Source organism: Pseudactinotalea sp. HY158 (assembly GCF_009660225.1).
Classification (GTDB): Bacteria; Actinomycetota; Actinomycetes; order Actinomycetales; family Beutenbergiaceae; genus HY158.
In genome coordinates this window covers 1,316,942-1,373,602 of sequence record NZ_CP045920.1, presented here as the reverse complement: position 1 = coordinate 1,373,602, position 56,661 = coordinate 1,316,942, and the positions used below count along the sequence as shown (strand labels likewise).

55 protein-coding genes, 3 rRNA genes and 1 pseudogene (2 of these 59 only partly in view) are annotated in these 56,661 nt (G+C 70.5%); 16 read left to right on the top strand and 43 right to left on the bottom strand.

What is annotated here, in order from left to right:
* The 4 genes from GCE65_RS06095 to GCE65_RS06080 form a co-directional block, all read right to left on the bottom strand.
* Positions 1-107: the beginning of a DUF4234 domain-containing protein gene (locus GCE65_RS06095; protein ID WP_152818759.1), read on the bottom strand. 325 nt of this gene lie to the left of the window's left edge; the window shows 107 of its 432 coding nt (coding positions 1-107); it begins with the start codon at positions 105-107; the stop codon falls past the left edge of the window.
* 306 nt (positions 108-413) lie between these two features.
* A complete protein-coding gene (locus tag GCE65_RS06090; protein ID WP_152818757.1) occupies positions 414-1,568 on the bottom strand; it encodes an SPFH domain-containing protein in 1,155 nt (384 codons plus the stop codon).
* A gap of 54 nt (positions 1,569-1,622) precedes the next feature.
* Complete coding sequence (locus GCE65_RS06085) at positions 1,623-2,090, bottom strand: NfeD family protein (protein ID WP_152818755.1); 468 nt, start codon at positions 2,088-2,090, stop codon at positions 1,623-1,625.
* Positions 2,091-2,210: 120 nt separating this feature from the next.
* On the bottom strand, positions 2,211-2,999 hold the full coding sequence (locus tag GCE65_RS06080; protein WP_152818753.1) for an ABC transporter ATP-binding protein: 789 nt from the start codon (positions 2,997-2,999) through the stop codon (positions 2,211-2,213).
* Positions 3,000-3,062: 63 nt separating this feature from the next.
* Here GCE65_RS06080 and GCE65_RS06075 point away from each other — a divergent pair, with 63 nt between their 5' ends.
* Entirely contained in the window at positions 3,063-3,812 is a 750-nt protein-coding gene (locus tag GCE65_RS06075) for a hypothetical protein (RefSeq protein WP_152818751.1), read from the top strand.
* A gap of 202 nt (positions 3,813-4,014) precedes the next feature.
* Positions 4,015-5,268 (top strand): IS110 family transposase, encoded by a 1,254-nt coding sequence (locus tag GCE65_RS06070; protein ID WP_194928845.1) that lies wholly within the window; start codon positions 4,015-4,017, stop codon positions 5,266-5,268.
* A 289-nt stretch (positions 5,269-5,557) separates the two neighbouring features.
* On the opposite strand, the gene glgA is transcribed toward GCE65_RS06070, so the two are convergent.
* A complete protein-coding gene (gene glgA / locus GCE65_RS06065; protein WP_153877754.1) occupies positions 5,558-6,778 on the bottom strand; it encodes a glycogen synthase in 1,221 nt (406 codons plus the stop codon).
* A 151-nt stretch (positions 6,779-6,929) separates the two neighbouring features.
* On the opposite strand from glgA, the gene glgC reads away from it, so the two are divergent.
* The 7 genes from glgC to GCE65_RS06035 all read left to right on the top strand — a co-directional run bounded on the left by glgC (position 6,930) and on the right by GCE65_RS06035 (position 11,513).
* On the top strand, positions 6,930-8,174 hold the full coding sequence (gene glgC / locus GCE65_RS06060; RefSeq protein ID WP_152818747.1) for a glucose-1-phosphate adenylyltransferase: 1,245 nt from the start codon (positions 6,930-6,932) through the stop codon (positions 8,172-8,174).
* Between the two features lie 36 nt (positions 8,175-8,210).
* Positions 8,211-8,873 (top strand): phosphoserine phosphatase SerB, encoded by a 663-nt coding sequence (gene serB / locus GCE65_RS06055; RefSeq protein WP_153877753.1) that lies wholly within the window; start codon positions 8,211-8,213, stop codon positions 8,871-8,873.
* Between the two features lie 109 nt (positions 8,874-8,982).
* Entirely contained in the window at positions 8,983-9,279 is a 297-nt protein-coding gene (locus GCE65_RS06050) for a YbaB/EbfC family nucleoid-associated protein (RefSeq protein WP_194928844.1), read from the top strand.
* Positions 9,276-9,629: a hypothetical protein gene (locus tag GCE65_RS06045; RefSeq protein ID WP_153877751.1), complete on the top strand. Its 354-nt coding sequence runs from the start codon at positions 9,276-9,278 to the stop codon at positions 9,627-9,629. The genes GCE65_RS06050 and GCE65_RS06045 overlap by 4 nt, the downstream gene beginning before the upstream one ends.
* Entirely contained in the window at positions 9,626-10,444 is an 819-nt protein-coding gene (locus tag GCE65_RS16240; RefSeq protein WP_194928843.1) for a WXG100 family type VII secretion target, read from the top strand. The genes GCE65_RS06045 and GCE65_RS16240 overlap by 4 nt, the downstream gene beginning before the upstream one ends.
* The gene (locus GCE65_RS16235; protein ID WP_194928842.1) at positions 10,444-10,839 is read left to right on the top strand and encodes a YbaB/EbfC family nucleoid-associated protein; all 396 of its coding nucleotides are present in this window, start codon (positions 10,444-10,446) and stop codon (positions 10,837-10,839) included. Before GCE65_RS16240 ends, GCE65_RS16235 begins: the two co-directional genes overlap by 1 nt.
* A complete protein-coding gene (locus tag GCE65_RS06035; protein WP_153877750.1) occupies positions 10,836-11,513 on the top strand; it encodes a hypothetical protein in 678 nt (225 codons plus the stop codon). Before GCE65_RS16235 ends, GCE65_RS06035 begins: the two co-directional genes overlap by 4 nt.
* Before the next feature lie 24 nt (positions 11,514-11,537).
* Here the strand turns inward: GCE65_RS06035 and GCE65_RS06030 are convergent, their stop codons facing one another.
* Genes GCE65_RS06030 through fabG form a run of 3 tightly spaced genes read right to left on the bottom strand, consistent with a single transcriptional unit; the run spans position 11,538 to position 13,592 of the window.
* Positions 11,538-12,053 (bottom strand): histidine phosphatase family protein, encoded by a 516-nt coding sequence (locus GCE65_RS06030; RefSeq protein ID WP_153877749.1) that lies wholly within the window; start codon positions 12,051-12,053, stop codon positions 11,538-11,540.
* A gap of 10 nt (positions 12,054-12,063) precedes the next feature.
* Positions 12,064-12,831 carry an enoyl-ACP reductase FabI gene (fabI, locus tag GCE65_RS06025; RefSeq protein ID WP_152818736.1) on the bottom strand — a complete coding sequence of 256 codons (768 nt, stop codon included), beginning with the start codon at positions 12,829-12,831 and terminating at the stop codon, positions 12,064-12,066.
* Positions 12,832-12,881: 50 nt separating this feature from the next.
* Positions 12,882-13,592 carry a 3-oxoacyl-ACP reductase FabG gene (gene fabG / locus GCE65_RS06020; protein WP_153877748.1) on the bottom strand — a complete coding sequence of 237 codons (711 nt, stop codon included), beginning with the start codon at positions 13,590-13,592 and terminating at the stop codon, positions 12,882-12,884.
* A 72-nt stretch (positions 13,593-13,664) separates the two neighbouring features.
* Between fabG and GCE65_RS06015 the strand changes: the two genes are divergently transcribed.
* Genes GCE65_RS06015 through GCE65_RS06005 form a run of 3 tightly spaced genes read left to right on the top strand, consistent with a single transcriptional unit; the run spans position 13,665 to position 15,056 of the window.
* Positions 13,665-13,991: a DUF3099 domain-containing protein gene (locus tag GCE65_RS06015; protein WP_152818732.1), complete on the top strand. Its 327-nt coding sequence runs from the start codon at positions 13,665-13,667 to the stop codon at positions 13,989-13,991.
* Positions 13,972-14,175 carry a hypothetical protein gene (locus tag GCE65_RS06010; protein WP_152818730.1) on the top strand — a complete coding sequence of 68 codons (204 nt, stop codon included), beginning with the start codon at positions 13,972-13,974 and terminating at the stop codon, positions 14,173-14,175. The genes GCE65_RS06015 and GCE65_RS06010 overlap by 20 nt, the downstream gene beginning before the upstream one ends.
* On the top strand, positions 14,172-15,056 hold the full coding sequence (locus GCE65_RS06005) for an SURF1 family protein (protein ID WP_153877747.1): 885 nt from the start codon (positions 14,172-14,174) through the stop codon (positions 15,054-15,056). The genes GCE65_RS06010 and GCE65_RS06005 overlap by 4 nt, the downstream gene beginning before the upstream one ends.
* 47 nt (positions 15,057-15,103) lie before the next feature.
* On the opposite strand, the gene GCE65_RS06000 is transcribed toward GCE65_RS06005, so the two are convergent.
* From GCE65_RS06000 to GCE65_RS05935, 14 genes are all read right to left on the bottom strand, one after another.
* On the bottom strand, positions 15,104-15,427 hold the full coding sequence (locus GCE65_RS06000) for a hypothetical protein (protein WP_153877746.1): 324 nt from the start codon (positions 15,425-15,427) through the stop codon (positions 15,104-15,106).
* Positions 15,424-16,149: a hypothetical protein gene (locus GCE65_RS05995; protein ID WP_153877745.1), complete on the bottom strand. Its 726-nt coding sequence runs from the start codon at positions 16,147-16,149 to the stop codon at positions 15,424-15,426. Before GCE65_RS05995 ends, GCE65_RS06000 begins: the two co-directional genes overlap by 4 nt.
* Positions 16,146-16,463: a type VII secretion target gene (locus GCE65_RS05990; RefSeq protein WP_153877744.1), complete on the bottom strand. Its 318-nt coding sequence runs from the start codon at positions 16,461-16,463 to the stop codon at positions 16,146-16,148. The genes GCE65_RS05995 and GCE65_RS05990 overlap by 4 nt, the downstream gene beginning before the upstream one ends.
* Positions 16,464-16,577: 114 nt before the next feature.
* Entirely contained in the window at positions 16,578-17,480 is a 903-nt protein-coding gene (locus GCE65_RS05985) for a hypothetical protein (protein WP_153877743.1), read from the bottom strand.
* 24 nt (positions 17,481-17,504) lie between these two features.
* Positions 17,505-19,079 carry an ABC-F family ATP-binding cassette domain-containing protein gene (locus GCE65_RS05980; protein ID WP_370460221.1) on the bottom strand — a complete coding sequence of 525 codons (1,575 nt, stop codon included), beginning with the start codon at positions 19,077-19,079 and terminating at the stop codon, positions 17,505-17,507.
* Positions 19,080-19,146: 67 nt separating this feature from the next.
* Positions 19,147-19,674 carry a gluconokinase gene (locus GCE65_RS05975; RefSeq protein WP_153877741.1) on the bottom strand — a complete coding sequence of 176 codons (528 nt, stop codon included), beginning with the start codon at positions 19,672-19,674 and terminating at the stop codon, positions 19,147-19,149.
* 4 nt (positions 19,675-19,678) lie between these two features.
* Positions 19,679-20,005, bottom strand: coding sequence for a metal-sulfur cluster assembly factor (locus GCE65_RS05970; protein ID WP_194164987.1), 327 nt, complete (start codon positions 20,003-20,005; stop codon positions 19,679-19,681).
* Positions 19,998-20,501 (bottom strand): Fe-S cluster assembly sulfur transfer protein SufU, encoded by a 504-nt coding sequence (gene sufU, locus GCE65_RS05965; protein WP_152818722.1) that lies wholly within the window; start codon positions 20,499-20,501, stop codon positions 19,998-20,000. The genes GCE65_RS05970 and sufU overlap by 8 nt, the downstream gene beginning before the upstream one ends.
* The gene (locus GCE65_RS05960) at positions 20,498-21,826 is read right to left on the bottom strand and encodes a SufS family cysteine desulfurase (RefSeq protein ID WP_228760134.1); all 1,329 of its coding nucleotides are present in this window, start codon (positions 21,824-21,826) and stop codon (positions 20,498-20,500) included. Before GCE65_RS05960 ends, sufU begins: the two co-directional genes overlap by 4 nt.
* A 2-nt stretch (positions 21,827-21,828) precedes the next feature.
* Complete coding sequence (gene sufC / locus GCE65_RS05955) at positions 21,829-22,584, bottom strand: Fe-S cluster assembly ATPase SufC (RefSeq protein WP_153877739.1); 756 nt, start codon at positions 22,582-22,584, stop codon at positions 21,829-21,831.
* Positions 22,585-22,602: 18 nt separating this feature from the next.
* Entirely contained in the window at positions 22,603-22,956 is a 354-nt protein-coding gene (locus tag GCE65_RS05950) for a non-heme iron oxygenase ferredoxin subunit (protein WP_152818718.1), read from the bottom strand.
* The gene (gene sufD / locus GCE65_RS05945) at positions 22,953-24,224 is read right to left on the bottom strand and encodes a Fe-S cluster assembly protein SufD (protein WP_153877738.1); all 1,272 of its coding nucleotides are present in this window, start codon (positions 24,222-24,224) and stop codon (positions 22,953-22,955) included. The genes GCE65_RS05950 and sufD overlap by 4 nt, the downstream gene beginning before the upstream one ends.
* Positions 24,224-25,651 (bottom strand): Fe-S cluster assembly protein SufB, encoded by a 1,428-nt coding sequence (gene sufB / locus GCE65_RS05940; protein ID WP_152818715.1) that lies wholly within the window; start codon positions 25,649-25,651, stop codon positions 24,224-24,226. Before sufB ends, sufD begins: the two co-directional genes overlap by 1 nt.
* Positions 25,648-26,373, bottom strand: coding sequence for a metalloregulator ArsR/SmtB family transcription factor (locus tag GCE65_RS05935; RefSeq protein ID WP_152818713.1), 726 nt, complete (start codon positions 26,371-26,373; stop codon positions 25,648-25,650). Before GCE65_RS05935 ends, sufB begins: the two co-directional genes overlap by 4 nt.
* Positions 26,374-26,541: 168 nt before the next feature.
* Between GCE65_RS05935 and GCE65_RS05930 the strand changes: the two genes are divergently transcribed.
* On the top strand, positions 26,542-27,384 hold the full coding sequence (locus GCE65_RS05930; RefSeq protein WP_153877737.1) for an ABC transporter ATP-binding protein: 843 nt from the start codon (positions 26,542-26,544) through the stop codon (positions 27,382-27,384).
* On the top strand, positions 27,381-28,160 hold the full coding sequence (locus GCE65_RS05925; protein ID WP_152818711.1) for an ABC transporter permease: 780 nt from the start codon (positions 27,381-27,383) through the stop codon (positions 28,158-28,160). Before GCE65_RS05930 ends, GCE65_RS05925 begins: the two co-directional genes overlap by 4 nt.
* Before the next feature lie 36 nt (positions 28,161-28,196).
* Here the strand turns inward: GCE65_RS05925 and GCE65_RS05920 are convergent, their stop codons facing one another.
* Entirely contained in the window at positions 28,197-29,417 is a 1,221-nt protein-coding gene (locus GCE65_RS05920) for a sensor histidine kinase (protein ID WP_228760189.1), read from the bottom strand.
* A gap of 230 nt (positions 29,418-29,647) precedes the next feature.
* Here GCE65_RS05920 and GCE65_RS05915 point away from each other — a divergent pair, with 230 nt between their 5' ends.
* Positions 29,648-30,298 carry a response regulator transcription factor gene (locus GCE65_RS05915; RefSeq protein ID WP_153877735.1) on the top strand — a complete coding sequence of 217 codons (651 nt, stop codon included), beginning with the start codon at positions 29,648-29,650 and terminating at the stop codon, positions 30,296-30,298.
* A gap of 49 nt (positions 30,299-30,347) precedes the next feature.
* Positions 30,348-31,370: a heme A synthase gene (locus GCE65_RS05910; RefSeq protein WP_228760133.1), complete on the top strand. Its 1,023-nt coding sequence runs from the start codon at positions 30,348-30,350 to the stop codon at positions 31,368-31,370.
* 461 nt (positions 31,371-31,831) lie between these two features.
* On the opposite strand, the gene GCE65_RS05905 is transcribed toward GCE65_RS05910, so the two are convergent.
* The 20 genes and pseudogenes from GCE65_RS05905 to argH form a co-directional block, all read right to left on the bottom strand.
* Positions 31,832-32,443 carry an NUDIX hydrolase gene (locus GCE65_RS05905; RefSeq protein WP_153877734.1) on the bottom strand — a complete coding sequence of 204 codons (612 nt, stop codon included), beginning with the start codon at positions 32,441-32,443 and terminating at the stop codon, positions 31,832-31,834.
* Positions 32,444-34,129, bottom strand: coding sequence for a CTP synthase (locus GCE65_RS05900; RefSeq protein ID WP_153877733.1), 1,686 nt, complete (start codon positions 34,127-34,129; stop codon positions 32,444-32,446). It abuts the gene before it with no gap.
* A 6-nt stretch (positions 34,130-34,135) separates the two neighbouring features.
* Positions 34,136-35,032 (bottom strand): annotated as a pseudogene (locus tag GCE65_RS16535) (glycosyltransferase family 4 protein); the annotation flags it as partial.
* 173 nt (positions 35,033-35,205) lie between these two features.
* Positions 35,206-36,912 (bottom strand): murein biosynthesis integral membrane protein MurJ, encoded by a 1,707-nt coding sequence (gene murJ / locus GCE65_RS05890; protein ID WP_153877731.1) that lies wholly within the window; start codon positions 36,910-36,912, stop codon positions 35,206-35,208.
* Complete coding sequence (locus tag GCE65_RS05885) at positions 36,909-37,847, bottom strand: hypothetical protein (RefSeq protein WP_153877730.1); 939 nt, start codon at positions 37,845-37,847, stop codon at positions 36,909-36,911. Before GCE65_RS05885 ends, murJ begins: the two co-directional genes overlap by 4 nt.
* Complete coding sequence (locus tag GCE65_RS05880; RefSeq protein ID WP_153877729.1) at positions 37,847-38,893, bottom strand: copper transporter; 1,047 nt, start codon at positions 38,891-38,893, stop codon at positions 37,847-37,849. The genes GCE65_RS05885 and GCE65_RS05880 overlap by 1 nt, the downstream gene beginning before the upstream one ends.
* 15 nt (positions 38,894-38,908) lie before the next feature.
* Positions 38,909-40,090, bottom strand: coding sequence for a putative cytokinetic ring protein SteA (steA, locus tag GCE65_RS05875; protein WP_152818703.1), 1,182 nt, complete (start codon positions 40,088-40,090; stop codon positions 38,909-38,911).
* A gap of 27 nt (positions 40,091-40,117) precedes the next feature.
* Complete coding sequence (locus tag GCE65_RS05870; protein ID WP_153877728.1) at positions 40,118-41,923, bottom strand: DNA repair protein RecN; 1,806 nt, start codon at positions 41,921-41,923, stop codon at positions 40,118-40,120.
* Positions 41,920-42,771 (bottom strand): NAD kinase, encoded by an 852-nt coding sequence (locus GCE65_RS05865; RefSeq protein WP_153877727.1) that lies wholly within the window; start codon positions 42,769-42,771, stop codon positions 41,920-41,922. Before GCE65_RS05865 ends, GCE65_RS05870 begins: the two co-directional genes overlap by 4 nt.
* Positions 42,768-43,628: a TlyA family RNA methyltransferase gene (locus GCE65_RS05860; RefSeq protein ID WP_152818699.1), complete on the bottom strand. Its 861-nt coding sequence runs from the start codon at positions 43,626-43,628 to the stop codon at positions 42,768-42,770. The genes GCE65_RS05865 and GCE65_RS05860 overlap by 4 nt, the downstream gene beginning before the upstream one ends.
* Positions 43,628-43,825, bottom strand: coding sequence for a hypothetical protein (locus GCE65_RS05855; RefSeq protein WP_153877726.1), 198 nt, complete (start codon positions 43,823-43,825; stop codon positions 43,628-43,630). Before GCE65_RS05855 ends, GCE65_RS05860 begins: the two co-directional genes overlap by 1 nt.
* Positions 43,826-43,937: 112 nt before the next feature.
* Positions 43,938-45,023: an HAD-IIA family hydrolase gene (locus GCE65_RS05850; protein ID WP_153877725.1), complete on the bottom strand. Its 1,086-nt coding sequence runs from the start codon at positions 45,021-45,023 to the stop codon at positions 43,938-43,940.
* On the bottom strand, positions 45,016-47,187 hold the full coding sequence (locus GCE65_RS05845) for a tetratricopeptide repeat protein (protein WP_153877724.1): 2,172 nt from the start codon (positions 47,185-47,187) through the stop codon (positions 45,016-45,018). Before GCE65_RS05845 ends, GCE65_RS05850 begins: the two co-directional genes overlap by 8 nt.
* A 115-nt stretch (positions 47,188-47,302) precedes the next feature.
* Positions 47,303-47,419 (bottom strand): 5S ribosomal RNA (gene rrf / locus GCE65_RS05840).
* Between the two features lie 102 nt (positions 47,420-47,521).
* Positions 47,522-50,637, bottom strand: a 23S ribosomal RNA gene (locus tag GCE65_RS05835).
* A gap of 326 nt (positions 50,638-50,963) precedes the next feature.
* Positions 50,964-52,487: ribosomal RNA gene (locus tag GCE65_RS05830) — 16S ribosomal RNA — on the bottom strand.
* The 16S, 23S and 5S rRNA genes sit together here, the layout of an rRNA operon.
* A 743-nt stretch (positions 52,488-53,230) precedes the next feature.
* Complete coding sequence (gene tyrS / locus GCE65_RS05825) at positions 53,231-54,508, bottom strand: tyrosine--tRNA ligase (protein WP_153877723.1); 1,278 nt, start codon at positions 54,506-54,508, stop codon at positions 53,231-53,233.
* Positions 54,509-54,575: 67 nt separating this feature from the next.
* The gene (locus GCE65_RS05820) at positions 54,576-55,205 is read right to left on the bottom strand and encodes a DNA-3-methyladenine glycosylase (protein WP_228760132.1); all 630 of its coding nucleotides are present in this window, start codon (positions 55,203-55,205) and stop codon (positions 54,576-54,578) included.
* Between the two features lies 1 nt (position 55,206).
* Positions 55,207-55,821 carry a hypothetical protein gene (locus GCE65_RS05815; protein WP_153877721.1) on the bottom strand — a complete coding sequence of 205 codons (615 nt, stop codon included), beginning with the start codon at positions 55,819-55,821 and terminating at the stop codon, positions 55,207-55,209.
* Positions 55,806-56,661, bottom strand: partial view of an argininosuccinate lyase gene (gene argH / locus GCE65_RS05810; protein ID WP_153877720.1) — the 3' portion only. The gene runs 560 nt beyond the window's last position; the window shows 856 of its 1,416 coding nt (coding positions 561-1,416); the start codon falls outside the window, past its right edge; it ends in the stop codon at positions 55,806-55,808. The genes GCE65_RS05815 and argH overlap by 16 nt, the downstream gene beginning before the upstream one ends.

Below are 56,661 nucleotides of genomic sequence, written 5' to 3'. Positions count from 1 at the left end.
GCATAGATTCCCAACGTCAGTAGGCCGAGGAGAATAAATTTCACGAGCGAGCGATTGGTATCGAAGTTGCCACGGGGCGGGGCGACGACAGCAGGATATTGGGACATGGTCGGCTGCTCCTGTGTGGGTAAGAATCTCACAATGAGTGACGTCGACGACGACGTCCGATGATGGATCGGACCATAGCAGGTCGGGTCAGGCGATGTGATCCCTCATCATGGCTTGCGGTTTCAGAAGAGCCCGAATTGTCGTTCTCGAGCACCACCCGCGCGAGCCGGCGACCTGGGTATTCTCAACACGCTCCAGGAGAGTCCCGCATACCCAGCTGCCCCATGGCCCCGACCCGGGTCCTCTCGTCCCTCTCCAGCAGGGTCGAGAGGACCCGGGTGCGCCGGGTTCCCACGTCCTCTCGGCTACTGCGAGGCCGGGGTGGAGGGGAACTGCTGGGTCGAGGACGGCGCCGGCGGCTGGTCCGCGGGCAGCTGGCCCGCCTCGGCCGCCTTCTCGAACCGCCTGCCCGAGGTGATGCCGGCCGAGGTCGCCTCGGCGGAGGCCTCGTTCACCTGGCCGCGGGCCTCGGCGAGCGCCTCGGCCGGATCCTGCAGCGACGGCTCCGGCAGGTCCACCCCGAAGCCCTCCGTCGGCTTCCCGCGCGCCTCGGAGGGCTCGAATCCGGCCGGCGGGGTCTGGCCGCCGAAGGCGCCGGCGATCGAGCCGAGCGCGGCGGTGAACTCCGTGGGAACGACCCACAGCTTCGAGGCGGTGCCGTTCGCGATCTGGGGCAGCATCTGCAGGTACTGGTAGGCGAGCAGCTTCGGATCGGCGTCGCCGGTGTGGATGGCGTCGAACACCTGCAGGATCGCCCGGGACTCACCTTGTGCCCGCAGGATCGCCGACTGCGCCTGCCCCTCGGCCCGCAGGATCGCCGACTGCTTCTCGCCCTCCGCCGTGAGGATCGCGGACTGCTTGACCCCCTCCGCCGTGAGGATCGCGGCGCGCCGGTCCCGCTCGGCGCGCATCTGCTGCTCCATCGAGCCCTGCACGGAGGCGGGCGGGTCGATCGCCTTGAGCTCGACCCGGTTGACGCGGATGCCCCAGCGGCCGGTCGCCTCGTCGAGCACGCCGCGCAGCTGCCCGTTGATCTGATCGCGCGAGGTGAGGGTCTGCTCGAGGTCCATCGAGCCGATGACGTTGCGCAGCGTGGTCACGGTCAGCTGCTCGATGCCCATGATGTAGTTGGCGATCTCGTAGGTCGCGTCCTTCGGGTTCGTCACGGTGAAGTAGATGACCGTGTCGATCGAGACCACGAGGTTGTCCGAGGTGATGACCGGCTGCGGGTCGAACGTGACCACCTGCTCGCGCAGGTCCACGCCCGCGCGCACCTTGTCCACGAACGGCACGAGGAAGTGCAGGCCGGCGTAGTAGGTCGTCTGATAGCGACCGAGCCGCTCGATGATGAGCGCCACGGCCTGCGGCACGATCCGGATCGACTTCTTGAGCGCGACGATGATGAACAGCGCCGCCGCGATGAGCAGGATGAGCAGGAAAACTTTGAACGGATCGTCCATGGGGGTCCCCTCCGGGTTGTTCGCGCGGGTGATGAGCCTGTGGACGGCGCCCGGTCAGGCGCCGTAGGCCCCGTACGGGTTCTGCGGGTCGGCGCTCTGCCGCGCGATCACGACGGCGGTGGCGCCGTCGATGCGCACCACCTCGACGGTCGTGCCGACCGGGAGCACCCCGGGCTGTTCGGTGCGCGCGGTCCACACCTCGCCCTCCAGCTTGACGCGCCCCGAGTGGTCGCTCACGTCGGCCACGACCGTGGCGATCCGTCCCACGTGGGCCATCGTGCCGGTGGCCGAGTCGGGGGTGTGGGAGGCGAGCCTGCGCTGGGCGATGGGACGCACGATGAACAGCAGCAGCCCCGCGACCACGAGCGCGATGATCACCTGGGCGTAGATCGGGGCGCCGAGCGCCCCGGAGAGCGCGCCGGCGAGCGCTCCCCCGGCGAGCATGAGGAACAGCAGGTCCACGGTGAGCATCTCGATGACGCCAAGCACGAGCGCGAGACCCACCCACCAGAGCCAGCCCATCTCAGTGTCCTTCCGACAACATCCGGCGCCCACAGCGGGCACGGCACACACAGCGGGCGCGCCACACATGACGCCCACAGCGCAAGGATCTCACGCAATCCCCGGCCGCGCTCGACCCGCTCACGAGTGCAGGGCCCGCGCGGCGTAGCGGCCCTGCGAGCGGGTGACCATGAGCTCGAGGCCGAAGGTGGTCGAGAGGTTCTGGGGCGTGAGCACCTCGGCGAGTGGCCCGGACGCGACCGCGCCGCCCTCCCGCAGTAGGAGCGCGTGGGTGAATCCCGGCGGGATCTCCTCCACGTGGTGGGTGATGAGCACGAGCACGGGGGAGTTCGGGTCGCCGGCGAGCTCGGTCAGCGCGGCCACGAGGTCCTCCCGGCCACCGAGGTCGAGTCCGGCGCCGGGCTCGTCGAGGATGAGGAGTTCGGGGTCGGTCATGAGGGCGCGGGCGAGCTGGACGCGCTTGCGTTCCCCCTCCGAGAGGGTGCCGTAGTAGCGGTCCGCGAGCGCGCCGACGCCGAAGGCCGCGAGCAGGTCCCGGGCGCGCGCGAGGTCCAGCTCCTCGTAGCTCTCGCGCCACCGGCCGGTCACGCCGTAGGAGGCGGTGAGCACGATGTCGATCACCCGCTCGCCGCCGGGGAAGCGGCCGGCGAGCGCGGCGCTCGCGAGCCCGATCCGGGGCCGCAGCTCGAACACGTCGACCCGGCCGAGCCGTTCCTCGAGGATCTCGACGGCACCGCTCGTGGGGTGCAGGTGCGTGGAGGCCAGCTCCATCAGCGTGGTCTTCCCCGCCCCGTTCGGGCCGAGCACCACCCATCGCTCCCCCGCCGAGACGGACCAGTCCACGTGGTCCAGGATGTTCTTCGCGCCGCGGCGCACGGTCACATCGTCGAACTGCAGTACATCGCCCATGGGCCAAACCCTAATGGACGACCCGGCCGTTCTCGCCGCGCCATGCTCCGGTACCGTTGATCCGTGCATCTGTCCCTGCCCCGCAGTGTCGTGGCCGCCACGTGGATCGCCCACAGCGACCCCCGCGGAGACTGGCTCGCCCCCGCCGTCGAGGCGATCAGCGGCGACGACGAGCCGCACCGCACGACCGGCTCCGAACCGCTCGCGGCCCTGCTCTCCCGGTTCGCGGCCGCGCACGTGCGCTCGCCCGTGCTCGCCCCGCTGCCCGTGCCGCACGACCCGGCGGGGATCGGCGGCCCGGCTGGGATCGCGGCCGTGGACGCCGGGGAGTGCCTCGTGTGCCCGGCCGCGCTCGTGGCCGTGCCCGAGGTGCTCGCGTTCGGGTCGGCGCTCGAGCCCGGGGCGATCGTCACCTGGGAGGTGTTCGAGCAGCCGAGCAATCCCCCGCTCGCCACCCCCGCGGATGGACGACGCATGGTCGCCGAGGCGCTCGTCGTCGCCGTCGACGCGCTCGAGTCGGTCGACGTGGCCCGCTGGCGCCCCGAGGCCGCCGAGGACATCGCGGCGCTCGCCACGAACGAGGTGCCGGCCTCGATCGAGGCGGTCCTGCCCGGGCAGCTGGATCGGCGCCGCCGGGAGCTGCTCGGCCGGGCCGCCCGGCTCGAGGCGATCGCCGACCTGGCCCTGGCCGACGACGGCGCCGCCGTGAACGTGTGGCAGGCCGATCAGCGGGGCGCGGCGCTGCGGCACGTCGTGACCGCCGCCCGCACCGCGATGGTCGCCGCGAGCACGTTCGGCCCGCGCGAGTCCTGAGTCCCGCGCACGCGCCGGCCGGACCTAGTAAGGCCTTGAGTGGTTGACGGGAACATCCCCCTGCTGTGGTCATGGGGGCTTGGTGTCCCAACCACAGACAGGAGGATGTTCGATGTCCAACGGTAGAGGTCTTTCCCGAGGTGACAATCGCAGGAACGCTCGGCTGGGGCGACTGCGGCAGGTTCTTCCTCGTGAGCACGCGGTGCTCGCGCTGGATCTGGCCGATGACAAGCAGGTCTTCGCGCTGACCGATCACGACAGTCAGATCCTGGCCCGCAGGACCGTGAAGTGTCGCCCGTGGCACCTGGCCGAGGCGATCGCGTGGGGCCAGCAGCAGGCGCTGGCGGCGGGGTTCGCCGGAGTGACGTTGGCCTGTGAACCGACCGGGCACCGGTGGAAGGTCGTGGACCGGCTCGCGGCGGCTGCCGGGATCGAATTGGTGTGTGTGCAACCGCTGCTGGTCGCCCGCGCGCGTGAGGCCGAGGACTTCACCCGGGACAAGTCCGATGACAAGGACGCGCAGCTGATTGCGCGGTTGGCGACCCAGCTGCACGTCTACTTCCCCGAGCAGGCCGATGCGACGTGGGCGCGACTGCGGCACCTGGGTGCTCGGCGGGTGGAGAAGGTCACCCGGCTCGGCGCCGCCCGCCAGCAGCTACGTGACTTGCTGGAGTGCGCGTGGCCGGCCGCGTTGGACGCGGCCGGCAAGCCACTGGACTCGATGACCTGGCGTGCCGCGATGAGCGTGGCCCGCTGCGACCCCGACCGCATCCACCGGCTCGGGCGCGCCCGGCTTGCCCGCGCCGTCGCCAAGGAGCTGCCCCGCTGGGGTGGTCAGCGAGTCTGCCACCGGATCCTGGACGCGCTGTACGAGGCCGCCGCCGACCCTCGCGGGGTGCCCGCACAGCGGCTCGGTGGGCTGGAACGGGCCCGCTTCGCCCTGGCCGATCTCCTGCACGCCCAGAACAGTCGCGATCAGGTCGAGACGCTGATGGTGCAGGTCCTCGACGAGCTGGAGCTGACTGACCTGGTCACCACCATCGACGGCCTGTCCGCCGTCGGCGCGGCCGCGATCCTCGCCGAGACCGGTGACCTGACCCGGTTCGACTCCGCCCGCGCGCTGGTCAAGCACGCCGGCCTGTGCCCGCGAGAGAACGCCTCGGGTACCTACGCCGGCAAGACCACGATCAGCGGCCGCGGACGCCCGCTGCTGCGCGTCGCGTCGTGGCGCGCCGTGTGGGGCGCACTGCCCCACAACGAGGTCCTCGCCGCGCGCCACGCCCACCTGACCAGCCGTGAACACAACCGGCTCACCGACGCCCAGGCCCGTGTCGCGGTCGCCGGCAGTCTCCTGCGTCAACTCTTCGTGGTGGTCACCACCCGCACCCCCTGGGACGCCGAGATCGCCTCCGGCCAGCACCGGTCCCGAAGCGAGGTGGACGCCCCTGCCGCATGAGATGACGTCGACGTGGACGGGACGAGCTCGCGTGACCTCGGGTAGAACCCGCAACTGAGCATAAGCAGTCCCGCCCGCCTTTCACCAGCTCGGATGAAGGCTGTTGGGGCAACACCCCGGTTGAATGCTAGGTGGAGCAGAAAGGCGGTCAACGGACCCCGCCGACGTCAACGAATTCACCTGCAACACAAGCAAACCCACGCACGGCAACCCATGACAGGGTCGCCGCGCCAGACCACCACGCCCAACCCCACAAACGGGGCCCTTGACACCAAACCTCATAGGCTGCTCAGGGGCGCCAGGAGCCGAGCACGTCCTCGTAGACGGCCACGGTCTCCCGGGCGATCCGGGTCCAGGTGAAGTGTTCCTCGACCCGGTCGCGGCTCGCGCGCCCCAGGGCCGCCGCCCGGTCGCGGTCGGTGAGCAGCGTCGTCAATTCGCGGGCGAAGTCGGACACGAACGCCTCCGCGTCGAGCGGCGCGCCGGTGACCGGGTCGACGTCGCCGAGGGAGACGAGCGTGCCGGTCTGTCCGTCGGCCACGACCTCGGGGATGCCGCCGGTGGCCGAGGCGACCACCGGCACGCCCACGGCCATCGCCTCGAGGTTGACGATGCCGAGCGGCTCGTAGATCGAGGGGCAGGCGAACACGGTCGAGGCGCCGAGCAGGCCGAGCAGTTCGGCCCGCGGCAGCATCTCGGAGATCCAGACGACCCCGGTGCGCTCGCGCTGCAGCTCCTCCACGGCGGCCCTGATCTCGGCGGCCAGCTCGGGGGTGTCGGGGGCGCCGGCGCACAGGATGACCTGCGCCTCCGCCGGCAGTTGGGCGATCGCCCGCAGCAGGTAGGGCACGCCCTTCTGGTGGGTGATCCGGCCGACGAAGCTGACGGTCGGGCGGGATCGGTCCACGCCGTGCCGGGCCGCGATGGCGTCGATCTCCCCGTCTGTGGGGCGCCGCCACAGGTCGAGGTCGACCCCGTTGTGGATGACGACCACCTTCGCCGGGTCGATCTGGGGGTAGGCGCGCAGGATGTCCTCGCGCATGCCGTCGCTCACGGCGATGACGCGGGCCGCGCCCTCGTAGGCGGTGCGCTCGGCCCACGAGGAGACGGCGTAACCCCCGGCGAGCTGCTCGGCCTTCCACGGCCGCAGCGGTTCGAGGCTGTGGGCGCTGAGCAGGTGCGGGATGTCGTTGATGAGGCCGCCGAGGTGGCCCGCGAGGTTCGCGTACCACGTGTGGGAGTGCACGAGGTCGGCGTCGACGTCGGCGGCCATCTGCACGTCCACGCCGAGGGTCGCCAGCGCCGGATTGGCACCGGTGAGCCCGTCCGGCACGTCGTAGCCGTACACGTCGCGGGCCCCGTCGATGTCGGCGACGTCGCGGGGGCCGTCGAAGCACCGCACCCCCACGTCGATCAGGGCGCGCAACTCCCGCGCCAGTTCGGACACGTGGACGCCGGCGCCGCCATAGATATGGGGCGGATACTCCCGGGTGAGCAGTTCGACGCGCATGCCCCTCATGGTGCCATGACTGCCACGGCGAGGGGCTCGATTCGTCCCGTCCCACCGCCCGCCGCGTCCGAATGCTGGGCACGCGATCGGGAATCGGCCGTCGGCGCGGGAATCGCCCGCATCCGGGCGGGAAAAGCCTTAGGGTCGAGGCATGGTCGCACCCCGAGTTCTCGCAATCGTGCTCGCCGGCGGCGAGGGCAAACGCCTCATGCCCCTCACCACGGAACGAGCCAAGCCCGCCGTACCGTTCGGCGGCATCTACCGCCTCATCGACTTCGCCCTGTCGAATGTCGTCAATTCCGGCTACCTCCGCGTCGTCGTGCTCACGCAGTACAAGTCGCATTCGCTCGACCGGCACATCGCGAAGACCTGGCGGATGTCCTCCCTGCTGGGCAACTACGTCGCCCCCGTGCCGGCCCAGCAGCGGGTGGGCAAGAACTGGTTCCTCGGCAGCGCGGACGCGATCTACCAGTCCCTCAACCTGCTCGACGACGAGCGCCCGGACATCGTGGTGGTCGTCGGCGCCGACCACGTGTACCGCATGGACTTCTCGCAGATGGTCGCCGATCACATCGACTCGGGTGCGGAGCTGACGGTCGCCGGGATCCGCCAGCCGATCGCGCTCGCCGACCAGTTCGGCGTGGTCGACGCCGACGCCGACGATCCCGCCCGGATCGCGGCGTTCCTGGAGAAGCCGACCGAGCCCACGGGCCTGGCCGACTCCCCCGGCGAGGTGCTCGCCTCGATGGGCAACTACGTGTTCAACGCCGACGCCCTCTTCGACTCCGTCACGAAGGACGCCGCGAACCCGGACTCCCGCCACGACATGGGCGGTGACATCGTGCCCTATTTCGTCGAGCGCGGCGAGGCCGGCCTGTACGACTTCATCCGCAACGAGGTGCCCGGGTCCAAGCCCCGCGACCAGGACTACTGGCGCGACGTGGGAACCCTCGACTCGTACTACGAGGCGAACATGGACCTCATCGCGGTCGAGCCCGTGTTCAACCTCTACAACGACGACTGGCCGCTGTACACCGGCTACGTCGGCCTCCCGCCGGCGAAGTTCGTGCACGCGACCGGCGACCGGGTGGGGCGGGCGACCGACTCGATCATCTCCCCCGGGGTCGTCGTCTCCGGCGGGGAGGTCGCCGGGTCGGTCCTGTCCCCCGGCGTGCGCATCAACTCGTGGGCGACCGTGGGGGGCTCCGTGCTCCTCGACGGCGTCAAGGTGGCCCGGCACGCCCAGGTCCAGAACGCGATCCTCGACAAGAACGTCACGGTCGAGGAGGGCGCGAGCGTGGGCATCGACGCGGAACTGGACGCCGAGCGCGGGTTCACCACGACCGCCGAGGGCGTGACCGTCGTGCCGAAGGGTGCCCGGATCGCGAAGCGCTGAGTCGCCGGCGCGCGCCCGCCCTCTACGATCACAGGCATGACTGCTCGCCATCTCCTCGTCATGGACGTGGACTCCACGTTCATCACCTCCGAACAGATCGACCTGCTCGCCCGCCGCGCCGGCCGGGAGGCCGAGGTCGCGGCCGTCACCGAGCGCGCCATGGCCGGCGAACTCGACTTCACGGCCTCGCTCCGCGCCCGCGTGGCGGCGCTGGCGGGCCTGGAGGAGGGCGCGATCGCGGCCGTGCGCTCCGAGCTCGAGTTCACCCCGGGGGCCCTCGAGGTCGTGCGCCGGTGCGCCGGCGCCGGCTGGCCGGTCGCGCTCGTCTCCGGCGGATTCCACAACATCATCGACGAGTTCGTCGCGGACCTGCCGATCGCCTACGTGCGCGCCAACACGCTCGTGGTCTCGGGCGGCGTGCTCACCGGGGAGGTGACCGGCCCGATCGTCGACCAGGCCGCCAAGGAGCGGCATCTGCGCGAGTTCGCCGCGGCCGAGGGCATCGACCTGGCCCACACGATCGCGATCGGGGACGGCGCCAACGACCTCGACATGGTGCGCGCCGCCGGGCTCGGGGTCGCCTTCGCCGCCAAGCCCGTGCTCGTGGCGGCGGCCGACCTCGTGCTCCCCGGCCCGCGTCTGGACGACGTGCTCACCCACCTGGCGGGCACGCTCGCCCCGCTGCCGGGAGACGGGTAGTTCACCCCATTGCACCGGCCGGACCGACCCCGATAGCTTTTCGATCATGCCGTCACCCTCGACTTTCGATGAGATTCGCGCGTTCGTACAAGAGCGCTTCAATGCCGCCGTGGCACTGCAGCAGGAGTCGCTTCCGACGCAGTCGCACGGGGCGAGCCCCGACGAGGAGGTCGAGGTCACGGTCGACGGCCGCGGCTTCGTCACGGACATCCGGTTCGACGACGACCTGACCGAGGTGACGGGGGCCCAATTGCGCGACCTGACGCTCGGGGCGATCCGGTCGGCGCGCGAGGCGCTGCGGCCCACCGGTACGTCCACCACGGCCGGCGGGGACGCGCTCACCGCGCTGCACGACGACACGGTCGCCCGCGCTTACGACGCGCTCCTGTCGGGAGCCGGACGATGATCGGGGTGGAGGTCGACTACGCGGCACTGACCGGGCACTGCGGAACCCTCGACGCGAGAACGTCGTCCTTCGACGAGATCCGCGGTGCCACCCAAACCTGTGTGATCACGTCGAACCTGGCGTTCGGATTGCTCTGCTCGCCGTTCTTCCTCCCGGTCGCGGCCGCCGCCCAGGGCGGGATGCTGGCCGGCGTCACGGCGGTCCGGTACGCGGTCGACGGGCTGAGCACGGACGTGGGCGCCTGCCGGGACGACACTCAGCGAAGCGACAACGACATGACCGCGACGATGCAGAAGCTCCTCATGCAGGTCGATTCCCGCGGTGCGTACTCCGGTGGAGGTGTCGAGTGAACGATCTCGTCGCAATCGAGTCCGATGACTTCACCCACTTCTCGAACTGGACCGACCTGGACCTGGCCCTCGGGAACGTCCCGATGGTGGGCGACGCCTTTTCGGCCGGCCAGGAGTTCGGCGCGGGCGACTGGGCGGAAGGCCTGGCCTACCTGGCCCTCGCCGGTGTCGGCGTGGCGGAGTGGATGGTCGACCCGTTCGGCACGCTGTTGTCCTCGGCGGCGGCGATGCTCATGGACTACATGCCGCCGTTGCCGCAGCTGCTCGATTCGGTCGCGGGCAATCCCGCCCTCGTCGAGGGGATCGCGCAGACATGGTCGAATATCTCCGAGCGGCTGTTCCAGGAGGCGGACGAGCTGCTGACGGCCCTGCAGACCGTGCTCGCCGACTGGAGCGGCGCCGCGGCAGATGCCTACGCGGAGCGAGTGCAGCTGCTCGTCGCCCTCATCCAGGGGTTGGGCGCCGGGGCGTCGGGGCTCGCCGGCGGCTTCGCCGTGGCGAGCGCCATCGTGACGGTCGTGCGCACCATCGTCAAGGAACTCATCGCGGACCTCGTCGGGCGCCTCATCGCCTACATGATCGAGGTCGGCGCCACCCTCGGCGTGGCGCTGCCGGTCGTCATCGGTCAGGCGATCACGGCGATCGGCACCACGACGCTGCAGGTCACCAGAAAGATCGACGACCTGGCGGCGGCCGCGAGAACCGGTCAGACCGTGGCCGAGCGGGTCATCGAGGCGATCTCGCAGATCAAGGCCGCCGTCGAGGCCCTGCGCAGCGGTGTCGAGCAGGGCGCCGGGGCATTGGAGGGCAACTGATGAACGATGCGGAATCGGCGTTCGGCGAGGCCGAAGCCATCGACACCGAGGCGGCTCGGGCGCAGGCCCTCGCCACCCAGCGGGCGGCGCAGCGGGCGACGAGCCGCATGCAGGCACTGCGCGTCGAGGGGCGTTCACCTCGGCAGGAGGTGACGATCGTGCTCGACGCCGGCGGGCTCATCGACGACGTCGAGTTCACCGAGTCGGCGCTCGACCGTCCCGCGGCCCTCGCCCGAGCATTCCTCGCCGCCCAGAACGACGCGCTGCGCAAGTACCGGGAGGCGATCGACGCGATCAGCGACGAGGAGTACGCCGGGCTGCCGCAGCTTCGCGAGATGACGAAGGCGGCGGCGCGCACGCAACTGCCCACGCAGATCGACACCGAGTACGCGTGACCCCCGGCGCCATCGGCTGGGGCGTCGGCGTGCTCATCGTCGTCGTCGCGGTGGCGCTGATCGGACTGCGGCTGCTCCTCGGCCGCAGCCGGAGGCGGGCCGAGGCCGATGCGGAGCAGGAGGTGGCCACCCTCGCGTCCTGGGCCCGTGCGCACGGCTGGCAGCGCGTCCCGGGACCGCCCGCGCCGGCGGTGGCCCAACGCGTGACCGTGCGGCGGCTCGAGCCGCTGCTGACGGTCGGCGGCGAGGTGGAGGGCCGACCGGCGATGATCTCGGTCTGGCGGCGGACGACGTCGAAGCTGGGATCGCCGGTCGAGTTCCAGACCGTCACCTGGGTCGTCTCGAGCCCGACCCGGCCCCGTCTGCCCGGTGCCGGAGTCTTCGCGCTGGGACGCCTGGCCTCCGGTGGGGCGACCGTGGGTCCCCCGCGCATCGTGGCGGCCAGATCGGCGGTGTTCCCCTGGGGCCACGGCCGGGCCGCGCTCTGGCCGGCGGCGGACCTGCCGTCGGACACGGCCCGTCTCGCCGAGCTCGCCGCGGGCCTCGATGCCACCTCCGGGGTCCTGCTCGTGGATCACGCGAGCCTGAGTATCGACCTCCCGCACACGCCGCCGGACGAGATGATTCGGCTCCTGCAACTGGCGCGCGCGACGCTCTCCCCCGACCGAGCCTGACGCGCGCTCCCGGCGCCGGGGCGATCAGGCGGGCGTGTGCAGCACCTCGACCAGGCGGGCGTGACCCGAGTCGACCTCGTGCCAGGGCGAGTCGACCTCGATGACGGCGAGCGACGCCGTCGATAATCCGGCGGCGACCACGTGCGTGCCGGCCTCGCGCGAGCCCGGCCCGGCGAGCGCCGCGGCGGTCATCGACATGATCGGCTCGTGGCCCACGACGAGGACGACGCCGGCGTCACCGCCGTACTCGCTCACCGCCGCGAGCACCGCGCGCGGGCTCGCCCGGTAGAGGGATTCGAGCACCACGACCTCGATGCCGGCCACCTCGATCCCGTGATCGGCGAGCCCGTAGGCGAGGCGCTGCCAGGTCTGCTGGGTGCGCACGGCGGCCGAGCAGAGCACGACGTCGGGCCGGCGATTGCGCAGGTGCTCGGCCACGCGGCCCGCCTGGTCGCGGCCGGTGCCACTGAGGGGGCGACGTTCGTCGGGGCCCGAGCCCGGCTCGGCCTTCGCGTGGCGCAGGAGCAGCAGCGTGGCCATGACCGGCCTCCTATTGCCCCATCGCGTGGACGCCGCCGTCGACGTGCACGATCTCCCCGGTCGTGGCCGGGAACCAGTCCGAGAGCAGCGCCGCCACGGCCCGTGCGGCGGGCTCGGGATCCTCGACGTCCCAGCCCAGCGGCGCGCGCTCGGGCCAGACGCCCTCCATCTGAGCGAATCCGGGGATGGACTTGGCCGCGGTCGTGCGGATCGGTCCGGCGGAGACGAGGTTGCAGCGGATGCCGTCCGGCCCCAGGTCGCGGGCGAGGTAGCGGTTCGTGGCCTCGAAGGCCGCCTTGGCCACGCCCATCCAGTCGTAGACCGGCCAGGCGTAGCGGGCGTCGAACGTGAGCCCCACGAGCGCGGAGCCGGCCGGCATGAGGGGCTTGGCCGCCACGGCGAGCGACTTGAGCGAGTAGGCGGAGATCTCCAGCGCCGTGGCCACGTCGGCCCATTCGCCGGCGAGGAAGTTGCCGCCCATGACGCTCTGGGGCGCGAACCCGATCGAGTGCACGACGCCGTCGAGCGAGTCGGCGTGCTCCCGCACCCGGTCGGGAAGGGCGGCGAGATCTTCGGCGCTGGTCACGTCGAGCTCCACCACGGGCGCCGCCTCGGGTAGGCGCCGGGAGATCGCCTGGGTCAGCCGCAGCGAGCGGCCGAATCCCGTGAGCACGACCCGGGCCCCCTCCGTCTGGGCCAGGCGGGCGGCGTGGAAGCCGATGGACGAATCCATGAGCACCCCGGTGATGAGGAGCGTCTTGCCCTCGAGTAGACCCATGTCTGCCTCTCCTTGATTCGAGTGGTGTTCGAGCTGTGTTCGAGTGGTGGTCAGTGCCCCATGCCCAGGCCCCCGTCGACCGGGATCACGGCGCCGGAGATGTAGCCGGCCTCGGGCGAGGCGAGGAACTCGACGGCGGCGGCGACCTCGGTGGGCTGTGCGAAGCGGCCGGCCGGGATGGCGGCCAGGTAGGTCTTCTGGGTGGCCTCCGGAAGCTCGCCGGTCATCGCGGTCTCGATGAAGCCGGGCGCGACGACGTTCGCGGTGATGCCCCGGCCGCCGAGCTCGCGGGTGATCGATCGGGCCATTCCCACCAGCGCCGCCTTCGAGGCCGCGTAGTTCACCTGCCCCGGGGAGCCGTAGAGACCCACGACCGAGGAGATGAGCACGATCCGCCCCGCCCGCGCACGGATCATCCCCTTGCTGGCGCGGCGCACGCAGCGGAACGTGCCGGTGAGGTTGACGTCGAGCACGTCGGTGAAGTCCTCGTCGCTCATCCGCATGAGGAGTGTGTCCCGGTTCATGCCCGCGTTGGCGACGAGCACGGTCGGTGCGCCCTGATGCTCCTCGATCGCGGTGAACGCGGCGTCGATCGCGGCGGTGTCGCGCATGTCCGCCACGGCCCCGAACACGCCGTCCGGCAGGTCGCCGCTGCGGTAGATCGTCGCCACCGAGTCGCCGGCGGCCACGAAGCGTTCGGCGATGGCGCGGCCGATGCCACGGTTCGCACCGGTGATGACCACGCTACGGGGTGCTGTCATGTCTTCTCGATCCGCCCATTTCTTCTGGTTCTGCCGTCCTGAGGTCCCAGGCTACTGGCGTAACCTACAAGAGTGCGGCACGTACATGCGATCACCTCGGCCGGGCGCAGCCAGGCCGAGCAGCAACACGATCGCGTCGTGCGCTACCTGTGGACGATGGGCATCCGGATGGTGTTCTTCTTCCTCGCGATCCTCGTGCACAACTGGTGGTCGATCGTCTTCCTGATCGGGTCGATCCTCCTCCCCTGGATCGCCGTCGTCTATGCGAACTCCGGAGCAGAGCGGCGGGTCGTACCGAGCACATACCTGGACAACCACACGATCGAGAGCGGCCCCGCGGACAACCGGCCGGGACCCGAGAGCCGACCGGAGGACGACGATGGAAGCCCTGATCTGTAGCCGCAAGGGGTGCCGCACCGCGGCGACCTGGGCGGTGCTGTGGAACAACCCGAAGCTGCACACCCCCGAGCGCCGCAAGACCTGGCTCGCGTGCGAGGACCACCGCGACACCCTCGCCTCCTTCCTCAGCGCCCGAAGCTTCCTCGTGGAAGTGATCCCCGCCTCGGAGCTTCCGCGTGAATGAGTGACGCCCGGCTCCCCGATCCCCGTTCGAACGCGACCTCGACCGGGCGCTCCTACGCCTTCCTGCGCTCGAGCAGATGGCTCGGGATCATCGCGCTCGCCCTCGTCGTGAGCCTCACGTGCCTGCTCCTGGGGCGGTGGCAGTTCCACCGGTACGAGGGCAAGGCGCGTGCGCTCGAGCTCGTGGCGGCCAACTACGACTCGGCGCCGGTCGGGCTCACCGACGAGCTGGACGAGCCGTTCGATCCGGACCGTGAATGGAGCCCCGTCGAGGTATCCGGTGAGTTCGTCGGTGAGACCGTCGTGCTTCCGCAACGCGGCGTGCTCGGCTCGGCCGGCGACCACCTGCTCGGCGTGCTCGAGGTCGCGGGCAGCGGCGCGTACGTCGTCGTCGACCGCGGCTGGCACCCCATCGACTGGTCCTCCGACGACGCCGACCCCGCCCCACCGAGCGGGCAGGTCACCGTCACGGGGCGGCTACGGCCGGCCGAGGAGGCCTCGGACCGCGGGATCCGCGACGAGCAGGTGTTCGTGATCAACCCGCACCAGGTGCTCGCGGCGGCCGGACTGGAACAGGCGGACGGCGACGCGGGCACGGCCGGCCGCCTCGAGACCGCGGGCTACCTCATGGCGATGCCCGGTCCCGCGCAGGCGGGGCTCGAGTCCTTCCCGGAGCCGGAGGAGGACCTCGGCTCACACCTGTCGTACGCGTTCCAGTGGTGGACGTTCTCGCTCGGCGCGCTCGTGGGGCTGGTCATCCTCGCGCGGCGGGAGTCGGCGATGGAGGCCGGGGAGGCACCGCCGACGCGGCGCCGCTCCCGCGACATCGACGAGGAGGACGCCCTCATCGACGCCCAGCTCGGCGAGGACCCGGCCCGCTGACCCTCACCTGCCCGCGCGCTCGATGAGGGTGGCGCCGGGGGCGAGGGTCAGGGCCGGGGGTGATCGAGGCCCTCCGCCTCCCGTGCCGCCCGCTGCTCGAACCGCTCACGCTCCTGCGGACTCATGTCCGCGAGCCGCTCCTCGTATCGCTGCAGGCCCGCCTCGGCCGCCCGGTTGAACGCCTCGGAGGTCACCAGGTCCCGGGCGGATCGGCGCCCGGCGAGGATGTCGTCGTACAGCGCCGCCGTCTCCTCGTCGGGTGCCTGCTCGCGCAGGGCGCGCAGCGCCTCGCTCAGCTGACGGTGCGCAGGGCTGCCCACGGGCACGGACCCGAGCAGCGGGGTCGCGGGGTCCTCGGGGCCCCGGCTCATCGGTCCACCTGCGCATGGTCGTAGCCGCCGGGCAGGTCGACCTCCTGGAAGCCGTGAATCGCGCCGAGGTAGCCGGGGATGATGCCCGCGGCACCGTCGATGAGGGCCTGGGCCGCCCCGAACGCGTTCGACGCCGCCTTGACACCGGTCAACGCCTTGACGATCGCAGCGGCCGCGCCGCCGCCCCCGAGGAGGGCGCCGATGCCGGTCCAGGACGTGGCGGCCCCGGCCGCGGCCGATGCGGCCGCGACGATGATGAAGTCGATGGCCGTATTGATGCCGTCGTTGCAGAGCATCGCCGTCCGGTGCATCCCGACCGAGACGGCCTTGTAATCCGTGCCGACCTTGCGGACCGAGGCCGCCAGGTCGCCCAGGGCGGGCACGAGCGTGCCGGTCATGTAGGCCGACGACGCATCCGCGGCGTTCCCCTCCCAGTCGGCGAGGACCTTGCGGGTCTCGGAGCCGACCTCGGCGCCGACCGCGTCCGCGAACTCGGCGAGGTGCTCGTAGGCGCGGCCGGACTGGGCGACGGCGTTCCAGTCGCCCGAGAAGTGCTTGAGCACCTCCGTGAGCGGATCCCAGTCGAAGACCTTGTCCATGATGAACCGCACCCAGGCCGTAGGGCTGAGGATCGTGCCCATGCTGGAGACGATGAACTCGGCCAGGTCGGGGATGACCTCGTCGTCGCTCGGGTAGACGAGCAGATCTGCGGGCGCGCTCATGCCGGATACGTCCGGTCCATCTCGGCGGCCGTGTGATGGTCCGTGTTCTCGTAGAACTCGGCCGACGCCGCCAATTCCCTCCCCGTGTCCCGCAGCACGGTGCGCAGGTGCGTGAGCGCCTCGTCCACCGCGGCGTAGGCGCCCTCGGCGATTCCGGTGAAGTTCGCGAAGATCCCGCTCGATCCCCCGGGGACGCGACACCAGCTCGAATGGTAGGTCTGGCCCCGCGACGCGTCGCTCGACAGGCCGGCGGGATCACCGACGGCCTGTGCGAAGCGTGTGATCGCCTCCGGGTCCACGTACAGATCGGCCACCTCACGCCCTTCGTCGGTCGCGGCCGCAGCCGCGAGGCCTGTGTCCGTTCCAGGATCGCACCCGGTGCCAGACGACCGGAATGGGCACGAGTACCCATGGCCGGCGGCGCGGGTCTATGCGCCGGAGCGTAGGACTTCGCGCTCGTACCGCGCGATGGCGGGGGCCGTGCCGACCCTGCCGACCATGGCCAACTCCGTCCGATCACCGGGATGATCGACGTAGTGGCGCAGGATCGCCAGGACGGCGGCGGGCGGCGCGGGCACGAGCGCGACGTCGACGATCGGCAGCTCGAGGCCCGTGATCCTCGCCGCCTGTCGCACGAGCCGGGAGTCGGCGGGCACCGTGCCGGCCGGGACGTGGAAGACGATCCAATTCGTCACCGGCCCGCCGCCCGCGGGCCCGGCCCCCGCCCGTGCCCAGCGCGGGGAGATCTCGGTGACGGCCGCCCACGGGATCGTCACTCCCCCGGGGAGGTGGATCCGCTCGGCCGTGAGCACGAGGCCGCGGTCCCGTCGCCGGGACCGGACGATGGCGACGGTGGCCGCGAGGAAGAGGACGGCGAACACGCCACAGACGACGGCGCCGACGGGGGTGGCCATCGGCCGCCCGATGCTCGAGCGCACGATCACCCCGCCACCGGCGGCCATGACGACCGCGGCGACCGCCGCCATGAGGAAGAGCGTGCCCAGGACGCCGAAGACGAGCACGGCACCGGGACCGAGGGCGGGTGCGGGCAGGAGCAACCCGTCCACCCCGTCCCGGCGCACCCGCCGGGCCGGACCGGCGGGCCCGGGCGTGATGACGAACGGGATCGCCGCGAAGACGGCCCCGAACGCGGCCACCGCAGCCAGTGCGCCGACCCCGGTATCGCCGTCGAGAAATCCGACGACGGCGGAACCGGCGAGCAGAGCGCCGACCGCCGGCGCGAGGATCCGCAGCAGGAGCATGCGCCGGCTCCGCAGGTGCCAGCCCTCACCTCGGGCGTTGCCCTGCAGGGGGGTGATCGCCTCGCTCATGCGGGTGTCCGTTCGTCGATCCGGTCAGGCGAGCGAAACGAGTTCGAGGTACCCCTCGTTCCAGAGGTCCTCGTCGCCGTCGGGGAGCAGCAGCACCCGCTCGGGCTCGAGGGCGCGCACGGCTCCCTCGTCGTGGGTCACGAGCACCACCGCCCCGGTGAACGAGCGCAGCGCCGCGAGGATCTCCTCCCGGCTGGCGGGGTCGAGGTTGTTCGTGGGCTCGTCCAGCAGCAGCACGTTCGCGGCCGAGACGACGAGGGTGGCGAGCGCGAGGCGGGTCTTCTCGCCGCCGGAGAGCACCCGCGCGGGCTTGTCGGCGTCGTCGCCGGAGAACAGGAACGACCCGAGCACGCTGCGCACCTGCGTGTCGGTCAGGTCCGGGGCGGCCGTGCGCAGGTTCTCCACGACCGTCCGGGACATGTCGAGGGTGTCGTGCTCCTGGGCGTAATAGCCGATCTTGAGCCCGTGGCCGGGCAGGATCTCGCCGGTGTCGGGCCCCTCGACCCCGCCGAGGAGGCGCAGCAGCGTGGTCTTGCCGGCGCCGTTGAGGCCGAGCACGACGACCTTGGAGCCCCGGTCGATCGCCAGGTCGACGTCGGTGAAGATCTCCTGCGAGCCGTAGGTCTTCGACAGCCCGGCGGCCTGGAGCGGCGTGCGCCCGCACGGGGCCGGGTCGGGGAAGCGGAGCTTGGCCACCCGGTCCGCCGTGCGGGTCGATTCGGTGCCGGCGAGCATCCGTTCGGCCCGGCGGGCCATGTTCTGGGCGGCCACCGCCTTCGTGGCCTTGGCCCGCATCTTGTCGGCCTGGGCGAGCAGGGTCGCGGCCTTCTTCTCCGCGTTCGCCCGCTCCCGCTTCCGGCGGCGCTCGTCGGTCTCACGCTGGGCGAGGTAGGCGTCCCAGCCGAGGCTGTAGACGTCGAGCTCGGCGCGGTTCGCGTCGAGGTGGAACACCTTGTTCACGGTCGCGCGCAGCAGACCGGTGTCGTGAGAGATGACGATGAAGCCGCCGGAATAGCTCGTGAGGAAGCCGCGGAGCCACTCGATCGAGTCGGCGTCGAGGTGGTTCGTCGGCTCGTCGAGCAGGAGCGTTCCCGCATCCGAGAAGAGGATCCGGGCCAGCTCGACCCGCCGGCGTTGGCCACCCGAGAGCGTTCCGAGGGGCTGCTCGAGCACCCGGGTGGGCAATCCCAGGTTCGAGGTGATCCGAGCGGCCTCGGATTCGGCCGCCCAGCCGCCCTGGGCGGTGAACTCCGCGTCGAGGCGGACGTAGCGATTCATCGCCTTGTCCCGCTCGGCGCCGTCCGTGCTCGCCATCTGCTCCTCGGCGTGGCGGATCCGCCGGATCACCTGGTCGAGGTCACGGGCCGAGAGCACCCGGTCGCGGGCGAGCACGTCGAGATCGCCGGTCCGCGGATCCTGGGGCAGGTACCCGACGTCGCCGGTCACCTGGATATCGCCGCCGGTCGCCTGCCCCTGGCCGGCGAGGATCTTGGTCAGCGTGGTCTTTCCGGCGCCGTTGCGCCCGACCAGACCGATCCGGTCGCCGGCATTGATCCGAAAGGTTGCCTCCCGAAGGAGTTCGCGGGCGCCGATGCGCATCTGGACGTTGCTGGCGATGATCACTGTTGCGATCCTACCGGCCCGCCGCCGCGGCCTCGTGCCGTGCTCAGGCGTTCCCCACCCGGACGGCGCCGAGGCGAGCGCGGATCGTCGCGAGGATCTCCTCGGGCCGCGGCGTGACGTCGACCACGAAGCCCGACTCGTCCGGCTCGAGCGGCTCGAGCGTGTCGAATTGGGACTGCAGCAGCTCGGGCGGCATGAAGTGGTCCGCGCGGGCGTTCAGGCGCTCCAGCAGCAGGCCTTGATCGCCGTCCAGGTGCACGAACCGCACGCGCGGGCAGGCCTCGCGCAACCGGTCGCGGTAGACGCGCCGCAGGGCCGAGCAGGCGATGACGACTCCGCGTTCGCTTCGGGCCAGGGCCCCGCCCACGGCATCGAGCCAGGGCCGGCGATCGGAATCGGTCAGCGGCTGCCCGGCGGCCATCTTCGCGCGGTTCGCCGGTGAGTGCAGGTCGTCCGCGTCCCGGAAGTCGAGGTCGAGGGAGTCGGCGAGCGCGCTCGCGATGGTCGTCTTGCCGGAACCGCTCACGCCGAGGACCACGATGGCGGTCGGCGCTTTCGTGGGATCGCTCACCGGATCAGACGTTGAAGCCGAGCGCACGCAGCTGCTGACGCCCGTCGTCGGTGATCTTCTCCGGGCCCCACGGCGGCATCCAGACCCAGTTGATGCGGTGCCCGGCGACGATGCCCTCGAGGGACTGGGCGGTCTGGTCCTCGATCACGTCCGTGAGCGGGCAGGCGGCGGAGGTGAGGGTCATGTCGATGACGGCGACGTTGTTCTCCATCGTCACGCCGTAGATGAGGCCCAGATCGACCACGTTGATCCCCAGTTCCGGGTCGATCACGTCGTGGAGGGCCTCCTCGACATCAGCCGCGGTGGGGACCGCGTCCACTACTTCACTCATGAGGTTCTCCTGTGTCGGTGCTGTTTTCGGGTGTCGATGAGGGATCGGCCGCTGCCAGCGCGCGGGCCGTGGCATCGCGCAGGGCGACCCATCCGAGCATCGCGCATTTGACCCGAGCAGGGTACTTGGCCACGCCGGCGAAGGCGGCGCCGTCGCCCAGGTGTTCCACGGTAGCCGCCGGCGGCCCGGAGCGGGTGTGCATCATGTCTCGGAAGAGTTCGCCGAGGCGGTCGGCCGTGGCGAGCTCCGCCCCGTCCACGAGGTCGACCAGCACGGAGGTCGACGCCTGCGAGATCGCGCACCCCTGCCCCTCCCAGGTGACGCGGTCGATCCGGTCGCCCGCCGCCGTCAGGTGCACCTGCAGCCGCACCTCGTCGCCGCACGTGGGGTTGACCTGGAAGGACTCCCCCGAACTCGCGGGCTCGAGACCCTCGCCGTGCCGTTCGCGTGAGTGGTCGAGGATGACCTGCTGGTAGAGCTGGTCCATCGTGGTCATCGCGCACCCGCCGATCCCACGGAGTTCACGCGCCCGGAGAAGAACGGTCGCACCCGCGCGAGCTGCTCGAGGAACACGTCGATCTCGGCCGCCGTGTTGTAGATCGAGGTCGAGGCGCGGGCCGAGACCGGGGCGCCGAGGGCGCGGTGCAGTGGTTGGGCACAGTGGTGACCGACGCGCACGGCGACGCCCGCGTCGTCCAGGAGCTGACCGACGTCGTGGGGGTGGACCCCCTCGACCGTGAACGCGACCGTGCCGATCCGATCGACCGGATCGACCGGGCCGAGCACCCGCACGCCGGGGATCTCCGCGATGCCGTCCAGCAGTTGAGTGGCGAGCTCGTGCTCATGGGCGGCCACGGCCGCCATGCCGAGCTCGTCGAGATACTCGGCCGCGGCGGCGAGGCCGACGGCCTGGGCGATCATCTGGGTGCCGGCCTCGAACCGGGCCGGCGGGGCGGCGAAGGTGGTGGTCTCCATCGTGACCACCTCGACCATCGATCCGCCGAGCAGGAAGGGCGGCATGGCCTCGAGCAGGTCGGCGCGGCCGACGAGGGCGCCGATGCCCGTGGGGCCGAGCATCTTGTGGCCCGAGAAGGCGGCGAAGTCCACGCCGAGCGCGCGCACGTCCACCGGCAGGTGGGGCACGGACTGGCAGGCGTCGAGCACCGTGAGGGCGCCGACGGCCCGGGCGGCCGCGACGATCGGGGCGACCGGGGTGATCGCCCCGGTCACGTTGGACACGTGGGTGAAGGCCACGACCCGAGTGCGCTCGTTGACCGCCGACAGGGTGTCGAGGTCGATGCGCCCGTCCGCGCGCACGTCGAGCCAGCGCAGGGTCGCGCCGGTGCGGGCCGCGACGTGCTGCCAGGGCACGAGGTTGGCGTGGTGCTCCGCCCGGGTCACGCAGATCTCGTCGCCCGCGCGCAGCCGGAAGAGCGGATCCGCGTCACCACCCGGTAGGGCCGAGGTGGTGATGAAGGCGTTCGCCACGAGATTGATCGCCTCGGTGGCGTTCTTGGTCCAGACGACCTCGCCGGGCGCGGCGCCGACGAAGCCCGCGAGCCGGGCGCGGGCGTCCTCGTACGCCTCGGTCGCCTCCTCCGCGAGCTGGTGGGCGCCGCGGTGCACCGCGGCGTTGCGCTGGAGGTAGAAGTCCTCCTCCGCCTCGAGCACGCAGCGCGGCTTCTGGGAGGTGGCCCCGGAGTCGAGGTAGACGAGCGGCCGGCCGCCGCGCACCGCCCGTTCCAGCACGGGGAAGTCCGCCCGGACGGCCGCGAGTTCGGCGGCCGTGAGCCGGTCGGGTCGGTGCGCGGTGGGCAGCACGGTCAGGCCTTCGCCAGGTACCGGTCGTAGCCCTCGTTCTCGAGACGTTCGGCGAGCTCGGCCCCGCCCTGCTCGGCGATGCGGCCCTCGACGAACACGTGCACGAAGTCGGGCTTGATGTAGTTGAGGATGCGCGTGTAGTGCGTGATGAGCATGATCCCGATGTCGGTCTTGCCCTTGATGCGGTTGACACCCTCGGAGACGACGCGCAGCGCGTCGACGTCGAGGCCGGAGTCGGTCTCGTCGAGCACCGCGATCTTCGGCTCGAGCAGCTCCATCTGGAGGATCTCGTGGCGCTTCTTCTCGCCGCCGGAGAAGCCCTCGTTCACGTTGCGCTCGGCGAAGACCGGGTCCATGCGCAGGTTCGCCATCGCCTCCCGGACGTCGCCGACCCACGTGCGCAGCGCCGGGGACTTGCCGTCGATCGCGGTCTTCGCGGTGCGCAGGAAGTTCGAGACGCTCACCCCGGGGACCTCGACCGGGTACTGCATGGCGAGGAAGACGCCGGCGCGGGCGCGCTCGTCGACCGTCATCGCGAGCACGTCCTCGCCGTCGAACGTGATCGACCCGCCGGTGACCTCGTACTTCGGGTGCCCGGCGATGGCGTAGGCGAGGGTCGACTTGCCCGAGCCGTTCGGGCCCATGATGGCGTGGGTCTCGCCGCTGTTGATGGTCAGGTCGACACCGCGGAGGATCTCCTTGGTGCCTTCGGGGGTCTCGACTGCGACGCGCAGGTCACGGATTTCAAGAGTAGACATATCTGACTTTCTCGTGGTTCAGGCAGGCTTGGGGGCGATGACGGGATTGTCGATGTCGACGAGGACCTTGTCGCCGTCGAAGCTCACCGGGTAGGTCGGTACGGGGCGGGTGGCGGGCAGCACGAGCGGCCATCCGTTGCGCAGGTCGAACACGGAACCGTGCAACCAGCACTCGAGGGTGTAGCCGTCGATCTCCCCCTCGGAGAGGGAGACCTGACCGTGGGAGCACACGTCGCCGATGGCGAAGTATTCGCCGCTGTCGGCGCGCGCGAGCGCCACCTCGACGAGGTCGCCGGTATCGGAATCGAGTTCCAGCTTGAGGGTCTCCCCCGGTTCCAGGTCCTCCCGGAGGGCGACCACCTGGGCGGTCATTTCTCGAGGCCCTCCTCGATCGCTCGACCGATCTCGTCGTCGAGCTCGCTGGACAGGTCGGCCACCCGGCCCATCGCCGTGTTGAGCTCCTCCTCGATCGCGGCGAGGATGCGCTCCTCCACGGAGGCGACCCCGATCTTGGCGATCATTTCCGCGAAGAAGCCGCGGACCACGAGGCGGCGTGCGGCGTCCTCGGGGATGCCCCGGGCCCGCAGGTAGAACAGCTGCTCCTCGTCGAAGCGCCCCGTCGCCGAGGCGTGACCGGCCCCCTCGATCTCGCCGGTCTCGATCTCGAGGTTCGGCACCGAGTCCGCCCGCGCGCCCTCGGTGAGCACGAGGTTGCGGTTGAGCTCGTAGGTGTCGGTCCCCTCGGCCTCCTTGCGGATGAGCACGTCGCCGATCCAGACCGAACGCGCGTCCTTGCCCTGCAGGGCGCCCTTGTAGGCGACCCGGGAGAGGCAGTTGGGAACGCCGTGGTCCACGAAGAGGCGGTGCTCCTGGTGCTGTCCGGCGTCGGAGAAGTAGATGCCGTCGAGCTGCACCTCGCCGCCGGGGCCCGAGAACGACGCCTCCGGGGTGAGCCGCACGACGTCGCCGCCGAGGGTGATGACCATGTGGTGGAGGCGGGCGTCGCGCCCCACGACCGCGCGCTGCGCGGAGGCGTGGACCGCGCCGGCGTCCCAGTCCTGCACGGAGATGACGTTGAGCTGGGCGCCGTCACCGAGCACGATCTCGACCGTCTGGGCGAGTTCGGCGGTGCCGGTGTGGTCGATCACGACGGTCGCCTCGGAGAGCTCCTCGGCGATGATCGTCAGGTGTTCGACGCTCGCGCCCTTGCCCCGGCCGCGGACCGCGACCGTGGTCTCGGAGGTGGCCACGTGCGACTTGGGCACGGTGACGACCCAGGCCTCGCCGCGGCCCTCCCAGGCGGCGGCGGCGATCCGGTCGGACGGCACGCCGGCCCGGCCCAGGCGCGGGTCGTCGGCGCCGACGCGCTCGACCTGGACGCCGTCGGCCGCGGTGACCTCGACCTCGGGTGCGGTGCCGCCGAATTCGGCGGCGAACATGCCCTGCAGGGCCCGCACGGGGGAGAAGCGCCACTCCTCCTCGCGGCCCGTGGGCAGCGCGAAGTCCGCGAGTTCGAACGAGCTGAGCCGATCCGCGCGGGAGGTGGAGGAGGCGGTCTCGCCGCCGACGTGGCTGTGCGCGCCGTCCTCCTGCTGGCGGGAGTGGTCGGTACTGAGGTTCTGTTGAGTAACGGTCGACATCAGCCGACGGCCCCTTCCATCTGCAGTTCGATAAGGCGGTTGAGTTCGAGGGCGTACTCCATCGGGAGTTCGCGGGCGATCGGCTCCACGAAGCCGCGCACGATCATCGCGTAGGCCTCGGCCTCGTCGAGTCCGCGCGACATGAGGTAGAACAGCTGGTCGGCGCTCACCTTGGAGACGGTCGCCTCGTGACCCATCTCGACGTCGTCCACGCGCACGTCCACGTACGGGTACGTGTCCGAGCGGGAGACCTGATCGACGAGCAGGGCGTCGCACAGCACGGTCGACTTGGACGAGTCGGCCCCGTCGAGGACCTGCACGAGGCCGCGGTAGGAGGCGCGTCCGCCGCCGCGCGCCACCGACTTCGACACGATGGTCGAGGAGGTGTGCGGGGCCATGTGGACCATCTTCGCGCCCGTGTCCTGGTGCTGGCCGGCGCCGGCGAACGCGATCGAGAGGGTCTCGCCCTTGGCGTGCGCCCCGGTGAGGTAACAGGCGGGGTACTTCATCGTGACCTTGGAGCCGATGTTCGCATCGATCCACTCCATGGTCGCCCCCTCGGCCACGGTCGAGCGCTGGGTCACGAGGTTGAGCACGTTGTTCGACCAGTTCTGGATGGTCGTGTAGCGCACCCGGGCGTTCTTCTTGACGACGATCTCCACGACCGCCGAGTGGAGCGAGTCCGTGTTGTAGATCGGGGCGGTGCAGCCCTCGACGTAGTGAACGTAGGAGCCCTCGTCGGCGATGATGAGCGTGCGCTCGAACTGGCCCATGTTCTCGGTGTTGATCCGGAAGTAGGCCTGCAGCGGGATCTCGACGTGGACGCCCGGCGGCACGTACACGAACGATCCACCGGACCAGGTGGCGGTGTTGAGCGCGGCGAACTTGTTGTCACCGGCGGGGATGACCGTGCCGAAGTACTCCTCGAAGAGTTCCGGGTGCTCCTTGAGCGCGGTGTCGGTGTCGAGGAAGATGACGCCCTGACGTTCGAGCTCCTCGTTGATCTGGTGATAGACCACCTCGGACTCGTACTGGGCGGCCACCCCGGCGACGAGGCGCTGCTTCTCCGCGTCCGGGATGCCGAGCTTGTCGTAGGTGTTCTTGATGTCCTCGGGCAGGTCCTCCCAGGAGGTGGCCTGCTTCTCCGTGCTGCGCACGAAGTACTTGAAGCTGTCGAAGTCGAGCTCGCTCAGGTCGCTTCCCCACGTGGGCACGGGCTTGCGATCGAACAGCCGCAGGGCCCGCAGCCGCCGCTTGAGCATCCACTCGGGCTCGTCCTTCTTGGCGGAGATGTTGCGCACGACCGCTTCGGACAGCCCCTTCTCGGCGTTCGCGCCGTGGGTGTCGTCGTCGTGCCAGCCGTAGCTGTACTGCCCGATCGACGCCAGGATCTCATCCTGGGTCATGGGCTGAGTGTTGGTGCTCATGCGTCGTCCTTCGTGTCCTTGTGCGTCGGGAACATCACCGGTATATGGGTCGTGCAGACGTGCTCCCCGCCGGCCAGGGTGGCCAGGCGCTGGACGTGCACGCCCAACAACTCGGAGAACATGCGGGTCTCTTCTTCGCAGAGTTCGGGGTGGGCGGTGGCGATGCGCAGCACGGGGCAGTGGCCCTGGCACACCTGCACGGCGATGCCGTCGCCGATGGGCCGCACCGTGGCCGCGTAGCCGTCCTCGGAGAGTGCGTCGGCGAGCGCCCGGGCCTTGGCGGTCAGGTCGTCGCCGGCGGCCTCGATCGCGGCGGCGTAGCGCTCGCCCATGCGATCGGCCCGGCCGCGGGCGAACGTCGTGATCGCCTCCGGGCCGAGGGCGTCGTTCAGTTGTTCGAGGGCGGCGAGCGCCGATTCGGCGTACTCGGTGCCGAGGCCGCCGACCTTGGCGTCCGGGGCCGCGACGTAGCGCTTCGCCGGTCGCCCGCGGCCGCGCTTGGCGCCGGCGACCTCGTCCTGCACCCGCACCTCGCGGGCCGCCTCGAGACCGCTCAGGTGACGCCGGATCGCGGCCGAGGTCAGATCGAGGAGCTCGGCGAGATCGGCGGCGGTGATCGGCCCCCGCTCGACGATGAGTCGCAGCACCCGATCGCGCGTGCCCGCGTCGGTGTCGACCAGCTCCACGTCGCCCCCGGCCGGGGCGGTCGGTTCCGCAGTCATACGCACCTCCACTCACGCTGCTCGTCCCGGAGCCGGTGACCGGGGCGAATTAGTCAACATTCTTGTTTCCCTAATGGGTTTACGCAAGCAAGGTCACCCTAAGCCGGTGTGCCCTGGGGCACACGGGCGGCGGCGTCGGCCGCCCGCGCGCGCACCTAAGCTGAGGCGGTGACCACCTCTCCCCCGGACCCGAGCGTGCAGGTGCGCGACGTCGTCCGCAGGTTCTCCTCGGTGACCGCACTGGCCGGCGTGTCCTTCGAGGCGGCACCCGGCCGGATCACGGCGGTCCTCGGCCCGAACGGCGCGGGCAAGACCACGCTCATGGAGATCTGCGAGGGGCTGCAGCGGGCGGACTCCGGGCGGGTTCGCGTGCTCGGCCTCGATCCCGCCCGCGACGCCCACCTGCTGCGCCCCCGGGTGGGGGTGATGATCCAGGACGGCGGCCTGCCCGGCCAGGCCCGCCCGATGGAGCTGCTGCGCCACGTCGCCGCCCTCTACGCCCACCCCCGGCCGGTGCACGATCTGGCCGCGGGCCTCGGGATCGACGCGTTCGCCCGCACCCCGGTGCGCCGCCTCTCGGGAGGCCAGCGCCAGCGCCTGGCCCTGGCGATCGCGCTCGTGGGCCGACCCGAGCTGCTCTTCCTCGACGAGCCGAGCGCCGGCCTCGACCCGGCCGCCCGGCGCGCCGTTTGGGAGATCGTCGCCGGCCTGCGCGACGAGGGCACCACGATCGTGCTCACCTCCCACCTCATGGACGAGGTCGAGCAGCTCGCCGACCAGGTCGTCGTGATCGACGGCGGCCACGTGGTCGCCACGGGCACGATCGGCGAACTCACGGCCCTCGAGGGGCCCCGGATCGGGCAGGCCGTGCGCAGCCTGCGCGTGAACGGCCACATCACCCCGGCGGATCAGCGCTCCCTGCTCGAGTGGGCGGCCGATCGCGGCCTGGCCGTCTCCGAGCGCACGCTCGAGGACGTCTTCCTCGACCTGACCGGACGGACCCTGCGATGACCACCTCCCCCGCGGCACCGGGACTCGACCATCCCCTCCCCCCGGCGGGCCGGGCCGCGAATCCGCTGCGGCGCGTGCTCAGCCACGCGGGCTACGAGGCGCGCACCACGCTGCGCAACGGTGAGCAGCTCCTGCTCTCGCTCGTCCTGCCCGCGCTCCTGCTCGTGTTCCTCGCCGAGGCGACGGTCGTCGACGTGCCCACGGACGGCGGACTCGCCCGCATCGACGTCGTCGCGCCCGGCGTGCTCGCACTGGCGGTCATGTCGAGTGCGTTCACCGGCCAGGCGATCGCCACCGGCTTCGACCGGCGCGCCGGTGCCCTGCGGATGTTCGCCACCACCCCGCTCGGGCGCGGTGGGCTGCTCGGCGGGAAGATCGTCGCGGTCGTCGCGGTCCAGGTGGTCCAGTTGGTCGTGCTCGGCGGGATCTCGCTCGCGCTCGGTTGGCGGCCCGCGCTCGCCGGCATCCCGGCGGCGCTCGTGTCGATGGTGCTCGGCACCGCCGCGTTCACGGCCCTCGCGCTGCTGCTCGCCGGCACGCTCCGCGCCGAGGCGGTGCTCGCCGGGGCGAATCTGCTGTGGGTGCTGCTGCTGGCGGGCGGCGGCATCCTCCTGCCCGGCGGCGCCTGGACCTCGGCCCTGCCCTCGGGCGCGCTCGGCGACGGGCTGCGCCTCGCGCTGGGTCACGGGGACTGGTCGGTGTGGCCGATTCTCGTGCTGTCCGCCTGGACGGCGCTGCTCACCTGGGCGTGCGTGCGGCTGTTCCGCTGGTCGTGAGCCGCTCCCCGGCGGCCCGCTGCCGCCCGGCCGCCGTCAGGAGACCGGCACGGTCGCGCTGACGACCCAGTACGTGCCCTTCATCCCGGTCTCGAACGTGCCGCCCAGGAGCGTGACCCGGTGCGCCATCCTATCGAGCCCGTACCCGGTCGCGGCGCCGGAGCGTCGTCCCCGGCCGTGATCCGGGGCGTTGGCGATCGTCAGCGACACCGTGCCGGTCGCCTCGACCAGGGACACCCGCACCGCCGGCGACCCCGGGGCGTGTTTCATGATGTTCGTGGCGCATTCGCGGGCCACGTGCCGCAGGGTGGCGTTGATCGCGTTCGAGACGGTCAGCTGCTCGGGCACGGAGAACTCGACCCGCGCCCCGAGGTCGGTCAGTTCCTGCCGGATCGACCGGAGCGTGTCGACGATCGCCTCGTCGCCCGCGTCCGCGTCGGGAGAGGAGGTCGTGGTTCCGTGGGCGATGTGCAGCATCCGGCGGATATCGGTCAGCGCCTGCGAGGCGGCGGTGATGATCACCTCGGTCGAGTGCTTCCGCTCCGCCGAGTCGTCGAGGAGCTCGAGCGTGCGGGCGTGCATGACCACGATCGTGATGTCGTGGGCGATGATGTTGTGCAGTTCGTCCGCGATCCGGTCCCGCTCCTCCCGGATCGCCCGGGCCGCCTCGATGGTCAGCCGGTCGACGTCGGCGGCGAGGGCCTCCTCGCGGTGCTTGCTGCTCCGCAGCGCCCAGCCGACCCCCGCGGAGGCCAGCCCCACGGCCACGATTCCGAACGCAGCCCCCTCGGCCAAGGTGTCACCGGTAATGTCGACGACGACGGCCCAGCCCACGAGGGCGACGAGGTAGCCGGCGCTGAGCCTCGGCCGGCACGTGAGCACGACGAGCCCGGCCACGACCGCGAGCGCGAGCACATACGGCCCGCTCACGGGGGTGTTCATGAGGAAGAAGCCGGCGAACGCCATGGCGACGGCCGCGGCGGGTGGCCGCCAGGCGAACGTCCCGACCGCGACGAGGAGGCCGATCTCGGCCAGGGCCTTCGCCAGATCGGACTCGGAGCTGAGCGTGATGACGGCGTTCGACAACAACGCGACGCCGACGATGGCGGCGAGCGCTATCCGGCCGTACTTGTTGAGCGGCGTGAACGACCAGAAATCACGCCACGACCCGCGGGGCTCGACCACCACGTCGAGCGAGTCACCGGGCTCCGTGAGGGACGAGGGCCCGCCGACGCGAGTATCACCTCGGCGGTGCACCTCGCTCAAGCTTTCAGATCACTTACAGAAGCCCGAGGCCTCGCAGAGCCACGTCCAGAAACCCATCGGCACGACACCAAACATTTCGATCAGCCCTTCATTAGACGACTGTGAGTAGCGATATTCCACTCATCGCCCCAAAGCTAGCAGCGCGACCGCGCGGACTCCACCCGATCGACATAGACGGTCGTCGCGAACCGGTCGGCCCACCGGTCCACTACGCTGCTCGGGTGGAGAAGATTCGCGTACTCATCGTCGACAACGAAGCCCTGGTCCGTCACGCGCTGAGAATCTTCGTCGATCGCGCGGAGGCGACCGCGGTGGTCGGGGAGGCGACGAACGGCGCCGATGCGATCGAGGAATGCGTTCGGCTGCAGCCGGACGTCGTGCTCATGGACATTCAGATGCCCCAGCTCAACGGCATCGAGGCCACCGCGCAGCTGAGTGAGCGCTGCCCCGACTCACGGGTGCTCGCGATCACGACGTTCTCCTCCGACAGTCACGTGGTCGCGGCGCTGCGGGCCGGCGCGTCGGGCTTCCTCGTCAAGGACACCGCACCCGACGAGATCATCAAGGCGATCGTCGACGTGCACGAGGGCCGGTCGGTGCTCTCCCCCCAGATCACCCGGGACCTCATCAGCGTCATCCTCGACAGCGGCGAGCAGCACGGCGAGTCCTCGGCGGAGCGGCTGACCGACCGCGAGCAGGAGATCGTCACCCTGCTCTCGCAGGGCATGTCGAATTCGGAGATCGCCCAGGAGCTGTCCCTGTCCGAGGCCACGATCAAGGCGAACATGAGCCGGATCATGAACAAGTGGTCGGTCCGCGACCGGGTCCAGGTACTCATCCACGCCGTGCGCTCTGGTCTGGTCACGCTCTGACCTGCCCGCGGGCGCTGCCCCGCGACCCCACATGGGATAATCACTGACTGTGTCCGAGTCCTTGCCCCCAGCCCCCGCCGGCCGTCTCACCGGCCCCACCGGCCCTGCCGGCTCTGCCGGTCCACTGGATCCCGCACCGCGCGGCTGGGTTCCGGGCGTCCGCCTGGTCACGGGCCTGCTCATCGCGAACCTCGTGATGCAGCTGGCGATCATCGTCACGGGCGGCGCGGTCCGTCTCACCGGCTCCGGCCTCGGCTGCTCCACCTGGCCCCAGTGTGAGCCCGGGCGCATGACGCCGGTGTTCCACGGCGAGGCCACGTTCCACCCCTATGTCGAGTTCGGCAATCGGGTCGTCTCGGTCGTCGTCGTGCTCGTGGCGATCGCTGCGTTCCTGGCGGTGTGGACCCACCGGCGCAGCCGCTCCCGCGGCATGGTGTGGCTCGCGTTCGTACCCGTGCTCCTCGTGCTCGTGCAGGCCGGCATGGGCGCGATCACCGTGATCGCGAATCTGAACCCGGCGATCGTCGGCTTCCACTTCTTCTTCTCGGCGATGCTCGTGTGGGTGAGCACGTGGGCGCTCGTGCGCTGGCGCCGCGGCGACGGGCCGATGCGCTCCGTCGCCGCCTCGCCCGTGCCCGTCCTCGCCGGGGCCATGAGCCTGTTGACGGCGATCATCGTCACCCTCGGCGTCGTCGTCACCGGTGCCGGACCGCATTCGGGCGACGCCGACGTCGGCTATCGCTTCGCGCTCGACCCGCTGCTCGTCACCCGCGCCCATTCCGGTTCGGTCTGGCTGTTCGTCGGCGTCGCGATCCTCTACGCCTCCGCGCTGCGCCGGCAGCGCCGGGCGGATCCCGACCTCGCCGAGGCGTACCGGGCCCTGCGCTGGGTCGCGTTGGCCGTGCTGGTGCAGGGCGGGATCGGCTATTGGCAGTACTTCACGGGCCTGCCGGAGATCCTCGTGGGCCTGCACCTGCTGGGATCGGGCCTGGTCATCGCCGCGGTCACGAACGCCGTGCTGCGGCTCCGGCGCCCCACAGAACACCGCAACGCCGCGCGCCGGCCTGCCTGACGCACCGGCCCCTCGGAGTGGGGAACGTTCCCGTTCCCACCGACCGAGGAAGCTCCCCGCTCACAGCGCAGCACCCGAAGTGGGGCACGTTCCCGTTCCCACCGACCGAGGAAGCTCCCCGCTCACAGCGCAGCACCCGAAGTGGGGCACTCTCCCGTTCCCACCGACCAGGGAAGTTCCCCGCTCACGACACAGCGCCCGAAGCGGGGCACGTTCCCGTTCCCACCGACCGAGGAAGCTCCCCGCTCACAGCGCAGCACCCGGAGCGGGGCACCTTCCCGTTCCCACCGACCAGGGAAGTTCCCCGCTCACAGCGCAGCACCCGAAGTGGGGCACTCTCCCGTTGCCGTGCACGCAAGAGTTTCCCCACGGCCGGTGCGCCGGCCATCGCATCGGCCGGCCCGCGCGCCGACCGGCCGGCCCGCTCACCGACCGGCGCGTGGACGGGGGCGCCGAACCGTTCAGAACGGCGCGTCGGCGGCCCGCAGGGTCGACCAGTCCAGGTCCCGGGCGGCGGCCGCGGCGAGCACCCCGAACCCTGTCGACGGGTTGTGGATGCGTCCGGCGAGCACGCCGGCCACGACCTCGTCCAGCGGTGCCCGCCGGACCTGCATGCCCAGCTCCTCGTCCTCGCGTTCGTGCCGCTCCGCCTCGGGCACGGCGCTGAGGCCGCGGGCGAGGAAGATCCGGATGAACTCGTCCGAGCCACCGGGCGTCGTATAGAAGTCCCCGAGCGTGTGCCAGTCGGCGGCCACGAGGTCGGCCTCCTCGGCCAGTTCGCGCCGCGCGGCCTCGACGAGCGCCTCCCCCGGCACGTCGAGCAGGCCGGCGGGCAGTTCCCACAGCATCCGGCGCACCGGGTGGCGGTACTGGTTGACCAGCACGACCCGATCGGCCTCGTCGAGCGCGAGGATCGCCACGGCGCCGGTGTGCTGCACGAACTCCCGGGTCACCTCGCCGGCCTCGCCCAGGTCGACGCTCTCGCGGGCGACGTTCCAGATCCGGCCCGTGAACACCCGCTCCGAGGCCGTGATCGGCAGGTCGGTGGCGACATCGGCCAGGTCGGAGGCCACTCAGCGCACCTCGAGCAGCCGGGTCGCGCGCTGGGCCGCGAGCGCGGCCCCGACGAGCCCGGTGAACAGCGGATGCGCGCGGGTCGGGCGCGACTTGAACTCCGGGTGTGCCTGGGTGGCGACGTAGAACGGGTGCACCTCGCGCGGCAGCTCCACGAACTCCACGAGGGTGCCGTCCGGGGAGGTCCCCGAGATCCGCAGACCGGCGGCCTCGAGCCGGTCCCGGTAGGAGTTGTTCACCTCGTAGCGGTGCCGGTGCCGCTCGCTCACGCTCAGGGCGCCGTAGGTCTCGGCGGCGACGGATCCGGCCGTGAGCACGGCGTCGTAGGCGCCCAGGCGCATCGTGCCGCCGAGGTCGCCCGCGCCGTCGACGAAGGCGGCCTGTTCGGCCATCGTCGCGATCACGGGATCGGGGGTGGCGACGTCGAACTCGGTGGAGGAGGCGTCGGTCAGTCCGAGCACGGTGCGGGCGTACTCGACCACCATCGCCTGCATCCCGAGGCAGATCCCGAGCGTGGGCACCTGGTTCTCACGGGCCCACCGCAGGGCGCCGAGCTTGCCGTCGATGCCGCGGATCCCGAATCCGCCGGGCACGAGCACCGCGTCCGCGCCGCTCAGCTCCGTCCGGGCCCCGGCCGCGCTCGCGCAGTCGTCGGCCGCCACCCAGCGGATCGTCACCCGGCAGTCGTTGGCGAACCCGCCGGCCCGCAGCGCCTCGGTCACCGACAGGTAGGCGTCGGGGAGCTCGACGTACTTGCCCACGAGCGCGACCGTCACCTCGTCCGCGGGCGAGTGCACGCGCTCGAGCAGGGTGTGCCACTCGTCCCAGGTCACGTCGCGGAAGGGCAGGTCGAGGCGTCGGATCACGTACGCGTCGAGCCCCTCGGAGTGGATGACCTTGGGGATGTCGTAGATCGAGGGAGCGTCGACGCAACTGATCACGGCCTCGTAGTCGACGTCGCACATGTTGCCGATCTTGCGCCGCACCCCCTCGGGCAGCTCGCGGTCCGAGCGGACCACGATCGCGTCGGGCTGGATGCCGATGCTGCGCAGCATGGCCACCGAGTGCTGCGTGGGCTTCGTCTTGAGCTCGCCGGAGGGCTTGAGGTAGGGCACGAGCGACACGTGCACGAAGAACACGTTGTCGCGGCCCACGTCCTGGCGCACCTGCCGGGCGGCCTCGAGGAACGGCTGCGACTCGATGTCGCCGACCGTGCCGCCGATCTCGGTGATGATCACGTCCGGCGGATCCGCGACGTGCGCCTGGGCGCGCATGCGTTCCTTGATCTCGTCGGTGATGTGCGGGATCACCTGCACGGTGTCCCCGAGGTACTCGCCGCGTCGCTCCTTGGCGATGACCGAGGAGTAGACCACCCCGGTGGTCACGTTCGCGTCGGCGGACAGGTCGACGTCGAGGAACCGTTCGTAGTGCCCGATGTCCAGGTCGGTCTCGGCGCCGTCCTCGGTGACGAAGACCTCCCCGTGCTGGAACGGGTTCATCGTGCCCGGGTCGACGTTGAGATAGGGGTCGAGCTTCTGCATCGTCACGCGCATGCCGCGCGCCCGGAGCAGATGCCCGAGGGAGGAGGCCGTCAGGCCCTTGCCGAGCGAGGATGCGACCCCGCCGGTGACGAAGATGTGCCGCGGAACGTGTTGACCCGAGATCCGGGAGGAGGAGGTGACCACGGATTTTTACCCTAGCAGCCGCAGGTAGATCTGGTCAGCCTGATCGAGCATTTCCGATGTGGTGGGCAACTCATTCGCGCGTTCGGTCGCCGCAGCGCGCAGGCGTTCCAGCCGGGCCGGGTCGTTCAACAGCTCGAGGACGGCGCCCGCCACCTCTCCCGCATCGCACCGCACGCGCAGCGCGGCCTCCCCGGTGACCTCGCCGCTGCCGCCGACGTCGGTCGTGACGATCGCCGCGCCCGCCCGGAGTGCCTCCTGCAGGTTGAGCGGCTGTCCCTCCCACTCGCTCGTGCTCACCACGACGGTCGCGGTGGCGAGCAGATCGGCGATGTCGGAGCGGGCGCCGAGGAACGTGACCGGCCCACCGGCGGCGGCCCGCGTCAGCTGCTCGCGCAGGGGGCCGTCGCCGGCCACGAGCCAGCGCGCGTGCGGGTACGCGGCGACGACGGCGGTCGCGGCCTCGAGCAGCAGGCCCATGCCCTTCTGCGGGGCCAGCCGGGCCACGGTGAGCAGGATGGGCTCGCCGGACGCACGCAGGAGGTCGGCGGCCGGGATCGGGGTGCCCGGGCGGGTCGGCGGCGGCGCGGGCACGAGGGCCCGCTCGACGATCGGCACGCCCCAGCCCCGGGCCCAGTCGACCAGGTCGCCGCTCACGCCGAGCACGGCCCCGGCCCGGCGGGCGATGATCCGGGCGAGGATCGCCGAGACCGCCTGGATGGCGCGGCCGCCGACGGGCTTGTTGTGAAGCGTGACCACGAGGCGGGTCCGCAGCCCGGTGAGTGCGAGCGCGGCCAGTGCGCCCGCGCGCAGCCCGTGGGCGTGCACGAGGTCGGCACCCACGGCTGCGTGCGGGCGAGGGCACGCAGCCGGCGGACCACCGCGAGGTCGCCGGCCCGGGGCCGTCGGTGATCTCGACCCGCGTCGCGGGCACCGGGGAGCCCGCGATCACGTCGGCGGGGCCCGCGAGCAGCACTCGGTGGCCGCCCGGGCCGGCGAGGACGGCGCTCAGCTGGTGCACGTGCCTGCGCACTCCGCCGGCGCTGGAGCCGGTGACCTGGAGGATGCGCACGGGCCGGTCACTGGTGCGGGCGGGCTGAGCCACGGGGCCTCCGGATCACGTTGAGGAGTTCTCGGTCGGTGAGGAAGACGACCCCCACGACGACGATGATGCACACCGTACCCCCGAGCAGCCCGCTCAGCAGCGCCGGGGCGACGCTCGTGCCGAGGGCCGCGAGCAGGGCGTCGACGATCCAGCGGCCGGCCACGGCCGCCGCCGCGGCGGCGGCCAGCCCCGTGACCAGGGTGCGCAGGATGCCTGCGAGCCGGACGCCGTCCCCGATCCGCGTGAGCGCCCACAGCAGCGCGGCGGCCGCGACGGACATGCCCACGCTGTGGCCGAGGCCCAGGGCGATGAGCGTGCCCTCCTGATCCCCGCGATCGCCGGCGATCAGGCGCACGAACACGATGCAGCCGGCCACGACGGCGGCCCAGCCGAGCGCGGTGGCTCCGACCGCCAGGCGGTTCCGGTCGGCCGAGTAGAGCACGCGGGAGATATGGAAGATGAGGCTGTAGCCCACGAGGCCCGGCGCCATCCAGGCGAGCCCCGCACTCATCCCGGGCATCGGATCCATGAGTTCGAAGACCGACTGCACGGCCGGCGCCACGGCGATGAGGGCGGCGACCCCGATGAGGGCCGCCACGACGACGGTCCGGGTGGAGGAGGCGATGGCGGCGGCGAAGTCCCGGTCGTGGTCGCCCTCGTCCGGGCCGGAGCCGCCCCCATCGATGGCGGTGGAGCGGGCGGTGCGGTCGGTGCGGCCGGACAGTTCGGCGAGCTCGGCGATGCGGGGGAACACGGCGGTCGCGAACGGCACCGCGAGCACCGCGTAGGGCAGGAAGTAGACGGCCTGGGAGTACTGGAACACGTTGATCGTGCCCACGAGCCCGTATCCGCGGGCGAGCCAGACCACGGCGAGCACGCTCGCCTGCTGCGCGATGAGGGAGCCGATCCCGGCGAAGGCCAGGGAGCGGGCGCGGCGCGCCACCCCGGGCGGGAACCGGAGGGTGGGGCGGAACCGGATCCCGAGCCGGAACACGGGCACGAGCAGCGGCAGGCTCATCGCCGCGACCCCGGCGGTCGTGCCCCAGGCGAGCCAGGCGAGGGACGCGTCGGAGAGCCGGCCCGGCTCGTCCTGGAGGCCGTCCGCCAGCGCGCCGAACACGAGGTAGCTCGTGACCACGACCGCGGTCGAGGCGATCGGGGCGAGCACGGGGGCCAGGAAGCGCTTGTGCGCCTGCAGCAGCCCGGTGAGCACGACCCCGATGCCATAGAGCACGACCTGTGGGGAGAACACGATGAGGAAGGTCGTGGCCAGCTCGACCTGGGCGAGGTCGGCGGCCGGATCCGACCCCTTCGACATCGGCATGAGTTCGGCGATCGGCCGGGCGAACACGGCGAGCGCGATCCCCACGGGCACGAGTCCGGCGAGGGCCCACGTGAGCAGGGCCGAGGCGATCGCCTGGACGTCGCCGGTGAGCCGCTTGGCGAGCGGCCCGGCGAGCAGCGGGATGACGGCCCCGGCGAGCGCTCCCCCGGCGACCACCTCGTAGAGGACGTTGGGGATCGTGTTCGCCGAGGCGTAGGCGTTCCCGACGGCGCTCGCCCCGAGCACGCCGGCCTGGGTGAACCAGCGGCCGAATCCGAGTATCCGGGAGACGATCGTCAGGGCCGCGATGAGCGTGGCCGCGCCCGCGACCCCCCCGAGGAGCCGCGCCCTGCTCACTCCCCGCTCACCGGGGGATCCTCCGGGCCCGGGTCGGCCGGTTCCCGGCCCCAGTCGTCGATCCGGCGCAGCACGGGCGTGGCCGCGATGACGGCGGAGAAGCTCACCTTCTCGCTCGCGACGGTGAGCGCGGCGATGCCGGCGAGGGCCGCGATCCGCAGCCGCGTGCTCGGCTGGAGCGCGAGGGCCGTGCCGACGAGGGCGCCGAGCGCGTTGGCACCCACGTCGCCGAGCATCGTCTCCTCGGCGAGGTCCCCCGGCGCCGCGGCCGCGGCCACACCGAGCGCGCCGGCCGCCAGCGGCGCGCCGATCCGCCACCGCCCACCGGCGCACGCGAGCGGCGCGGCGAGCACGGCGACCGCCTTGAGGCCCCGGCCGGGGCGCAGGTCGAACAGGTTGACCAGGTTGGCGCTGCCGGCGATGAGGCCGCCGGAGACGAGCACGTCGGCGAGCCGGGCCGGCAGCGGCGGCGTGGGGCCGGGCGGGCGCCCGCCCCCCGCCGTGATCGCGGCCGCGAGCAGCGCCGCGCCGGAGATCCCGAGCAGCTTGACGGCGCCGGTGGTCACCTCCCCCCGGGCCAGCGCGCCGAGGTGGCCGCGCAGCCCCTTCGAGGCGCCCGCGTCCGGGGCGAGGTCGTCGGCCGCGCCGATCACGGCGGCGGTGACCGTGGCCAGCAGCGCCCCGGTGCGGATCCGGGCGGCGCTCGGGCCGGAGTGGGCCGGGCTCGGGGTCGACCTCGGCACGCCGGCCGCGACGGCCACGGCGCCGGCCCCGGCGGCCACGCCCCCGAGCAGGCTGACCGACCGGCCGCGGAAGTTCGTGCGCCGCCAGGTGTCGGCGCCCCGCGGCGGCCGCGCCCGCAGGACCGCCCCCGCCGCGAGGGTCGCGCCGGCGCCGACGGCCGCGGCGAGGAGCCGGGCCGGCACGGGACGCATCAGGCCGCGTCCGCGTCGGCGTCGGCCGTGGCTGGATCCGCTGTGTCGGCTGGATCGGCCGTGTCAGACGTGTCGGTCGCCTCGGGCCGCTCCTCGGCCTCGGGCAGCACCGGCGGCTCCAGGCCCGGGTCGGCGGGGAGCACGGCGTCCACGCCGTCGGCGAAGCCGTAGGAGGCCACGGTTCCGGACAGGTCGACGGCGAGCGCGCGGGGGGTGATGATCAGGGCCGTCTGCTGCCCCGGGGAGTCGACGGTGGTGACCGAGTCGGCCGCCTCGTTGTCGCCGCGGACGACGCGCACGAGGTCACCGTCGGCGGTGTCGGGTCCGAGCAGGGTGAAGCCGCCGGGCACCTGCGCCAGCGAGCGGGTGAGCGCGAGGGAGGCCGTGAGCACCTCCTCGCCGCCGGGTTCGGCCGGCGCGACGAGCACGATCGCGTCGACCGGTGCCGACGGGGCGGTCTCCTCGGCCACCAGTTCGCTGCTGAGCAGCAGCTCGTACATCGAGGTGGCCTCCGGCGAGAACTCGGCCGGGTCGTAGGGGTCGTAGCCGGTGAGCGCCTGGCCGATCGCGGAACCGAGCACGGATTCCACGCTCGCGTCCGCGGCGGGCTCCGGGCTCATGTACGCGGTGATGTTGCCCGCGATCCCGGAACGGAAGGAGCGCTCGCCCGGGGAGGTGAACGTGCCGGTCACGCCGAGGCGGCCGTCGATCGTGGCACCCGCCTGGCTCAGCGCCTCGCTCACGGCCTCGACCGTGTCCTCGTTCGCTCCGGGCAGCGTGAGCAGGGCCACGGAGTACTCGGGCAGGATCCCGGCGAGCAGCGGCTCGGTGGCCGCGGCGATGAACGCCTGGCTGTCCTCGTTGCGTGCCTGGGCGTCGTCGAGGCTCGCACGCAGGTCGTCCTTCTCCTGGCGCAGCTGATCCACCTGGCCGGTGAGCGAGTCGGCGATGTAGTCGCGCAGGGGGCCCGCTCCGAGCACGATCCCCACGGCGAGCGCGAGGAAGACGGAGATGAGCGAGACGATGTGATACCGAAAATCGATCACGAAGGGTCCTTACCGTTAGAACAGGCCGGAGAACAGGTTCGAGAACCAGTCCGTGACGTCGTCCAGGCGCGCGAGCACGATCCGCATGAACGCCTGCCCGGCGGGGGTGGCGGCCATCGCCGCGAGGAGTGCGGCGAGGCCCGCCAGGACGAGGAAGGTCATCGACCAGTTGGAGATGCGGTGCCGGTACAGGGTGGACACGCCCTTGGCGTCGATGAGCTTGCCGCCCACCCGCAGGCGGGTGAGGAAGGTGGAGGCCATGCCGGCGCGGCCCTTGTCGAGGAACTCCACGAGGGTCTCGTGGGTGCCGACGGCCACGATGAGCTCGGCGTCCTTGTCGTCGGCGAGGAGCATCGCCACGTCCTCGCTCGTGCCGGTGGCGGGGAAGACCGTGTGCTCGACCCCGAGGCGCTCGACCCGCTCCCGGCCCGGGGCGCGGCCGTCGCGGTAGGCGTGCACGATGATCTCCGCGCCGCACCGGAGCGCCCGGTCGGAGACGGAGTCCATGTCGCCGACGATCATGTCGAGGTGCAGCCCGGCCTCGAGGATCGCGTCGGCGCCGCCGTCCACTCCGACGAGCACGGGCCGGTACTCGCGGATATAGGACCGCAGCATCGCCAGGTCCTCCTTGTAGTGGTACCCGCGCACCACGATGAGCACGTGCCGCCCGGCGATCTTCGTGCGCACGTCCGGCACGCCCACGCCGTCGAGCAGGAGATCGCGCTCCCGCTTCATGTACTCCATCGTGTTCGCGGCGAACGCCTCGAGCTGCACGGACAGGCCCGCGCGGGCCTCGTCCATGTTCTCGGCCACGCTCTCGGCGCTCTGGCGAACGCCCTCGGCGATGACGCCGCCCGCGGCGTCGGTCACGGTCGCGCCGTCGAAGGCGACTCGGGCGCCCTCGGTCACGGTCATGATGTCGGGACCCAGGTCGTCGATCAGCGGGACGCCCGCGTCGACGAGGATCCCGGGCCCGAGGTTCGGGTACCGCCCGGAGGTGGACTTGGCGGCGTTGAGCACGGCGGCGGGCCGCTTGGTCACGAGCGCCTCGGCGCTGACTCGGTCGAGGTCGACGTGATCGATGATCGCGACCTCGCCGGCACGCAACCGCTTGGTCAGCGTCTTGGTCGAGGGATCGACCCGCGTGACGAAGGCGGGTTCAGCGGTCGTCGCGAGGCGACGGAAGGGCATTCTCATCGGGATCATCGTGCCACATCCACGGGGCTACGCCCCGGAGCGACCCCCGTCGCGGGATGCCGCCGCCCCGGCGCGCACGGGCCGCTCGAGCAACTCGGCCGCGTGGGCCAGCGCCGTCGCCGAGCCGGGGTCCCCGGAGAGCATCCGGGCCAGTTCGGCCGTGCGATCCTCGCCCGCGACGAGGAGGATGTCGCTGTTGGTCACGGCGTCCGCGCCGTCCCGGGTGTGTTTGCGCACGACGACGTGGGAGTCGGCGAAGGCGGCGACCTGGGCGAGGTGGGTGACCACGATCACCTGCGTGTGCCGGGCGAGTTCGGCCAGCCGGGCGCCGACGGCCACCGCCGCGCGGCCGCCGACGCCGGCGTCGACCTCGTCGAAGACGAACGTGGGCAGTTCCTCGTCCCGGTCGCTCGCGAGCGCGACCTCGAGGGCGAGCATGACCCGGGAGAGCTCGCCGCCGGAGGCTCCCTTGGCCAGGGGCCGGCGCGGCCCGCCGCGGTGGGCGGTCAGGTCGAATTCGACGTCCTCCGCGCCGTGCGCGGCGAGGTGGGCGCGGGGGGTGAGGCGCACGTGCAGCCGGGCGCCGGGCATCGCCAGCTCGGCGAGTTCGGCGGCGACCGCCTCTTCGAGCTGGAGCGCGGCGGCGTTCCGGGCGGCCGTCACCGCCGCGGCCAGCCGGTTCTCCTGTTCTGCGGCCTCGGCAAGGTCGGCGAGGAGCTTCTCCCGCCCGGCCCCCGGGGCGGTGAGGTCGCCGTGGCGGGTCCGGGCCCGCTCCGCGAAACTCAGGAGGGCGGCGTCGGGGTCCTCCTCCTGCTCGGGGTCCTCCTCGCCGGGGGTGCCGGCGTCCGGCGTGCGCACGAGCGGGGACCGTCCGAGGAGGTCGCGGGCGAGGTCGGCGAGCTGCGCGCGCCGCTGGTGAACGTAGTCGAGCCGGGCCGGGTCGGCCTCGAGTCCCTCGGCGTAGGCGGAGAGCTCCACGGCCAGGTCGCCGAGCTGATAGGCGATGTCGGCGATCCGGCGATCCCATTCGGCCAGTGAGCTGTCATGGGAGTGGGCCTCGGCGATCGCGGCGCGGGCGGCCTCGATCAGGGCGTTGGCGCCGGCCGCCTCCTCCCCGCCGGTCAGGGCGGCGTGGGCGATGGCGGTGGCCCGGCGCAGGTCCTCGACGTTGCCGAGGCGTTCCGACTCCTCCCGCAGGAGCCGCTGCTCCCCCGGTTCGGGGGCGGCCTCGTCGATCCGGGCCAGGGCCGCCTCGAGCCGGTCGACCTCCACCCGGCGCTCCTCGGACTCGGCGTCCCAGCGGTCGAGCCGGTCGGCAAGCTCGGCCCGGAGCGCGTGGGCCCGTTCGAACTCGGCGAGCAGGCGGGCGTGCTCGGGGCCGGCATAGGCGTCGAGGGCGGCGCGCTGCTGGGCGCCGGCGCGCAGCCGGAGCTGGTCGGACTGCCCGTGCACGGTCACGAGTTGCGAGGCGACCTCGGCGAGGATCGCCTGCGGCACGGATCGTCCGCCCAGGTGTGCCCGGGAGCGCCCCGCGGCGGCGACGGTGCGCAGGACGAGCAGCGCGCCGTCGTCCAGTTCCGCCCCGGCGTCCTCGGCGATGGTGAGCGCGGGGTGACCCGGCCCCGGCACGAGGCGCCCCTCGACGCTCGCGCGCTCGGCGCCGGTGCGCACGGTGCCGGGGTCGGCCCGGCCGCCGAGGAGGAGGCCCAGGCCGGTGAGCAGCATCGTCTTGCCCGCCCCGGTCTCGCCCGTGATCACGGTCAGGCCCGGCGCCAGGTCGATCTGTGCCTCGACGATGACCCCGAGGTCGCGAAGCCGGAGGTCCTCGATCACTCCCCCGCCTCCCGGCTCCCTCGCCAGCCGGTCACCGGCAGGTCGAACTTCTTCACGAGCCGGTCGGTGAACGGGCCCGTTCCGAACCGGGCGAGGCGCACGGGCTCCGTGCCGCGGACGACCTCGACGTGGGAGCCGGCCGGCGCGGCGATCGCCCGGCGGCCGTCGCACCAGACCACGCCGTCCGTGTAGCTGCGGCCGAGGATCTCCACGGCCATGACGGAGGCGGGTCCGACCACGATCGGGCGGGTGAACAGGGCGTGGGCGCTGATCGGCACGAGCAGGAGGGCCTCGACGTTCGGCCAGACGATCGGGCCGCCTCCGGAGAAGGCGTAGGCGGTGGACCCGGTCGGGGTCGCCAGCACGACCGCGTCGCATCCGAACGTGGAGACGCCCCGGCCGTCGATTCCGATGGCGACCTCGATCATGCGGTCCCGTTCGGTCTTCTCCACGGTGGCCTCGTTGATCGCCCAGCCGCGCTCGGGGACCCGTTCGCCCGGGCGCTGCACGGTGACCTCGAGGGTCATGCGCTCGTCCACGTGGTAGTCGCGTTCGGCGGCCCGGCGGACGACCTCGCTCGCGTGGTCCACCTCGCTCTCGGCGAGGAAGCCGACGTGGCCGAGATTGACCCCGATGATCGGGATGCCGCGACCGCGGGTCACCTCGGCGGCCCGCAGGATGCTGCCGTCGCCTCCGAGGACGATGGCGAGTTCGTAGTCGCCGTCGTCGATCTCCTCGGCCGGCACGGGCTCCATGCCCACGGTGGCCAGGTCCTGGGCGACCGTGCGGGCGAGCACGCTCGCCTGCGGCCGGGTGGGGTGGGTGAAGACCAGGACGCGGCGGCTCATGAGCTCCTCCCTGTTGCTGCGCCCGCGGGGCCGGCGGCGATCGCGGTCGCGATGAGGTCGTCCCGGTCGGCGGCGGCCGCCGGGGAGGTGGGGTCGGGCACGTCGGGGCCGGCGGCGCGCAGGTGCACGAAGTACTCGACGTTGCCGCTCGGGCCGGGTAGCGGTGAGGCGATCACAGCACGAGTATGCAGGCCGAGCGTGGCCGCGTGCGCGAGGACGTCGCGGACCGCTTCGGCGTGGAGCGCGGGATCACGGACGACGCCCCCGGAACCGAGGCGGCCCTTGCCCACCTCGAACTGGGGCTTGACCATGAGGAGGAAGTCGGCGTCCGGGGTGACCGCGGCGACGAGGGCGCCGAGCACGAGGGTCAGGGAGATGAACGACAGGTCGGAGACCACGAGGTCGGGCGCCGGGGCGACCGCGGCCGGGTCGAGGGTGCGCACGTTCGTGCGGTCGAGCACGGTGACGCGCGGATCGTTCTGCAGTCGCCAGATCAACTGGCCGTAGCCGACGTCGACGGCCACGACACCGGCGACGCCCCGGCGAAGCAGCACGTCGGTGAACCCTCCGGTCGAGGCCCCGGCGTCGAGGGCCCGCCGTCCGGTCAGGGGCGGGGCGCCGTCCCCGAGGGCGTCGAGTGCGCCCGCGAGCTTATAGGCGCCGCGGCTCGCATAGCCCGGATCCTCTTCGTCCGGTACGACGTGGACCGCCTGCGAGGGCAGCAGTTGCGTGGCCGGCTTCGTGGCCGTGGCGCCGTCGAGCCGGACCCGGCCCGCGGCGATGAGCTCGGCGGCGTGCGCGCGCGAGCGGGCGAGGTGACGGCGCACGAGCTCGGCGTCGAGGCGAACCCGCGCCATCAGCGATCGGCCTCCGCCAGCCGGGTCTGCAGCAACCGGTGCACCGCGTCGAACGCCGAGACGTGCTCGGGCAGGGGTGCCTGGCCGAGATCCTCGACTGCGGCCAGCGCGGCCTCGAGCTCGGGCCCGAGATCGGTGTCGCCGGCCTCGTGCGAGGCCCGGGGATCCCGTGGCACGGGCATCGGTCGTTCTGTCACGGTCTCCACGTTAGCGCCACCCGCCGGTGAGGGCCCACCGCCGCCGGTGCTGTGGGCGGCCGTGGGCGGCTGTGGTTGGCCGGGGGCAGCGCACCCGGCGCCGTCCGGACCGTCAGGCCCGCTCGGGGGCGACGTGCAGGTCGGTGAGCCGGGTGAGGTCGAGCCCGTCGGCGGTCCAGCCGGCGGCCAGGAGCGCCCGCAGGCCGTCGAGCGAGATCGTCGCCTCGGCGGCCGCGTCCGCACCCGAGAGCACCGTGGTGAGCCCGTTCTCGGTGAGTTCGAGTCGGGAGTCCCTCACCTGTGCCCGGGCGTCCCGGCAACGCCAGGAGTCCCCCTCCGGGGCGACGGCCGGGTGCGGTTCGAGCAGCCCCCGCAGGTCGTGGGCGAGGAGCGTCGGGCGCTCGTGTGCCCCGGCGCGCAGGAGCTCGCGGGGGCCGTCGACGCCGGTGAACACGTGCATCGAGGGGTACCCCGCGGCGCGGGCGCCGGCGATGTCGGTGTCGAGCCGGTCGCCGATCATGACCGGCCGCCGACCGCCCGCACGCTCGGCGGCCTGGTGGAAGATCTCGGGCTCGGGCTTGCCCGTCGCCCGCGGCCGGACGCCGGTCGCGTGCGCGACCGCGGCCACGAGAGAGCCGTTCCCCGGTGCCATGCCGCGTTCGGTCGGGAGCGTGGAGTCGAGGTTGGAGGCGATGAACTCCGCACCGTTGCCGATCGCGTACGCGGCCTCGGCCAGCTCGGGCCACGCGAGGGTGCGCGAGAGCCCCTGCACCACGACGGCGGGGTCGTCCTCGGCGCTCGTGACGGGAACCATGCCGACCTCCTCGAGCGCGAGGAACAGGCCCGGACCGCCGACGACGAGCACCTTGGTTCCCGCCGGATAGTCGGCCGCGATGAGCACGGCGGCGGCCTGGGCCGCGGTGGTGACCTCGTTCTCGAGCGTGGGGATGCCGAGGTCGCGCAGGTGGTCGGCGACGTCCTGAGGCGGGCGCCCGGCGTTGTTCGTCACGTAGTGCAGGCTCACCCCGCGCTCGCGTGCCGTGGCGAGCGACTCCGCCGCGTGGGCGACGGCGTGCGGGCCGCGGTACACGACCCCGTCGAGATCGAGGAGCACCAGATCCGTGCACGCGATGAGCGGCTGCTCACACGAATCGAGGGGGCTCTCCCCCGTCAGGCTCGAGCGGTGGATCTCAGTCATTCGACTCCTCGTCCTCCTCGCCGGCCTCGTCGGAGCCGTCGACCTCGTCGCGCTCTGCGGGTTCGTCGACCACGTCGGGCGCTGCGGGATCATCGGCCTCCCCGGCGTCACCGGACCCAGTCGGTTCCGTCGGCTCCGTCGGCTCCGTCGGCTCCGTCGGCTCATCGTCCTGCACGGACGACGTGTCCTCGTCGTCGGCGTCAGGGGCGAGGTCCTCGTAGTCGAGGAGCGCCTCAGGCTCGGGAAGCGTGGCCGCGAGCGCATCCGCCTCGGCCTCGCGCCCGAGCGCCCTGAGCACGTCCGCCTGCATCGACCGGACGCGGGTCTCGGTCGCCGGCGTGCGCGGGGCGTCCTCGATCACGACGAGCGCGGCGTCGGCCTGGTCGAGGTCGAGGCGCGCGCCGGCCTCGACGATCGCCAGTTCGGCACGCTGATTCACCGACTGATTCGCGGGGGCCTCCGCGATGACGTTGAGGGCGCGTTCCGGCCGCCCGAGCCCGCGTTCGCAGTCGGCCTCGATCGCCCCGTGCGCATCGATTCCGGACAGGCGCCGAACCGTGCGCAGTTCCCGGAGCGCCTCCGCGTACCGCCCGGTGGCATAGGCGGTCAAGGCCCCGGCCTCCCGCACGACGTCGATCCGGCCCGCGCGCTGCACGGCGGCCTGAGCGTGCTCGTAGGCGAGCTCGGGATCGCTCTCGAGGAGCGTCCCCGCCATGACGAGGTGTCGGCCGACCCGTTCCGCGTTCTCCTTCGAGAGCGAGCGGAGCCGCGACCGGGCCTCCCGGTCGAGCTGCTGGAAGGTGATCTCCTCCGGGATCCACGGGGCGCGTGGCCGATCCTCGCGGCTGCCCTGATAACCGCGGTCGCTCTCGGAATGACTGCCCTGGTGGCCGCCACGGTCGTCGCGACGCCCCTGGTAACCGCCTCGGTCACCCTCAGGACGCCTGCCCTGGTAACCACCACGGTCCTCACGGTTGCCCTGGTAACCACCACGGTCCTCGCGCCGACCTTGGTAACCACCGCGATCATCGCGTCGGCCTTGGTAACCGCCACGGTCCTCGCGCTTGCCCTGGTAACCGCCACGGTCCTCGCGCCGGCCCTGGTAGCCACCACGGTCGTCACGCTTGCCCTGGTAACCGCCATGGCCGTCACGATCGCCCCGGTAACCACCGCGCTCGTCACGTCCGCCCTGGAAACCACCACGGTCCTCGCGCCGGCCCTGGTAGCCACCACGGTCGTCACGCTTGCCCTGGTAACCACCACGGCCGTCAGGATTGCCCTGGATACCGCCGCGATCCACGCGACGCCCCTGGTATCCGCCACGGTCGTCGCGCCGGCCTTGGTAACCACCACGGTCATCACGGTTCCCCTGATAGCCGCCGCGATCACCCTCAGGACGACGGCCCTGGTAACCACCGCGATCGTCACGTCGGCCCTGGAAACCACCGCGATCGTCACGCCGGCCCTGGAAACCGCCACGGTCTTCGCGCTTGCCCTGATAGCCACCGCGGTCGTCACGATTGCCCTGATAGCTACCGCGATCCTCGCGACGCCCCTGGTAGCCGCCCCGGTCACCCTCAGGACGACGCCCCTGGTAACCGCCACGGTCGTCACGATTGCCCTGATAGCCACCGCGATCCTCGCGACGCCCCTGGTATCCGCCCCGGTCGTCGCGCTTGCCCTGGTAGCCGCCACGGTCGTCGCGCTTGCCCTGGTAGCCGCCGCGATCCTCGCGACGCCCCTGGTATCCGCCCCGGTCGTCACGCTTGCCCTGGTACCCGCCACGGTCATCACGATTGCCCTGATAGCCACCGCGATCCTCGCGACGCCCCTGGTAGCCGCCCCGGTCACCCTCGGGACGAAGCCCCTGGGAACCACCCCGATCGTCACGCTTGCCCTGGAAACCGCCGTGATCCTCGCGACGCCCCTGGTAGCCGCCCCGGTCGCCCTCGGGACGACGCGCATGGTAACCACCGCGATCGTCACGCTTGCCCTGGTAGCCGCCCCTGTCATCGCGCTTGCCCTGGTACCCGCCACGGTCGTCGCGTTTGCCCTGGTAGCCGCCACGGTCGTCACGGCGGCCTTGGTAGCCGCTACGGTCGGGGCGGCGTCGGTGCTCCTCGTTGCCGCTGCGACGTTCGGGCCGATCGTTCTCGTCAGCCATGATTCTCCTCGTTCGTACGTAGCGGCATCGGACAGACCTCATCTTGGCACGGGATCGCCGTGGTCGGAGAAAGAAGAAGAGGCCACCCGTGTGGGTGGCCTCTTCTTGAAGTTGTGTCCGGCGGTGTCCTACTCTCCCACGTGGTCTCCCACGCAGTACCATCGGCGCAGAGGGGCTTAGCTTCCGGGTTCGGAATGGGACCGGGCGTTTCCCCCTCGCTATGACCGCCGTAACTCTATTGAGATATTGCTTCGGTTTCCCGGTCGTATCTCGGGAACCATACAGTGGACGCACGCAGATCTTGTGATTCTTCCGAACCCTAGAGGGTTCGAGTGTGGTGAAGTTATCGGCATATTAGTACCGGTCAGCTGAACGAGTCGTTAGTCCTCGCTTACACATCCGGCCTATCAACCCAGTGGTCTACTGGGAGCCTCTCACCCTAACGGGTATGGAAATCTCATCTTGAAGCAGGCTTCCCGCTTAGATGCTTTCAGCGGTTATCCCTTCCCAACGTAGCCAACCAGCCGTGCTCTTGGCAGAACAACTGGCACACCAGAGGTTGGTCCGTCCCGGTCCTCTCGTACTAAGGACAGCCCTTCTCAAATTTCCTACGCGCGCAGCGGATAGGGACCGAACTGTCTCACGACGTTCTAAACCCAGCTCGCGTACCGCTTTAATGGGCGAACAGCCCAACCCTTGGGACCGACTCCAGCCCCAGGATGCGACGAGCCGACATCGAGGTGCCAAACCATGCCGTCGATATGGACTCTTGGGCAAGATCAGCCTGTTATCCCCGGGGTACCTTTTATCCGTTGAGCGACGGCGCTTCCACAAGCCACCGTCGGGTCACTAGTTCCGACTTTCGTCCCTGCTTGACATGTCCGTCTCGCAGTCAAGCTCCCTTGTGCACTTACACTCAATGCCTGATTACCAACCAGACTGAGGGAACCTTTGAGCGCCTCCGTTACATTTTAGGAGGCAACCGCCCCAGTTAAACTACCCACCAGGCACTGTCCCTGATCCGGATCACGGACCGAGGTTAGATATTCAGAACGACCAGAGTGGTATTTCAACAATGACTCCACGAACACTGGCGTGCCCGCTTCAAAGTCTCCCACCTATCCTACACAAGCCGTCCCGAATACCAATACCAAGCTATAGTAAAGGTCCCGGGGTCTTTCCGTCCTGCTGCGCGTAACGAGCATCTTTACTCGTAATGCAATTTCGCCGAGTTCACGGTTGAGACAGCAGAGAAGTCGTTACGCCATTCGTGCAGGTCGGAACTTACCCGACAAGGAATTTCGCTACCTTAGGATGGTTATAGTTACCACCGCCGTTTACTGGGGCTTAAATTCTGAGCTTCGCCTTACGGCTAACCCGTCCTCTTAACCTTCCAGCACTGGGCAGGCGTCAGTCCGTATACATCGTCTTACGACTTCGCACGGACCTGTGTTTTTAGTAAACAGTCGCTTCTCTCTGGTCTCTGCGGCCCTCAAACGCTCCCACCGCAAGGGTGTTCACGCCTCAGGCCCCCCTTCTCCCGAAGTTACGGGGGCATTTTGCCGAGTTCCTTAACCGTGATTATCTCGATCGCCTTAGTATTCTCTACCTGACCACCTGAGTTGGTTTAGGGTACGGGCAGCTAGGACCTCGCGCCGGAGCTTTTCTCGGCAGCATAGGATCACCCTTTATCCAGCATTCGCTGTCACCATCGGTTCTCAGGCACACGAGGAGCGGATTTACCTACTCCTCACCCTACAACCTTGAGCGTGCACAACCATCGGCACGGTGGGCTACCTTCCTGCGTCCCTCCTGTTAATACGCTTACCTACTACCAGATCGGTTCTCGTGCTCAACCACCCGGTGTCCCCGAAGGGACGATGAGCGGCGTCGGACGATTAGCATCACCGGGCTCGGTATGGACGGTCCTTCGCATCGGTACGGGAATATCAACCCGTCATCCATCGACTACGCCTGTCGGCCTCGCCTTAGGTCCCGACTAACCCAGGGCGGATTAACCTGGCCCTGGAACCCTTGGTCATTCGGCGGACGGGTTTCTCACCCGTCTTTCGCTACTCATGCCTGCATTCTCACTCGTGTGGCATCCACGGCTGGATCACTCCGCCGCTTCACCCGCCACACGACGCTCCCCTACCCATCCACACACCTGGACACACCCCACAAGGAGATGAGCCTGGTTAACGCATGAATGCCACAGCTTCGGCGGTGTACTTGAGCCCCGCTACATTGTCGGCGCGGAATCACTTGACCAGTGAGCTATTACGCACTCTTTCAAGGGTGGCTGCTTCTAAGCCAACCTCCTGGTTGTCTGTGCAACTCCACATCCTTTCCCACTTAGCACACGCTTAGGGGCCTTAGCTGGTGGTCTGGGCTGTTTCCCTCTCGACTATGAAGCTTATCCCCCACAGTCTCACTGCCACGCTCTCACTTACCGGCATTCGGAGTTTGGTTGACGTCAGTAACCTAGTGGGGCCCATCGGCCATCCAGTGCTCTACCTCCGGTAAGAAACGCGTGACGCTGCACCTAAATGCATTTCGGGGAGAACCAGCTATCACGGAGTTTGATTGGCCTTTCACCCCTATCCACAGCTCATCCCCCCAGTTTTTCAACCTAGGTGGGTTCGGTCCTCCACGCGGTCTTACCCGCGCTTCAACCTGGCCATGGATAGATCACTCCGCTTCGGGTCTAGAGCACGCGACTCAAACGCCCATTTCGGACTCGCTTTCGCTACGGCTTCCCCACACGGTTAACCTCGCCACGTACCACTAACTCGCAGGCTCATTCTCAAAAGGCACGCTGTCACCCCAACCATGGAGGCTCCAACGGATTGTAAGCAATCGGTTTCAGGTACTATTTCACTCCCCTCCCGGGGTACTTTTCACCTTTCCCTCACGGTACTTGTCCGCTATCGGTCATCAGGTAGTATTTAGGCTTACCAAGTGGTCTTGGCAGATTCACACGGGATTTCTCGGGCCCCGTGCTACTTGGGAATCATCAAGAGGCCACGCGATTTCGACTACGGGAGTAACACCCTCTATGCTCGACCATTCAATGCCGTTCGTCTATCACGAGACTTGATCACTCTTCGCCAGTTCGGCAGAACCAGCCAACGAGTCCCACAACCCCGCACGTGCAACACCTGCCGGCTATCACACACGCACGGTTTAGCCTGATCCGCGTTCGCTCGCCACTACTAACGGAATATCTCTTCCTGTGGGTACTGAGATGTTTCACTTCCCCACGTTCCCTCCACTCACCCTATGAGTTCAGGTGAGGGTAACTGCACATGACTGCAGCTGGGTTTCCCCATTCGGAGATCCTCGGATCAACGTCCGTTTGCCGACTTCCCGAGGCTTATCGCAGGCTACTACGTCCTTCTTCGGCTCCTGATGCCAAGGCATCCACCGATTGCTCTTAAAAACTTGACCACAAAAAAATCAAAGATGCTCGCGTCCACTGTACAGTTCTCAAGCTACGAACGGGCCCAACCCAACCAACCCAATTAAGAGCCGGCCAGACTGGTCCGCACGAGACAACAACCCTTAACGGCCGTTCCCTCAGGACCCAACAGTGTGCCAAACACGCCCACCCCCACCAGCAACCATCCCAACCCCGAAGAGCGGTACCAGCCACCAGCACGAACAAACGCGCCAACTAATCGATGTTCCACCCATGAGCAACCACCCCCGAGACACTCGCCCGAGGCATGGCACTGACACCCACCCCAACGGGGCAGGTATAAGAAGCTCCTTAGAAAGGAGGTGATCCAGCCGCACCTTCCGGTACGGCTACCTTGTTACGACTTCGTCCCAATCGCCAATCCCACCTTCGACAGCTCCCCCCACAAGGGTTGGGCCACTGGCTTCGGGTGTTACCGACTTTCGTGACGTGACGGGCGGTGTGTACAAGGCCCGAGAACGTATTCACCGCAGCGTTGCTGATCTGCGATTACTAGCGACTCCGACTTCATGGGGTCGAGTTGCAGACCCCAATCCGAACTGAGACCGGCTTTTTGGGATTCGCTCCACCTTACGGTATCGCAGCCCACTGTACCGGCCATTGTAGCATGCGTGAAGCCCAAGACATAAGGGGCATGATGATTTGACCTCATCCCCACCTTCCTCCGAGTTGACCCCGGCAGTCTCCTATGAGTCCCCACCATTACGTGCTGGCAACATAGGACGAGGGTTGCGCTCGTTGCGGGACTTAACCCAACATCTCACGACACGAGCTGACGACAACCATGCACCACCTGTATACCGCCCTTACGGACCCCGTATCTCTACGAGTTTTCGGTATATGTCAAGCCTTGGTAAGGTTCTTCGCGTTGCATCGAATTAATCCGCATGCTCCGCCGCTTGTGCGGGCCCCCGTCAATTCCTTTGAGTTTTAGCCTTGCGGCCGTACTCCCCAGGCGGGGCACTTAATGCGTTAGCTGCGGCGCAGAACTCGTGGAACGAGCCCCACACCTAGTGCCCAACGTTTACGGCATGGACTACCAGGGTATCTAATCCTGTTCGCTACCCATGCTTTCGCTCCTCAGCGTCAGTAGTGGCCCAGAGACCTGCCTTCGCCATCGGTGTTCCTCCTGATATCTGCGCATTCCACCGCTACACCAGGAATTCCAGTCTCCCCTACCACACTCTAGTCTGCCCGTACCCACTGCAGGCGCGAGGTTGAGCCTCGCGTTTTCACAGCAGACGTGACAAACCGCCTACGAGCTCTTTACGCCCAATAATTCCGGACAACGCTTGCGCCCTACGTATTACCGCGGCTGCTGGCACGTAGTTAGCCGGCGCTTCTTCTGCAGGTACCGTCACTCTCGCTTCTTCCCTACTGAAAGGAGTTTACAACCCGAAGGCCGTCATCCTCCACGCGGCGTCGCTGCATCAGGCTTCCGCCCATTGTGCAATATTCCCCACTGCTGCCTCCCGTAGGAGTCTGGGCCGTATCTCAGTCCCAGTGTGGCCGGTCACCCTCTCAGGCCGGCTACCCGTCGTCGCCTTGGTAGGCCATTACCCCACCAACAAGCTGATAGGCCGTGAGTCCATCCCTCGCCGATAAATCTTTCCAGACACGCACATGCGCACGCATCTCATATCCGGTATTAGCCGCAATTTCTCACGGTTATCCCGAAGCCAGGGGCAGGTTACTCACGTGTTACTCACCCGTTCGCCACTCATCCACCCAGTGCAAGCACCAAGCTTCAGCGTTCGACTTGCATGTGTTAAGCACGCCGCCAGCGTTCGTCCTGAGCCAGGATCAAACTCTCCGTTAATGTATACAGACACCCCGAACACCAACCCCGAAGAGCCGGCACCCGACGCATCAACAATACGAAGAAACCCACAACCCACCCCAAAAACAGGGCAAGCCACGAGCCTTCAAATGATCTGGCAGACAAATACTAGCAAGTATTCATCCATCCAAAAAGGAACCCAAGAGAAACAACAACCAACCAACCACCCCAAAGAGCAGCCGACCAGCCATCACCCCTCACAGGGAACCATATAAAATATGGCATCGATTTTTGACACACTGTTGAGTTCTCAAGAAACGGACGCGCACCACCCGGACCACACACAACATGCAGACCAGCGCAGGGCAACCTCTCCAAACTACCCGACCAAACCAACCCCGTCAACCCGAAGGCCTCCAGAACCGAACCCGGCCGAGAAAGAAGCTTACCTCATCCAGCCCCGAAGAGCCAGTCGCCTCCACCTGGCTATACGCCGCGGAAACCGCGATGACCAACCAAGCCGCCACCCCACCGGGAACCAACCACACTCAGCGGCCGTTCCTCCCGCTCGGGGCGACGAGATAGAACATTACGCACCCCACCCCCCACGTCAAATCCCACCCCCACCCCCACACACCCACCCCCACCCACACCCGCAACGCCCTGACCAGCACAAACACCCCGAACCCCGCCCAATCCGGGCCGGAATCCGGGGCGCCCGGACCGATTCGTGACCGTACTCACAAGCATCCACGAACCCGCACACGGCTAGATCCGGCGGCTCAAGCGCCCCCGGTCGTCACCACAGCAAGACTCCGCCGACCCCGACGCACGAGCGCAACCCCGCCCGCGAGCAGGTCGGCATCGGTGAGCACCCGATCGGGATCGGTCACCTTGACGTTGTTCAGGTAGGCGCCCCCGTCGCTCACCGCCCGCCGCGCCTCGTTCCGGCTACGGCACAGGCCGGTGGACTGCAGCAGGTCGAGGATCGTGTCGGCGCCGACCTCCCCCGCCCCCCTGGGCACCTCGGCCACGGCATCGGCGAGTGTGCCGGCGTCGAGGTCCGCGAGGTCGAGCCCGCTCCCCCGGCCGAAGAGCGCCTGGGAGGCCGCCTCGACCCGTTCGCAGGCGTTCGCCCCGTGCACGAGGGTCGTCACGGCGCGGGCGAGGGCCCGCTGCGCCTCGCGCGCCGCCGGCCGCTCCGCGACCTGCGCGGCGAGCTCCTCGATCTCGGCCCGCTCGAGGAAGGTGAACACCTTGAGGTAGCCCACGACGTCCGCGTCGTCGGTGTTGATCCAGAACTGGTAGAAGGCGTAGGGGCTCATGAGCTCGGGCGAGAGCCACACCGCCCCGCCCTCGGTCTTGCCGAACTTCGTGCCGTCGGCCTTGGTGATGAGGGGCGTGGTGAGCACGTGCACGCCCGCGCCCTCGACCCGGCGGATGAGGTCGACCCCGGAGACGAGGTTGCCCCACTGGTCGTTGCCGCCGGTCTGCAGGGTGCAGCCGTAGCGCCGGAACAGTTCGAGGTAGTCCATCCCCTGGAGGATCTGATAGCTGAACTCGGTGAAGGAGATGCCCTCGTCCGAGGCCAGCCGCCGGGCGACGGTGTCCTTGGCGAGCATCGTGCCGAGCCGGAAGTGCTTGCCGATCTCCCGCAGGAAGTCGATCGCGCCCAGCTGCGCCGTCCAGTCGAGGTTGTTGACCAGCAGCGCCGGGTTGTCGCCCTCGAAGTCGAGGAAGGTGGAGATCTGCTCGCGCAGCCCGGTCGTCCACCGCTCCACGGTCTCCTTGTCGTTGAGCACGCGCTCCCCGGACTGGCGCGGATCGCCGATCATCCCGGTCGCGCCGCCGACGAGGGCGATGGCCCGGTGGCCCGCGCGCTGCAGGTGGCGCAGCAGCACGAGTTGCACGAGGTGTCCGTGGTGCAGGCTCGCCGCGGTCGGATCGAAGCCGCAATAGTAGGTGACCGGCCCGGCCGCGAACGCCTCGGCGAGTGCCTCGGCGTCGGTCGATTGGGCGATGAGGCCGCGCCAGCGCAGCTCCTCGAGGATGTCGGTCACGATGTCTCGTCCTTCGTTGTCGTTCGGCTGGTCGTGAGCGCGAGCGCGCTTCGGGCATTGCCCCGGGTCAGCGTCGGGGCGAGCCTATCCGGTAGGCGGACACGTGCTCGTCGCCGGCGAGCCAGTACCGCCACGGGTACGCCTGTGGGTCGGCCCCCGCGCCGGACACCCCGACCCGCGGGCCGGTGCGCACGTCGGCGGGCCGGACGCGACCGGTGCGCTCGAGCCGGAGGGGAGCTGCGTCGTCCTCGAGCGAGACGGCGATGCCGTCGTGTTCGGCGCGGATCCCGAGCGCCACGGTGAGCCGGGCGGGTCCGCGCGCCAGGTCGACGGGCCGGCGGCACACGCCGGCGTCGTTTCGGCGCTGCCAGGCCGTCTCGGCCCCGTCGAGGATCTCCCCGGCGCGCAGCAGCACGGCCGAGGCGGTCCCGGCCGGGCCGACCACGAGGTTCGCGCAGTGGTGCAGCCCGAGGTGGCGGTACACGTACAGGTGCGCGGGCGGGCCGAACATGACCCGGTTGCGGTTCGTGGGCCCGCGGAAGGCGTGGGAGGCGGGATCGTCGAGGCCCTCGTAGGCCTCGACCTCGGTGATCCGCAGCCGCACCCGCGCTCCCCCGAGCGTGGAGACGAGCTCGGCCCCGAGCAGTTCCGGGGCGAGTTCGGTGCTGCGCCGGCTCAGGTCGATCGATGCGGCCACGTCACTGCCCGCCGATGAGCCGGCCGCGGCCGTCCACCCGGATCGTGGCCCGCGCCGACAGGCCGACCTCGGCGTGCAGCGCGGCCTCCTGCGCCGTCCAGTCGGCGGCATGCGCGGCCGAGTCCGCCCCGTCGCGGTCGCGCCAGCGCCGCAGCCGGAGCGCGGCATCGGGTTCGTTCACCTCGACGACGACCGAGAGCAGGTGCGCGTACTCGGCCCGCACCGACCCGACGCCCTCGACCACGAGCAGCCCGCCGGTGGGCACCTCGTGGGTCTCGGCGTAGGCGCCGGCGAGCCAGTCGTAGCGTTCGTAGCTGCCGGGCAGGTCCCGGGAGAGCGGCGCGAGCACGCGGGCGGCGAGCAGCTCGCCCCCGGCCCGCAGCCCGGACCAGCCCGGATAGAGATCGTCCATGTGCAGGAGGTGGGCGGCGCCGGCCCCCTCGCCCCCCGCACGCCTCCCCTGCGCGAGCCTGTGGACGGCGCCCGCGAGCGTCGTCTTGCCCGAGCCGGCCGCGCCGTCGATCGCCACGACCGTCGTGCTCCCGCAGCGCGGACCGGCCGCGGCGGCTCGTCTCAGGACGGCCGCCGCGGCCGGATCGATCAGCGCTGCGCCCATCGGCGGTCGCCGGCGAGCCGGGCCCGGGCGGCCTCGAGCTGCTCGGCCACACGCGCGGGCGCGGTGCCCCCGGTGGCATCGCGCGAGGCGAGCGAGCCCTCGACCGAGAGCACGGAGTGCACCTGCGCGGTCAGGTCCGGGGAGATCTCGGCCAGGTCGTCCGCGCTCAGGTCCCACAGCTCGACCCCGCGCTCCTCGCAGACTCGCACGCACGCGCCCGCCACCTCGTGCGCGACCCGGAACGGGGTTCCCTGCCGCACGAGCCACTCGGCGATGTCGGTCGCGAGCGCGAATCCCTGCGGGGCGAGCTCGGCCATCCGGTCGGTGTGGAAGCGCAGCGTGGCGACCATCCCGGCGACCGCGGGCAGCACGACCTCGAGGGTGTCGACCGCGTCGAAGACCGGCTCCTTGTCCTCCTGCAGGTCGCGGTTGTACGCGAGCGGGAGGGCCTTGAGCGTGGCGAGCAGCCCGGTGAGGTCCCCGATGAGCCGGCCGGCCTTGCCGCGGGTCAGTTCGGCCACGTCGGGGTTCTTCTTCTGCGGCATGATCGAGGAGCCGGTGGAGAACGCGTCGTCGAGGGTGACGAAGGAGAACTCCTTCGTGGCCCACACGATGATCTCCTCGCTCAGCCGGGACAGGTCGATCCCGATCATCGTGGTCACGAACGCGAACTCGGCCACGACGTCGCGTGCCGCCGTGCCGTCGATCGAGTTCTCCACCGGCCCGTCGAAGCCCAGGTCGGCGGCGACGGCCGCCGGGTCGAGCCCGAGGGAGGAGCCGGCCAGTGCACCGGAGCCGTACGGGGAGTACGCGGCCCGCGCGTCCCAGTCCCGCAGCCGC

Bases quoted from the DNA above. Each gene is read 5' to 3' on its own strand.
- fabI (WP_152818736.1), bottom strand. From the start codon at position 12,831: ATGGGTCTACTCGAGGGCAAGACGCTCCTCATCACCGGGGTGCTCATG.
- GCE65_RS06010 (WP_152818730.1), top strand. From the start codon at position 13,972: ATGGAAGCCCTGATCTGTAGCCGCAAGGGGTGCCGCACCGCGGCGACC.
- sufD (WP_153877738.1), bottom strand. From the start codon at position 24,224: ATGTCGACCGTTACTCAACAGAACCTCAGTACCGACCACTCCCGCCAG.
- GCE65_RS05950 (WP_152818718.1), bottom strand. From the start codon at position 22,956: ATGACCGCCCAGGTGGTCGCCCTCCGGGAGGACCTGGAACCGGGGGAG.
- GCE65_RS06005 (WP_153877747.1), top strand. From the start codon at position 14,172: ATGAGTGACGCCCGGCTCCCCGATCCCCGTTCGAACGCGACCTCGACC.
- GCE65_RS06045 (WP_153877751.1), top strand. From the start codon at position 9,276: ATGATCGGGGTGGAGGTCGACTACGCGGCACTGACCGGGCACTGCGGA.
- GCE65_RS05815 (WP_153877721.1), bottom strand. From the start codon at position 55,821: ATGGGCGCAGCGCTGATCGATCCGGCCGCGGCGGCCGTCCTGAGACGA.
- GCE65_RS06080 (WP_152818753.1), bottom strand. From the start codon at position 2,999: ATGGGCGATGTACTGCAGTTCGACGATGTGACCGTGCGCCGCGGCGCG.
- GCE65_RS16235 (WP_194928842.1), top strand. From the start codon at position 10,444: ATGAACGATGCGGAATCGGCGTTCGGCGAGGCCGAAGCCATCGACACC.
- GCE65_RS05970 (WP_194164987.1), bottom strand. From the start codon at position 20,005: ATGAGTGAAGTAGTGGACGCGGTCCCCACCGCGGCTGATGTCGAGGAG.
- sufC (WP_153877739.1), bottom strand. From the start codon at position 22,584: ATGTCTACTCTTGAAATCCGTGACCTGCGCGTCGCAGTCGAGACCCCC.
- GCE65_RS05885 (WP_153877730.1), bottom strand. From the start codon at position 37,847: ATGCGTCCCGTGCCGGCCCGGCTCCTCGCCGCGGCCGTCGGCGCCGGC.
- GCE65_RS05865 (WP_153877727.1), bottom strand. From the start codon at position 42,771: ATGAGCCGCCGCGTCCTGGTCTTCACCCACCCCACCCGGCCGCAGGCG.
- GCE65_RS06090 (WP_152818757.1), bottom strand. From the start codon at position 1,568: ATGGACGATCCGTTCAAAGTTTTCCTGCTCATCCTGCTCATCGCGGCG.
- steA (WP_152818703.1), bottom strand. From the start codon at position 40,090: ATGAGAATGCCCTTCCGTCGCCTCGCGACGACCGCTGAACCCGCCTTC.
- GCE65_RS06085 (WP_152818755.1), bottom strand. From the start codon at position 2,090: ATGGGCTGGCTCTGGTGGGTGGGTCTCGCGCTCGTGCTTGGCGTCATC.
- sufU (WP_152818722.1), bottom strand. From the start codon at position 20,501: ATGACCACGATGGACCAGCTCTACCAGCAGGTCATCCTCGACCACTCA.
- GCE65_RS05980 (WP_370460221.1), bottom strand. From the start codon at position 19,079: ATGCGCATCGGCGCCCGCGAACTCCTTCGGGAGGCAACCTTTCGGATC.
- GCE65_RS06030 (WP_153877749.1), bottom strand. From the start codon at position 12,053: ATGGCCACGCTGCTGCTCCTGCGCCACGCGAAGGCCGAGCCGGGCTCG.
- GCE65_RS05845 (WP_153877724.1), bottom strand. From the start codon at position 47,187: ATGGCTGACGAGAACGATCGGCCCGAACGTCGCAGCGGCAACGAGGAG.
- GCE65_RS05935 (WP_152818713.1), bottom strand. From the start codon at position 26,373: ATGACTGCGGAACCGACCGCCCCGGCCGGGGGCGACGTGGAGCTGGTC.
- glgC (WP_152818747.1), top strand. From the start codon at position 6,930: ATGGTCGCACCCCGAGTTCTCGCAATCGTGCTCGCCGGCGGCGAGGGC.
- glgA (WP_153877754.1), bottom strand. From the start codon at position 6,778: ATGCGCGTCGAACTGCTCACCCGGGAGTATCCGCCCCATATCTATGGC.
- fabG (WP_153877748.1), bottom strand. From the start codon at position 13,592: ATGACAGCACCCCGTAGCGTGGTCATCACCGGTGCGAACCGTGGCATC.
- GCE65_RS05860 (WP_152818699.1), bottom strand. From the start codon at position 43,628: ATGGCGCGGGTTCGCCTCGACGCCGAGCTCGTGCGCCGTCACCTCGCC.
- GCE65_RS05995 (WP_153877745.1), bottom strand. From the start codon at position 16,149: ATGAGCGCGCCCGCAGATCTGCTCGTCTACCCGAGCGACGACGAGGTC.
- sufB (WP_152818715.1), bottom strand. From the start codon at position 25,651: ATGAGCACCAACACTCAGCCCATGACCCAGGATGAGATCCTGGCGTCG.
- GCE65_RS05850 (WP_153877725.1), bottom strand. From the start codon at position 45,023: ATGACTGAGATCCACCGCTCGAGCCTGACGGGGGAGAGCCCCCTCGAT.
- GCE65_RS06000 (WP_153877746.1), bottom strand. From the start codon at position 15,427: ATGAGCCGGGGCCCCGAGGACCCCGCGACCCCGCTGCTCGGGTCCGTG.
- serB (WP_153877753.1), top strand. From the start codon at position 8,211: ATGACTGCTCGCCATCTCCTCGTCATGGACGTGGACTCCACGTTCATC.
- GCE65_RS05985 (WP_153877743.1), bottom strand. From the start codon at position 17,480: ATGAGCGAGGCGATCACCCCCCTGCAGGGCAACGCCCGAGGTGAGGGC.
- GCE65_RS05925 (WP_152818711.1), top strand. From the start codon at position 27,381: ATGACCACCTCCCCCGCGGCACCGGGACTCGACCATCCCCTCCCCCCG.